This is a genomic window from Anaeromyxobacter sp. SG66 (assembly GCF_022690805.1).
Taxonomy (GTDB): Bacteria; Myxococcota; Myxococcia; order Myxococcales; family Anaeromyxobacteraceae; genus Anaeromyxobacter; species Anaeromyxobacter soli.
In genome coordinates this window covers 1-56,352 of sequence record NZ_JALCZC010000004.1, presented here as the reverse complement: position 1 = coordinate 56,352, position 56,352 = coordinate 1, and the positions used below count along the sequence as shown (strand labels likewise).

The following is a 56,352-nucleotide window of genomic DNA, read 5'->3' as shown; positions in this document are numbered from 1 at the left end:
CCAGGCGATCCGCGCGCTCCCCTGATCGAGGGCGGCCACCGTGACCGCGGAGATGGCGGGCGCGGTGAGATCGCCGAACGCGGTGGCGGTCACGGTCGCCGGCGCGCCGAGCCCGTCGTTCTCGTCGGCGTAGGTGGCGGTGAGGATCCCGCCCTCGGTCACGGCGAGGACGCCGTCCCCCGCGACGCCTGGGGCGTACCCGGTCGGCAGCGTGCCCGAGAAGATCGAGGTGTTCGGCCCCGTCTCGACGAGCGTCACGACCTCGCCGGTGAGGTCGGCGTCGCTCCGGACGTTGACGAACGCCTCGTCGGCCACGTCGGGCCGGACGTTCAGGTCGCGGTCACCCACCTTGATCTCGATGGTCGTGGCGGCGCCGTAGCGCGTCCGGTCGAGCGCGATGAAGCCCTGGGAGGTGATGGCGCCCGCGCCCGTGACGACGAGCGCGAACGGCTGGGGACCGGAGGGGACGTTGTAGCCCTTGACCCGCACCGTGTACGTGCCCCGGAGCGAGACGGGCAGGTAGACCTGCTCCTCGACGTTGAGGCGGTCGGGGCTCCCGCCCGTGATGGACGCCCCGCCGGCGAAGGCGTTCCCGGCGAGGATCGCGCCGTCCGGGCCGACGACCTCGAGATCGAGGTCGTTCACGAGCTCGACGTCGGCGAACTGCGCGCCGGGGTAGTCCGTCCAGACGAGCGTCACCTTGAGCGGGGTCCCGCCGGTCGCGAAGAACTGCTTCGTGAAGGTCTCGCCCGTCGCGAGCCCAGGCTGGACGTCGTCGACGTCGAGGAACTTCGAGTCGCCCGCGAAGCGGAGGGTGTTCGACAGGTTGATGCGCCCCCAGCCCTGGGCGATGGTGGGGATGGGGCCGCGCGTGTAGAGGCCGCTCATCGACTGGGCGCTGTTGACGAGGACCGCCTTGACGAGCGCCGCGGAGGGCGGGAACGCGTCGGCGGGGCTCGCGAGCCCCGAGGGCCAGTAGCCGTCCACGAAGTACTGACGGACGAGCGCCGCGGCGCCGGCCGTGGTGGGCGTCGCCATCGACGTGCCGCTGTAGGCGACCGTGCCGCAGTTGTTCGAGCTCGCGAGGCCGTCCGAGTCGGCCGAGACGATGGCCACGCCAGGCGCCGTCAGCGTCGGCTTGAGCCGCCCGTCCCAGGCCGGCCCGTTGCTCGAGAAGTAGGCCACGTTCTCGGCGAGGTCGCCGTTCTCCGTCGCGCCGACGCTCACGACGTTCTTCGCGGTGGCCGGCGCGCCGACGCGGAGATCCGTGGGGCCGGCGTTGCCGTTCGCGAAGAGGACGAGGAGGTCCTTGTGCTCCCACATGAACCGGTCGGTGCTCCACGCGTACGTCTCGTACCAGTTCGCGCCGGAGCCCCAGCTGTTCGTGTGGATGCGCGCGCCCGCCTCGTAGGGCTGCGAGTAGAGCTCGCCGAGGTCCTCGGGAACGTAGATGGCGTTCTCTTCGCCTGGCGTGAGGTCGGTCATGAAGAGCCTGGCCCCAGGCGCCATCCCTCCCGCGGTCGTGAGCCCGGTGATGGGCGCCTGGTCGCCCGCGACGGTGCCGGAGACGTGCGTGCCGTGGCCGAAGTTCCCGTCCCAGGCGTCAGCCCACGCCACGTAGCCGACGACCTTGCGGTGCCCCGGGCCGACGGCTGCGCCGCTCGGGTCGCGGAAGAAGCACATGTCCATGTCGAGGCCGGTGTCGCCGACGCCGACGATCTGCCCCGCGCCGTCGAGCCCGGCGCCGAAGACCGGCGTCGAGCCCGGGACGTACGACTGGATCACCCAGCGCGACGTGTCGTTGAGGAGCTGCACCGGCAGCGCCTCCTCGATCCAGAGGACCTCCTCGAGCCGCGCGAGCCGGGCGATGAGGCCGGGCGGGACCTCGACCTGCGCGACGTCCCTGGCGACCCGCACCACGGCCCCCTTCTGACGCAGGACCTCGGACAGGAGGGCCGGCAGACCGTCGGCGGCGTCGACGCGCACGCGGAGCCGCAGGGTCTTCGCGAGGTCGCTGCGGACCGCGCCGTGCTCGTCCTTGAGCGCGCGGGAGAGCTTGTACGCCGGCTGGAAGCGCGCGACGCCGCGGACGAAGGAGAGCTTCGCGACGCTCGCGCGCGTGTCGTCGTCCATCGAGACGACGAAGGCGAACCCGGGGAGGTAGTCGCCGATCCGCGCCCCGGCGGCCGCGAGCCGCGCCTTGTCGGCCTCGTGGATGGGGCCGTCGAACTGGACGATCCACTTCCTCCGCTTCGCGGCGGCGGCCGCGTGGCGATCGCCGCGTGCAGCCTGCGCCGCGGCAGGGGCCGAGACCTCGACGACCTCGGCGGTGGGGTCGAGCGTCAGCCCGGCCAGGGCGGGGAGGTCTCGCTCCTCCTCGGCCATGAGCTCGGCCGGGATCGTGGGCGGCTTCCCCTGCACGTTCAGCGCATAGCCGTTCACCTGGACGGTCCCCTCCACCGGGCGAGTGACCTCCTGGGAGCGCTCGGGCTCGGCTCGCCGACCGCAGGAGACGACCGCCAGCAGCGAAAGACACAGCGCGACGCGTAGCCTCATCGTGTACCCCTCCATGCGCCTGCTCGGATGGCTGTAGTGGGGTCGGATGACAGACCACTCGGTCGGAGAGCGCCTCACCCGAATTCGGGATCAGCCCGCGAGGGTTCGTTCGTCAGGGCGCGAAACTTCACCGCACGAGACAGGCGATCAGGCGTTGACGAAGAGTGTAGAGCCTTTACGGGCGACTGCGATCGGCGCGCAGCCAGGGGGAAGACGACGCACGAGCGTGAGGTCGTGCTGCCCGGCGCGAGTCGCACGCGCGGGCTCCTTCCACGGTCTTGACCGTTAGTGCAGTTCTCGCGCGGATCGCGCGTGCTGCCGCGAGCGCGCTGCGCGCGCGGACCACGAGTCGACGCCTCCCTGCCGCGTCCGCCCGGAACCTGCCGAGCCTGCGTGGCGACCGCCGCGCGGCGGTCGGTCCGCCTGCCTCGCCGCCGGGCCGGGCGAGAGCCGGCGTGAGCCCCTGCCGCGTTCGCCGTCGGTGAGGCATACTGCGCGAGTCCGGAATGCGCTCCGAAGTCGTGCAGAACCTCCTCGTCCTCCTGGCGGGAGCGGCCCTCCTCAACGCCGTGTTCGCGGCGGCGCTGTGGCGGAGCACGCGCGACGCGCTGTTCCGGATGCTCTTCGTCGCGTGGGCGACGGTCATCCTGTCGGCGCTGCTCCAGAGCGCGCTCACCCACAACCACCTCATCGTCACCATCGGCTTCGCCTCGGTCTTCATCAACAACGCGGCGTTCGCCCAGCTCCTCGCCGCGGTGGCCGAGGTGACGGTGCCGTGGCGCAGGCTCGTCCTGCTGCTGGCGGCGGGACTCGCCGCCTCGGCCCTCGTCGCGGCGGCGGGAGGATCGTTCGTCCTCGTCTCGGCGCCCACCGCGCTCGCGGTCGCCGCGCCCACCGTGGCGGTCGGCTTCAAGGTCTTCCGCGACCGCTGGTCCACGCTCCACGCGCAGGGGCGCGCGCTCGCGCTCTCCTGCATCCTCTTCTCGGTCCACAACCTCGACTTCGTCTTCCTGCGCGAGCGGGAGGCGCTCGCGCCGGTCGGGTTCACCCTGGCGTTCCTGGTGATCTTCGCGATCTCGATCAGCGCGCCCGCGGCGCTGCTCGAGATGGTCACGAAGCGCCAGGCGCGCCTCGCCGCCCAGCTCGAGATCGCGCGCACCCTCCAGGCGCGGCTCGCGCCCACGGACGCCCGGCTCGATCGCCTGGAGTTCGCCTGCCACATGCGGCAGGCCGACTCGGTCGGCGGGGACTACCTGCAGCACTTCAAGACGGGGAGCAGCGAGTGGTTCTTCGCGGCGGACGTCGTCGGCCACGGCTTCCACGCGGGGCTGCTCGCGCTCATGGCCCACAGCGCGCTCTCGTCGATCATCGAGGCCCGCCCCGAGATCACCCCCCGCGAGCTGAACCAGCTCGTGAACCGGGTGCTGTGGCGGAACCTCGCCCAGCTCGAGGACCGCCGCTACATGACGATCGTGGCGATGCGGCGCGACGACCGGGACGGGCGGCTCGTGGTGAGCGGGTGTCACGCGGACCTGCTCGTGTACCGCGCCCGCTCGCGCGAGGTGCAGACGCTCGCCCTCGAGCACTTCCCGCTGGGCGTCGGCTTCACGCCGGACCTGGCCCTCGAGACCATCGGCGACGCCACCCTCGAGCTCGGGCCGGGAGACCTGGTGTTCGTCGCCACCGACGGGGTGTTCGAGGCGCCGCGCCTCGGCCAGCACGAGCTCGGGCTGTTCGGCGCCGAGCGCGTGGGTGAGCTCTTGTCCGCGTGCGGCGCCGAGCCGCTGTCCGAGATTCGCCGGCGGCTGGTGGAGCAGCTCGACGACTTCACGGGCCGGCGCTACGCCGACGACGTGGCGTTCTTCATGCTGCGCGCGCGCCCCGAGGGAGCGCTGGCGTGAAGCTGAGGCTCGAGATCGCCGCGCGCTCCGCCGACGTGCTGCGCTGCAGGCAGCTCGTGGGCGAGGTGTACCACCGCCGCTACGGCGTGGTGTTCTCGAGCGACACCTACGACCTCGACCGGAAGATCGAGCCCTGGCCGCACCGCTTCCTGATGGGGTTCGTCCGCGACGAGCTCGCGGCCGTGTCCGGGCTGTACGTGCGGAACACCTACGTCGAGCGCTTCGGGCTGGTGGACGACGACGAGGTCCGCGCCCGGCTGCGCGAGGCGGGCGTGGACGGAGAGTACGAGCCCGCCGAGCGGCGCGAGCTGACGAAGCTCGTCATCGCCCCGCGGCTGCTCAACTCGGGGCTCGGCCCGCTGTTCATCGCGTTCGCCCACGCGCGGGCGTTCGTGGAGCTCGACGCCCCGCGACCGCCGCTCGTCACCTTCTGCGTCGTGCGATCGATGAAGCGCCTGGTCGAGCGGCACGGGATCCGCACGCGACACCTGAAGCCGTTTCCCCACTACAAGGTCCACGAACACTACCGGTCGGAGCGGAACCCGATGGACAGCTACCTCGTCATCCCGCACCTCGACGTACCGGCCGCCTTCCGCGACCTGCGCATTCCGGGCGAGCACGCGCTCGGCCCGTGGCTGGGAGACGAGCGATGAGCAACCTCACCGTCCTCGGCGCGTTCCACGAGGCCCCCGCCCAGCCGCTCAGCGCCATCGAGATGGAGGTGGTGCCGATAGACCTGGTGACCGAGTGGAGACGATGCGGCATGATCGCCGACTTCATGGCCGACTACATGGTGTACGGGTTCGAGCGGCGCGAGACGGCACGCAGCGTCCTCTCGACCGTCATGAACGAGCTCGTCGAGAACGCCGCCAAGTTCAGCGCCGACGCGCGGACGCCGGCGCGCGCCTCGATCCGCAATCACGGCGAGGTCGTGCTCCTCGAGATCCGGAACGAGGCGAGCGACAAGCACGTCGCGAGCCTGAAGGAGCTGCTCCCGGAGCTCGCGCACGACGACGCGACCGCCGTGTTCCGGCAGCGGCTGCAGGACCGGCGGGGCCTCGGCCTCGCGCTGCTCGCGCGAGACTACCGGGCGACCGTGGGGGCCACCGTGGAGCCCGCCGACGCCGGAGGAAAAGCCACGGTCTGCCTGCGGGTGGCCATGAGCGCGGCGGAGGTGGAGCAGCGATGAAGGCGCCACGCCCGGACTACTCGGTGGACGCGGGACAGTCGCCCGGGACCTGGCTCCTGCGCGGGGTGATGCGCCTCGAGTCGCCCGAGGCCTACGCGCGGGCGTTCGAGCCCATCGTCGCCTCGCTCACGAAGCTCCCCGCGATCTCCCTCGACCTCTCGCAGGTGGTGTTCCTGAACAGCTCCGGCATCCGCGCGCTCGCAGACGTGCTGCTGCTCGCGCGCGAGAAGCGCTGTCAGGTCACGCTCTTCGGGAGCGCCGCGGTCCCGTGGCAGAAGAAGCTCGCGAGCTCGCTCACGGCCCTCTTCCCCGAGTTCGTGATGCGCGTCGACCGCTGAAGCGGTCGCGCCGCCCGCGCGCGAGCGGTCGACTACTCGAGCAGCGACGTCGGCGAGACGGCCAGGGCCTTGGCGAGGCTCTCGAGCGTCTCGAGCGGCGGCGTCCGCTGCCCGCGCTCGAGCATCGAGATGTAGGACACCGAGAGCCGCGCCTTCCCGGCCAGGGCCTCCTGCGAGAGCTTGCGGCGGAGACGTTCGCTCTTGAGGTTCAGGGCGAACTTGTCGGCGAGACGCGGCATGAGGAGCTCCTGAGTTGAAGTTGCGGAAACCGCAACATGGGGTGCGAGAACGGCACGATCCCACACTACCACTCAGCGTGCGGCTTCACCAGACCGTGCGTGTACGTTACTTGCGGGACCGCGCGGCGGGGAACGGGACGTCGTACCGCGCGAGGAGGCGGCGCAGCGAGAAGTAGGAGACCCCGAGCGCCTTCGCGAGGCCGCGGGGGTCGCGGGCGAAGAAGCGGGTCGCGGCGAGCAGATAGCGGCGCGCGGCCTCGCGGAACGGCAGGACGTCCTCGCGCGAGCGGAGCGGCCACAGCCCGGGCATCGTGCCGACGAGCTCCCCCGCGAGCTGCGCCAACCTGCCACGCGCCTCCTCCACGTCCGCCTCGTTCTGCTCGATCGTGTGCGTGAGCCGCCGGCGCTCGACCGCGAGCTCCACGGCGTGGCCGAGCGCGGCGCTCGACTCGTCGTGGCAGTCGAAGAAGAAGTCCGCGCCCGCCATCACGGCGGCCATGGCATCCGAGGCCCCCGCCGCCGTCGCGTACGCCAGGATCGCGAGGCGCTCGTGGGATTCGCGCAGCTCGCGGATCGTCTCGAGCCCCGGTCCCTTGGGCAGCTCGAGGTTCACCATGGCGATGGTGGCTCCGGCAGCGCGCTTCAGCGACTCGGCGCCGCTCGAGGCCGTGAGGAGCTTGAACCGCGGGTGAGCGCCGGGCTGGCCCGGTCGCGGGCTCCCCCTGACCTCTGCGAGCCGCTCGCGGATCATGCGGCGGTGCGCATCGTCGGGGGCTACGAGCAGGAGCACGTCGTCGAACGCGTCGGGAAGATCCCTGCGGATCGCGCACATCGCGCCTCGTCTACCACGTCCCGTCCCCGGTGACGGCGTCCAATCGTCTGCCGCGGCCGTACACTGGCTCGCACACCCAACGGGAGGCACAGCGCATGCCCAGCCACCATCAGTTCGAGCTTCTGGACCGCGTGCATTCACTGCGAGGACGCCCGCCCCCCGCGCCCGCCGCCGGAGGCCCGCCGCCCGAGCCGGACGAGGTCCTGCGCCCGGGCGCCGAGGCGGACTCCTGGCGGCCGGAGGCGTTCCCCGCCGGCGACCCGGCGGCGCGCCTGCGGCTCGCCGCGCGCGTGGTGGAGGAAGGCCTCACGGTCCACGACACCCTCCGCGAGCAGCTCGTCGAGCTCCTCGAGACGCGCGAGCCGGCGCTCGAGCTCGGGCCGGAGGCGCTCTCCGAGCGGATGGGCGCCCATCTCCAGGGGCTGCCGCTCGCGTACCACGGCACCTGGTTCCTCTACCCGTGGTCCAGGCGGGTGGTGCGTGTGCTCCCGGAGCCCGAGTTCCGGGAGCTACGCTCGAGCCGGAACCGGAACAAGATCTCCTCCGAGGAGCAGGAGCGGCTCCGCGCGGTCCGGCTCGGGGTCGTCGGCCTGTCGGTGGGGAGCGCGAGCGCCATCGCCCTCGCCATGGAGCAGGTCGGCGGGGAGCTCTACCTCGCGGACCACGACCGGCTCAGCCTCTCGAACTTGAACCGGCTGCGCGCGGGCGTCCACGAGCTCGGGGTCCCGAAGGCGGTCCTCACCGCGCGCGCCATCGCCGAGCTCGACCCGTACCTGCGCGTGTGGCCGTTCCTGGACGGGATCACCGATGCGAACATGGACCGGTTCCTCCGGCCCGACGGGCGTCCGCTCGACCTCCTCGTGGAGGAGTGCGACGACCTCTACGTGAAGGTGCGGGTCCGGGAGGCGGCGCGGGCGCTGCGCATCCCCGTGCTCATGGAGACGAGCGACCGCGGCCTCCTCGACGTCGAGCGCTTCGACCTCGAGCCCGAGCGTCCCATCCTCCACGGCCTCGTCGGCGCGCTCGACGCCGAGGAGCTCCGCGGGCTCGACACCTCCGAGAAGGTGCCGATCGTGCTCCGCATCCTCGGCGAGCGGTCCATCTCGCCGCGCCTCGCGGCCTCGCTCGTCGAGGTGAAGGCGACGCTCAAGACCTGGCCGCAGCTCGCCTCGGCCGTGTCGCTCGGCGCGGCGGTCGTCACCGACACCGCCCGCCGGATCGCGCTCGGCGAGCTCAGGTCGTCGGGGCGGTTCTACGTGGACCTCGGCGAGCTCGTGCGCGACGGGGCGGGGGCGGTGCAGCCCCTCCTGGCGGAGCCTGTGCCCGCTCCGGCCGCGACGCTCGAGGAGGCGCGTGCGGCGCCCCCGGCCGCGGCCGTCGCCCCGGCGGCGGTCCGGGCGGGCGCGGCGCTCGACACGCAGCGAATCCGGGCGCTCGTGGAGCTCGCCACGCTCGCGCCCTCGGGCGGGAACTGCCAGCCGTGGCGGTTCTCGTGGGACGGCAAGCGCCTCCGCCTCCTCCACGACGCCGCCCGCTCCCGGTCCTTCCTCGATTACCGCGACCTCGCGAGCTGGCTCGCCTTCGGCGCCGCCGTGGAGAACATCGCGCTCGCCTCGGCGGCGATGGGGCTCGACATGGCGGTCGACCTCGCCCCGGATCCGCGCGAGCCCGCGCTCGTGTGCGACCTCCGCTTCGCGGCCTCGCGCGCGCCGGCCCCGGCGAGCGTCCTCTCCCTCGCGGCGGCGATCCCGGACCGCGCCACGAACCGGAAGCTCGGCCCGCGCGCGCCGCTCGCCCGGGAGGCGCGCGACCTGCTCCTCCGCGCCGCGGCGGACGTCTCCGGCGCGGCGCTGCACCTCGTCGAGGACTCGGAGCGGCTCAGCGAGCTCGGCGAGGTGCTGGGGCGCGGGGACCGGCTCCGCTTCCTCTCCCGCACCATGCACCGCGAGATGATGGGCGAGCTGCGCTGGAGCGCCGACGAGGTGCGCAGGGGCGACGGGCTGGACGTCGCCACGCTCGAGCTCTCCGGCGCGGACCTGGCCGGTCTCCGCGTGATGTCCTCCTGGCCCGCCATGGAGCTCGTCGGCCGGCTCGGCGGGGGGCGCGCGCTCGAGAAGCCGGCGGCGAAGGCCATGGCGGCGGCGAGCGCCGCGGGGCTCGTGTCCGTGGCGGGCCGCACGCGCGAGGCCTACTTCGCGGGCGGCCGCGCCATGCAGCGCGTGTGGCTCCAGGCGACTGCCCTCGGGCTCGCGTTCCAGCCCATGACGCCGCTCACGTACCTCTTCGCGCGGCTCGAGCTCGGCGACGGCGAGGGCCTCGCGCCGCCGGAGGTCGCCACGCTGCGCGCGCTGCGGGGTCGCCTCGCCTCGGTCTTCCCGGAGGCCTCGGGCCGGGGAGAGCCGATGCTGTTCCGCCTCGCCGTCGCGCCACCCCCCGCCGCGCGGGCGCTCCGCCGTCCCCTCGCCGAGGTGCTCGAAATCGATCCGCGCGCGTCCGACTCGCGGGCGGGTCCGCTGCGGGCCGGACCGTCCCTCCACGCTCCGACGCGCCGGCGAGCGGGGTGAGCCCTCGCGCCCGCCGCGGTGGCCTCGCGAGCGCCGTCTCCGAGGTCGCCCCGGCGCTGCGTGGCGAAAGGCGTCCGGCGTCTCTGCGGGACCGCTTCACCGGGCGCCGGCGCTGTACACCGCCGGGCGAAGCCCGCCGGTGCGCGGCAGCCGGACGGTGAAGCGGGTCGGGCGGCCCGGGCCCGACGCGACGTCCACCCGGCCGCCGTGCGCCTCGACGATGGTCCGGACGATGAAGAGCCCCAGGCCGAGCCCGTCGGCGCCGGCCTGGCGGACGTCGCCGCGCCGGAACGGCTCGAAGATGGCGCGCGTCGCCTCGGGCGGGATGGGCGGGCCGTCGTTCTCGACCTCCACGCGCACCGCGTCGGCCTCGCCGGCGGCGCGCAGGCGCACCGGCGTGCCCGCCGGCTGGTACTGGAGCGCGTTCGAGACGAGGTTCGCGATCGCCTGCTGGAGCCGGTCGGGGTCCCACGCGCCGGAGAGGTTCCCGTCGAGGGAGAGCGCGACCGCGTCGGGTCCGTGCCGGAGCGCCGCCTCGTCCACCACCGGGCGGCAGACCTCGCGCAGGTCCATCGCGCGCGGGGCGAGCGGGATGCCGCCGGCGTCGCGCACGCGCGTGAAGTCGAGCAGGTCGCCGATCATCCGGGCCATGCGGCGCGAGCTCGACAGGATGCGGGCGAGCGTGCGCGCCTCCGCCGGCGGCAGCGTCCGTCGCGAGAGCAGCGTCGCGCCGGCCTCGATGGCGGACAGCGGCGTGCGCAGGTCGTGGCCGACGATGCCGAGGATCCGCGCCTGCACCTCGAGGGCGACGCGCCGCTCGCGCTCGCGCTCCTCGTGCGCGCGCAGGGCCTGGCGGACGCTCCGCGCGGCGAGCAGGAGCACCGCGGCGAGCGCGAGGTTCGCGACGAGGAACACCGCGTCGCCGAGGGCGGTCTTGCCCGACCAGGCGCGCTCGCGCTGCTCGAGCGCGCCGACCTCGAGCGCCACGAGCTCGCCGCGGGCGTGCTCCATGTCGTCGAGGAGGTGAGGGTCGGTGGTGGGGTGCCAGGAGGCGCCGGTGAGGAGCGCGGCGTCGTGGGCGCGCCGCTCCTCGGCCATGGCCGCGAGCGCGGCATCGACCCGCCCGACGAGCGCGTCGGTGGGCGCGCGCCGCTGCGGCTCCCGTGACGCCCGCTGGGTGAGCGACGCGAGCTCGACGCGGATCGCGGCCACCGCCCGCTCGTGCCGGGCGAGCTCGGCGGGGCCGCGCACGAGCAGATAGCCGCGGTGGCTGCTCTCGGCCTCGCGGACGGCGGCGTCCAGCCGCTCGAGGGCGAGCACCGCGTCGGTCGACTCGGCGGCGCGCGCGGCGTTCTCCTGACGCGACTTCGCGACCGCCAGGTACACCCCCACCGCCACGACGATGGCGAGGATGGCGGCGACGAAGCCGGTCACCGGACGAGCGGGCACGCAGCTAGGCAACCCGGCGAGCGGGCGGGCTCTTCCCTCTCATACGGGGAGGCGACGGGGTGCGTCTTCGCCCCACGTCGCCTCCTCCCAGGCGGGTCGCTCGCTAGAGCCGCTCCGGCGCGGGGTGCCCCGGCGCGGGCGCGCCGCCGGGCGGGCCCCCCGCGACGTCGGTGAAGAGGGGGCTCTCGGGGAGCGCGGCGGGGAGCGGCCGCGTCCGGGCGCGCACGCCGCGCCAGGCGAGGATGACGACCGGGAGCACGCCGCCCACGATGAAGAGCGCATCGCCGGGGAGGCGCGCCCACTCGAACCACGTCAGCGGCCGCGCGGTGAGGAACTCCAGCGCGCGCGCCTCCCAGTAGCCCACCGTGACCGAGCGGTGAAGCTGCAGGACGCCGATGGGGAAGAGCGTCGCGAACACCATCCAGCCCAGGCCGACGTTGAGCGACCAGAAGCTCACCGCCGCGAGCCGGTCCGACCAGCGCTCCGGCGGGACGAGGTAGCGGAGCCCGAACAGCGCGAGCCCCACCGCGAGCATGCCGTAGACGCCCATCATCGCCGCGTGGCCGTGGTTCGCGGTGAGGGCCGTGCCGATCTGGTAGTAGCTCACGATGGGCAGGTTGATGAGGAAGCCGAAGATCCCGGCGCCGACGAAGTTCCAGAACCCCACCGAGGCGAGGAACGCGACGGCCCAGCGATGCGGGAACCGCACGGCGCCCGCCTGCTGCTCGCGGCCCAGGGAGAGGAAGCTCCACGCCTCGAAGGTGAGGAGGGTGAGCGGGATGACCTCCGCCGCGGAGAAGAAGGCGCCGAGCGCCATGTGCTCCGCGGGCTCGCCCGAGAAGTAGACGTGGTGCATGGTCCCGACCACGCCCCCCACCGAGTAGAGGATGATCTCGAGGTAGATGAGCCGGAGCGCGATCCGCTCGGCGACCACCCCGAGCAGCACGAACAGGTAGGCGACGACGACCGTGGTGAAGAGCTCGAGGAAGTCCTCGACCCACAGGTGCACCACCCAGAAGCGCCAGTAGTCGGTGACCGTGAAGTGGCCGCGCGGGTGGGCGAGCAGCCCGACCGCATAGAACGCGGGGATCGCGAGCGCGGCGAAGAAGAACAGCCAGGGCATGTTGCCGAGGTGCTCGCGCGCGAGGCGGGGGCGCAGCGCCCGGAACAGGATCGCCACCCAGGCGAAGAGCCCGAGGATGAGCAGCACCTGCCAGAAGCGGCCGAGCTCCAGGTACTCGAAGCCCTGGTTCCCGAACCAGATGCTCCGCGTCCAGCCGTGGATCCCGGCGAGCTCGCCGATCATGCTCCCCACCACCACCACCGCCAGCGCGCCGAGCAGCGCGAAGGCGAGCGCGCGCTGCCCGGGCGGCTCGCGCCCGGCGATCATGGGCGCGAGGAAGATGCCGGCGGCGAGGTAGCTCGTCGCCACCCAGAAGATCGCGAGCTGCAGGTGCCAGCTCCGCACGACGTTGAAGGGGAGCAGCGCGGCGAGGTCCACGCCGAAGAAGTTCGAGAGCTCGGCGCGGTAGTGCTGCGTCGCCCCGCCCACCAGCGTCTGCAGGAGGAAGAGCAGCGCCATGACGAGGAAGAACCAGCCGGTCGCGCGCTGCGAGGGCGTGAGCGGCACCTCCTCGGGGCGGCGGAAGGTGAGGGTCTGCGACTCGCGCCCCTGCCAGCCGAGGAACCGCCAGCGGCCGAAGGCGGCGAAGAGGAGCCCGGTCCCCGCGAGGAGGGCGATGAGCGAGAGCACGCTCCACACCACCATCGGGCCAGTCGGGACGTTCTGGACGAGGGGCTCGGGCGGCCAGTTGTTGGTGTACGAATAGTCCTGGCCGGGGCGCCGGGCGGCGGCCGCCCAGGCGCTCCAGGCGAAGAACGCGGTGAGCAGCCGGACGTCCTCCGGCCCCGAGACGACGTCTCGCGCGAGCCCGGTCCGCGCGCTCGGCTGGGCGAAGAACGCCGCGAGCTCTTCGCGGTAGTGCTCGAAGGCGAGCGCCTGACCCTCGGTGAAGCGGAGCGTGTCGCTCGCCGGGTCGTAGCGGTTCGTCTGCAGCTCGGCCCAGGTCTTCGGGCCGCCCGCCCGCTCCGGCTCGCCGTTGCGGCGCGCCATGAAGCGGGCGGTGCGCCGGAGGTAGTCGGCGGTGAAGTCCGGCCCGAGGTAGCCGCCGTGGCCGAAGACCGAGCCGTACGACATGAGGCCCCGTCCCAGGAAGAGCTCCTGCCCCGAGAGGACGTCGTCCCGCGTGAAGACCACCCGCCCCGCCGGGCCGACGACCCGCTCCGGGATGGGCGGCGTCGCCGTGTAGGTCCGGTAGGCGAGCACCCCGAGGATGCCGAAGCCGACGAGCATGACGAGCAGCGCGGCCTGCAGCCAGCCGCGCGACACGAGGAGCTGCCTGCGCATGAACCCTCCAGCGTTCGAGCCTCGCCAAGGGTGGAGATAACGCGCGCGGAGGACAACACGACACCCTCCGTGGAGGCTTCACCGAACGTCATCGACCGACCCGTGGGTGCGGCCCGGCTCCTCGTGCGGCGGCGCTGGCCCTCGCCGGACAGGGGGGCGGGCGCCGGCGCGAGCCGGGCGGGATACTGCGCGCCCTCCTCGGCGCTCACCTCGGCCGTCCGGCCGCGACGCGCGGGACCACGGCGGCCCGCCGCGCGCGGGGGCGCGCTCCTCCCCGGCCGCGCTCGACGGTGGCCCAGGCGAGCGCGCCGCCCACGCCGCAGAGGGCCGCGGAGATCGCCATGGCGCGCTGGAAACCCTCTGTGAGCTGGCCGGAGGCGACGTCCGCCGGGGCGATGCCGGCGGCGAGGGGCAGCACCGCCACGGCGAGGAGACCGGCCGCGCGCGCGACGGCGTTGTTCACGCCCGAGGCGACGCCAGCCCGCTCCGCCTCGACGGCGGAGAGCGCCGCCGCGGTGAGCGGGGCGACCGCGAGGCCGAGCCCCACGCCGAGCGTCGCCACGCCCGGGAGGACGCCCCCGAGGTAGCTCACGCCCGGCACGGCCCGGGCGAGGAGCGCGAGACCGAGCCCCGCGACGAGCGCGCCCGACGCCATGAGCGGGCGGTTCCCGACGCGCCCCGCGAGCCGGCCCGACCACGGCGAGAGCACGAGGAGGCAGGCGGTGAGCGGGAGGAGCGCCGCGCCGGAGGCGAGCGGCGACCAGCCCAGGCTCCGCTGGAGCTGGAGCATGAGGAGGAAGGTCGCGCCGCCGAGCCCGAAGTAGAGCGCGAGCGTGGCCGCGTTCGCCCCGGTGAACTGGAGGGAGCGGAAGAGCGACAGGGGGAGCATGGCCGACGGACGGCGCTCCACGAGGACGAACGCGACGAGCGCGAGGGATCCCGCGAGCGCAGCCACCGTCACCCGTCCGCCGCCGCCCTCGCCGGTCGCCTCGATGAGCGCGTAGGTGACCGCGCCGAGCCCGAGGGCGGCGAGGACCGCGCCCGCGACGTCGAGCCGGCGCGCCACGGGCGCGCGGGACTCCGGGACGAAGCGCACCGCCGCCCAGATGCCGAGCGCGGCGATCGGGAGGTTCACGAGGAAGACGGCGCGCCAGGACACGGCCTCGGCGAGCCAGCCGCCGAGGAGCGGCCCGAACGCGGTCGTCACGCCGGAGAGGCCCGCCCAGGCCCCGATGGCGCGCCCCTGCTCCTCCGGCGCGAAGCAGCTCCGCAGCAGGGCGAGGCTCCCGGGCACGAGCAGCGCCGCGCCCACCCCCTGCACCGCCCGGAACAAGACGAGCGCGCCGGCGTTCGGGGCGACGCCGCAGAGGAGCGAGGCGACCGCGAACCAGGCGAGCCCGATGGTGAACACGCGGCGGCGCCCGTAGCGATCGCCGAGGGCGCCGCCGGGGAGGAGGAGCGCGGAGAGGGTGAGCAGGTAGCCGTCGAGCGTCCACTGCAGCGCCGAGAGGCCCGCGCCGAGCTCCCGGCCGAGGACCGGGAGGATCACGTTCACCACGGTCGAGTCGAGGAACGCGAGCCCCGAGCCGAGGATCGCCACGAGGAGCACGCCCCTCCCCGCCCGGCTGCCGTAGCGCACCGTCTCCCGCACCCCGCGAACCTTAAGGCGGCGCAGCGCCGGGGGCCGGGCTTCGGCGGGCCGCGCAGCGTCGAGTGGCCTCAAGCGCGGGAGCGCGCAGCGGACGCGCGACGTGGGGCGCTCCATGGGCCGCAGCCCCTTGGCCCGAGCGCCCGCGCCACTTCAGCCGCGCTCGTAGCGGCGCAGTGCCGGTGCCACGAGCGCGGTGACGAGCGCGGCGGCGATGCAGAGGAGGCCGCCCGAGGCGACCGAGAGGCGCGGCCCGAACGCGCGCGCGACCGCGCCCGCCTCCACCTCGCCGAGCTGCGGCCCGCCCATGAAGAAGATCATGTTGATGGAGCCCATCCGCCCGCGGAGCGCGTCCGGGGTGAGGAGCTGGCGAAGCGTCTGGCGGATGACGGTGCTCACCGTGTCGGCGGCGCCCGCCGCCGCCAGCGCAGCGAGCGAGAGCGGGAAGGAGCGCGAGGCGCCGAACACCGCGATGGCGCCGCCGTAGGCGCCGACCGCCCACAGCACCGCGCGCCCCTCGCGCCGCGGGAGCGAGCGGGTGGCGAGGAACGCGCCCGCGAGGGCCGCGCCGGCGGGCTGCGCGGCGTAGAGGACCCCGAGGCCGCGAGGGCCGACGCGGAGGAGCTGGTCCGCGAAGATGGGCATGAGCAGCATCGAGCCGCCGAAGAACGTCGCGAAGAAGTCGAGCAGCATCGTCGTGCGGATGACCGGGGCGCGGCGCAGGAAGGCGAGGCCCTCCTTCACGGCGCCGAGCCCGAGCGGAGTCGCGCGCGGCGGCGCGCGGTGGCGCATGACGAGGAGCGCGCCGATCACGGCGAGGAACGAGGCCGCGTCGAGCGCGTACAGCGTGACCACGCCGCCCCAGGCGAGGAGCACGCCCCCGAGCGCGGGGCCCACGACGTTCGCCACCTGCCAGCCCGTGAACGCGAGCGAGAGCGCGCCGGAGAGGTGCTCGGGCGGCACGAGGAGCGGCACGAGCGCCTGCCGCGCCGGGTTGTCGAAGGCGATGGCCGCCGCGCCGACCGCCACGAGGCCGTAGAGGAGGCCGGGCGTCGCGAGGCCGAGGTGGCTCGTCACCGCGAGCGTGACGGACACCGAGGCGAGCAGCGTCTGGGTGACGAGCATGAGCCGGCGGCGGTCGACCGCGTCCGCCACGACCCCGCCGCCGAGCGCGAAGGCGATGACCGGAGCGACGCGGAAGAAGCCGAGGAGCCCGAGCGCGAGCGGCGAGCGGGTGAGCACGTAGAGCTGCCAGACGATGGCGACGTGCTGCATCTGCGTGCCCGTGGTCGAGACGACCTGGCCGAAGAGGAGGTTCCTGAAGTCGCGGGAGCGGAGGGCCGCCGGGAGCGCAGGCACGCGCGGAGGAGAGCACGGGCGGGCCTGCCTGTCGATCCGGCGGCCCCTCCCTCCGGCGGCCCGCGCCGTCACTCGCCCGCGCGGGCGGCGAGCCAGGCGTTCGCGTCTGCGAGGCTCTCCTCGGAGATCGTGTGGCCGATCGGATACTCCCGGTACTCGACGCGCGTCCCGAGGAGCGGCGCGAGGAGCGCCCTCGCCTCGCGGCCGCGCTCCACGGGGATGACTGCGTCGTCCCTGCCGTGCAGCACGAGCGCCTCGAGCCGGGCGAGCGCGGGCGCGGGCGCGGCGCGGGAGAGGCTCTGCGGCAGCACGCGGCCGGAGTGAGCCACGAGGCCGCGCACGAGCTCGGGGCGCGCGAGGGCGAGCGCGTAGCTCATCACCGCGCCCTGCGAGAACCCGAACAAGAACACCCGCGCCGGATCCGCGCCGTAGGCCCCGCACAGCTCGGGGACGGCCTCCGCGAGCGCCTCGCGGCTCGCCTCGACCTCGGCCGGATCGAGCGTGGTGGGCGTCGCGCTCCGGTCGAGCACGTACCAGGCGAAGCCGGAGGGCGTCATGGCATAGGGCGCCCGCGCCGACACGACGAGGAAGCGGCGGTCGAGCCACGGCGCGAGCGCGAAGAGGTCCCGCTCGTCCGAGCCGAGCCCGTGCAGGAGGAGCAGGAGCGGCGGGTGGGAGCGGGCGGGCGCCGGCGCGCGGACGAGGTGCTCGAGCGTCACCCACAGACGCTATCCCGCTTCCGCCATCGCCGCCCGCCGGACGGCGCCGCTCGACCGGGGGCCCCGGTGGCCGCCTGTCCGACGTGCGCGCGGGCCGGCAATTCCGGCGGCGGGATGACGGCCGCCCCGCCCCGCCGTGCGCATGCTTCCGCCGGACCGAGGAGATTCCACGTGCGGCGACTCGAGACCTGGACCGCGCTGGCCATCCTGGGCGGCGCCACGGCGCTCGCCCTCTCGCGGCGCATCGGGCGCGTCCGGCTGCCCGGGAAGATCGCGTTCGTCACCGGCGGCTCGCGAGGGCTCGGCTTCCTCGTCGCGCGCGAGCTGGGGCGGCGCGGCATGCGCGTCGTCATCTGCGCCCGGGACGAGGAGGAGCTCGAGCGCGCCCGGGGCGGCCTGGCGGCCGAGGGGATCGACGTCACCGCGCTCCCCTGCGACGTCACCGACGAGGACGGGATCCAGGGGCTCGTGGCCGACGTGGAGCAGAACCTCGGCCCCATCGACGTGCTCGTGAACAACGCCGGCATCATCCAGGTCGGCCCCGTCGAGACGATGAAGACCGAGGACTACCGCCGTGCGATGGACGTGATGTTCTGGGGCGCGCTCCACGCCGCCGAGGCGGTGCTGCCCGGGATGCGGGAGCGGCGCCGCGGCACGATCGTGAACGTCACCTCCATCGGCGCCGCGGTGGGGCTCCCCCACCTCGCGCCCTACGACGCGGCCAAGTTCGCGCTGCGCGGCTGGTCGGAGGCGCTCGCGGCGGAGTCGATCCGCCACGGGGTGCGGGTCGTGACCGTCGTCCCCGGGCTCATGCGCACCGGCTCCTTCGGCCACGCGCTCGTGAAGGGGAAGCGCTACGCGGAGGCGAGCCTGTTCACGCTCGCTGCGTCGCTCCCGCTCTTGACCTCGAGCGCCGATCGCGCCGCGCGCCGGATCGTGCGGGCGATCGAGAACGACGAGCGCTTCGTCGTGGTGGGCGTGCCCGCGAAGGCGCTCCGGATCGCCCACGCGCTCTTCCCCGGCACCGTGGTCCGGACGCTGGGGGTCGTGAACCGGCTCCTCCCGCCGGCCGAGCCGGGCGCCCGCGAGGCGATCGCGCTGCCGGGTGAGCTCTTTCGCCGCGGCCTCGCGCGGTCGATCCTGACCGCGCTCGGCGATCGCGCCGCGCGCCGCTACAACGAGGAGCCGGAGCAGGCCTAGCCGCGACTCACCTGCAAAAGCGAAGGGCGACGGTGTCCCCACCGCCGCCCTTCGTCTTCGGCCGAGCCTCGAGCCGCCCTAGGGCATCGGCGCCGTCTGCCCCGCGAGGTGCAGGTTGGTGTTCCACGACAGGCCCGCGGACACGATGACCACGTCGGTCTGGAACGTGCCCGGGAAGGCGGTCGTCCCCTCCGGCGTGACCTTGTCGCGCCGGCCGTAGAAGAACGCCGCGTTCGCCGCCAGCCCGCGGTTGCCGAACGCCCAGGTGAGGCCGGTCGAGGCGCCCGTCGTGTTCGAGTCGGGGAGCGTCGGCGAGTAGGTGGTCTTGCGGAGGCCCGACTGATCGCGCATGAGCCCGAGCCGGAGGGCGAGCGTGGGGCTCACCTCCCACTCCACGCCGCCGCGGATGACGTTGCCGTTGCGGTAGTCGCGGGGCACGGAGAGGGTGAGCCCCTTGTCGCCCACGAAGGTGTCGTCGCGGTACACGACCCAGCGCGACCAGGACCACTGCAGCGTGACGAGGAGCGGCTTCGCCACGCGGTAGCCCACGCCGAGGTTGAGGAGGTTCGGGATCGTGACGTCGTGCGTGACGCCCTGGTCCTGCGTCTCCGGGCCCTCGAGGGCCGGCGGCACCTCGAAGTTGCCGTCGCCCTTCAGCGTCGCGTGCGCCTTGTGCTTGTAGTCCACGCCGATGGTGAGCGGGACGGACAGCAGAGGCTGGATCTCGGCGGAGACGTCGTAGGTGAGCGCGCCGCCCTTGGTGTCGAGCTCGCCGTAGGCGTCCGGGAAGGGCTGGATGCCCTGCTTCAGGTACTCGAACCCGTAGTACCAGACGAGCCCGCCGCCGACCCGCACCTGCGGGATGACCTCGTAGCCCGCGGTGAGGTAGGTGCCGAAGAAGCGCCGCTGCACCTCGATGATGCGCGCGCGCCCCTGCCAGTCGTCCTTCCAGAACTGGTTGCCACCGAACGGGCTCCCGAAGCCCACGCCGACGCCGAGGCCGCGGCCGGCGAGCTTCGTGCCGAAGCCCGCGTAGACGTTGACGGGCGTGACCGGCTCGAAGCGCGTCGTGGAGCTGCCGGTGAGGCTCGTGCTCCCCGAAGGCGCGGTCCAGTCGGTCCAGATGTCGAGGAAGGAGCCCGCCACCGAGACGGCGGGCCCGTCGAGCTTGGAGAGCGCGGCGGGGTTGATGAACGCGGCGCCGGCGTCGACCTGGGCGCCGACGGCCGACGAGGAGAGCGCGAGGTCGCGCGGGTTGACGTTGATGACCTCGTAGCCGCTCGCGAGCGCGAGCGACGGGACGAGGAGGAGGGCCGTCAGGATCGTCTTGCGCATGGGTGGCGTCTCCTCGTCAGTCGAGCGTCACGGCCGCAGGGGGAAGGGTGCCGTCGGAGAGGAACCGGGCCGCGTCCTCGCGCACCGGGCCGCCGATGGACGTGCCGCCGAAGAGCGGCGCGAAGGTGTCGAGGATGACCCCGTGGTCGACGCAGCCGCCCGCGGCGGAGCGGCTGTCGTAGAGGGTCGTGTCGATGGTTCCGAGGTCGAGGAGCAGGTCCCCGTAGGCGAGCGGGACGCCGCCGACGACCGTGGTCCGGTTCGGCACCACCGGGTCGCACTTCGAGAGCTGGCCGAAGGCGGCCGTGGTCGAGGAGGCGAGCGGCCCGAGCGCGGCGAGCGGGCTCGGGAGCTTCGTCTCGACGTGCTGGGCGTAGTTGATCGGGTCGGCCGGGTCGAGGATCCACTTCGCCAGGATGAGCGTCTGGACGTAGCGGGCCGCCACCGCCGGATCGGTCGCGATCTTCGAGCGGTCGATGCCGAGGGAGAGGAAGAGCTGATCGACCGCCGACTTGAACGCCGGGGCGTTCGTGAAGATGTCGGTCAGCGTGCCGCCCGGCGAGGAGAGCACCGCGCGCGAGATGCGCGGGTTCGTGGCGGCGATCTCCGTGCCGTTGATCCCGCCGAGCGAGAGCCCCTCGAGGTAGACGCGCGTCGGGTCGATCCCGACGCCGTGGCCCGCGAGCGCGGCCGCGAGCGCGTTCACCTGCGGCTGCGGGAAGCCGCTTCCGGGCGGTGGCCGGGCGGCGGCGAGGATGAGGGCGGCGTGGTCGAAGAGGTCCTGCCGGATGCCGTCCCGGATGCGGAAGAAGTTGCCCGAGATGAAGTAGTTCCCGGAGGCCTCGGTGGTGAAGTCGTTGCCGAGACGCAGGTGCCCCGTCGTGCAGGTGCCCGGCGCGACCGCGTCACCCTGGCCGGCGCGCGCGGCGTCGGGCGTGCACACGCCGTCGGCGGTGCCGTCGGTCGTGCAGTCGGAGTTCTGCGAGCAGAAGGCGCGATCGCCGTGGTAGGGCGCGTCCGTGGCGATGACCACGAAGCCCTTCGCGGCGAGGGACTCGGCGACGCCCAGCATCTGCAGCCGCCCGCCGTTCAGCCCGTGGTGCCACACGACGAGGGGCGCGACGCAGGGCGGCGCGCCGCACTTCGGCACGGCCACCGTCGCCGAGAGCTGGACGGGCGTCCACGCGCTCGGGTCGGGGTTGAGCGCGCCGTTCGCCGGGTCGATGGCGTCGAGGCTCACGAAGCGGGCGTCGAGGAACGCGGCCACGCTCGGGAACAGCGCCGCCTGCTGCGCGGCCGTGATGCCGAAGCTCGCGAGGTCGAGGGGCGCCGCCGCCACCGTGGTGAACGCGGCGTTGTCCGCCATGTTGCCGTCGCCGTTCGGATCGTACGGCGCCGCGGAGAGCTTGACGCTCACGTCGGTCACGGTCTGGGTGGTGACCGTGTAGGCGAGGACGACGTGGTCGCGGGTGAGCGAGGCGTCGCCGGAGAGCGCGCCGAGGTTGTCGAGCAGCGGCGCGAGCCCGGTCCGGAGCGCCTGTAGGCCGCCCGCGTCAGCGTCGCTCACGCCGGGGATCTGCGACTTGCCGTCCACGACGAGGGGGTTCTGGAACCCGAACACGATCTCGGCGAGCGTGCTGCGCACGAGGGCCGCGTCCTGCGTGTCCTTGACGCGATCGGTGACGATGACGGCATAGCGGGTCTTCTGCTTGAGCGGCGGGACGTAGACGATCCCGGCGGGCGTCGGCGTGGGGACCGGAATTCCGGGCTGGAGCCCGAGCGCGGTCGTGACGCTCGTCCCCTGCACGTCGCGGTTCAGCGCGGGCGGCTGCGTGAGGTACTCCGCCGTGCCGGGCGCCCCGGCGCCGAGCGCGGCGGCGACGTCGCGCAGCCGGCGGGGGGTCCCGCCGGCGGGCAGCTCGAAGACGAGGACGCTGTTCGCGTTCACGGTCGCGGCCTTCACCGGCGCCGTCAGCGGAACGAGCATCATGCCCGTCGTCGAGAAGCCGTCGAGGGTGGCGAGGCCGGCCGCCGCGGGCCCGAAGGCGGGGTTGTTGCGCACCTTGCCGGAGGCGGGGTCGAGGAGGAAGTCGGACGGGAAGGGGATCTGGCCCGAGCCGCTGTCGGTCAGCGGGCTCGCCGTCGAGGGCTGCGTCCCGAAGGTCTGGACGCTCGCGATCTCCTGGTGGGGGAAGACCGTGTCCACCGCGGCGAACGCGGAGAGCTGGCCCGGCACGGTCGAGGCCTGCCAGAGGACGGTGAGGCCGGAGGGCGTCTGCGTCTCGACGGGCTTCCACCCCACGGAGCCCGCGTAGAGCGCCTGGAGCGAGCTGAGCTGCTGCACCTGCGCCGGCGTGATCCCGGGCGGCTGGTTCTCGTGGCTCATGAGATCGACGCCCTGCGCGACGAGGGCGATGGGCCTTTCGGCCGCCACGGCGCGGCCGTCGGTCGTCTTCACGCCGTGCTCACCGCCGCGCAGCGCGGCGACGTAGCGCCCCGGCGCCCAGCGGCGGCTGCCGGCGGCGTCCGCGACCTTGCGGAGGGCGAGCACGCCGTTCGCGTACCCGCCCACCTCGACGGGGATCCGCTCGGCGGCGCCGGCGGTGATCTTCAGCACCGCGACGGTGCTCTCGTTCACCGTCTTGAGGTCCAGGCTCGGGGGGGTCGCGGAGCGCGAGTAGGTCCCGTCGTCGACGTTCCGGGTGGAGGTGTGGAACGGGACGGTGATCGCGACCTCCTGGTCGCTCGGGAAGCCGCCTTTCACCACGAACGACTGGAGCAGCTCCTTCTGGAGCCCTGCCGGCAGCGTGGGGGCGCTCTGGAGGGCGAGGTCGTTGGGAAGCGGGATGGCGGGGGGAGAGAAGGACGCGAAGACCAGCACGTCGGGCGGTCCGTTCTGCTCGACCGACTGCGTGCAGGCGGCCGCCAGAACCGCGGCGGCCAGAATCGTGGCGCGGCGATGGAACATCGATGTCTCCTCGTGACGCGGACGGGGAGTAGAGAAAGCTACGGGGACAAATGGACCGATTTGCGCGTCAGCCTACGTGAAGTCAAGAAAGAGCGCCCGGCGCGCCGCGTCATCCTCGGCGCGAACGCGAGGCGGCGCGCGCACGGGAGCTCTCGGCCCTCGGTCGCGAGGAAAGACCTGAGCGCGAGCGGCTCCGACGCTCACGTGATCGAGTGGCGCGCGCCCTTCGACAGGACGCGCGCCACCCAAGAGGAGCGGTCAGAATGAGTAACGCGCCTGCGCGCTCGCAATCCAGACGTTGGCGTCGTACGAGCCGACGAGAGCGCCGCGCGGCGAGGGCTGGAAGCCCGTCGGCGGGTTCGGGTCGACGTTCGGGAGGTTGCTGCTCGCCTCCTTGATGAACAGGTACGCGCCGCCGACGTCGATGGCCGCCTGCCTCGAGAACGCCCACTGGAGGCCGGCCGCCGCCCACCAGCGATCCTCGTCGGGCAGACGCGGCGTGCGGAACTCGTCCTGGACCGGCGTCTTGTCGAAGGCGGTGCCGAGCCGGACCTTCAGCATCTGGGTCGCCTGGTAGTTCGCGCCGAGCCCGACGCGCCAGCTGTCGTCGAACTCGAGGGGCGTGCTCGAGAGCGGCGCGCCGCTCTTTCTGTAGATGGAGAGGTCCGTGATCGAGGACCAGCCCGTCCAGGTGAAGTCGGCGAGCAGCTCGAGCGCGGGGAGGACCTTCTGCGCGACCGCCACCGAGACCGTGTCCGGCATCTCGATGGTCGTCTTGACGGGGCCGTTCGGCAGCCCGGTGGCGAGCAGCGCCGGCCGGTTGCTGAAGGAGACGTCTCCCTTCACGTGGTGCTTCATCGTCGAGCGGTACGAGACCCCGACGCGCGTCTGCGTCGGCAGCTCCAGCATCGCGCCGGCGTTCCAGCCCCAGGTCCAGGTGTCGCCCGAGACCTTGGCGACGCCCTCGCAGCCGCCCGCGGCGGTGCCGCAGCCGGAGGCCGCGACCGCGGCGAGCGCCGCGGCGCCGCCGGCCGCGAAGGCGGCGGCGCTGTAGTTCACGGCGTTCGTCAGCTCGGCGTCGAGCCGCTGGTAGTTCGCGCCGGCGCCGACCGACAGCCACGGCGCGATCTTCCACGCCACCGTGGGGTTGAGGTTGATGGTCTCGACCGAGGACTTGAGGGCGTGGAAGCGGCCCACCCACCCCGAGTCCCAGTTTGTCTCGAGGCCGAACGGGACGCTCACGCCGAGGCCCGTCCAGATGAGGCCGGGGACGGTCTCGAACGAGACGTAGCCGCTCGGGACGAGCGACAGGGAGCCGCCGTCGCCGCCGTTGCCGCCCAGCGAAGGCTGCAGCGGCGTGGCCCGCGTGCTCCCGCTGTCCGTGAAGTCGGGAGAAGGGCGGACGAAGTCCAGCGCCGCCACGAGCTGCAGGCCCGGCACCCGGGTCAGGCCGGCGGGGTTGAAGAAGATGGTGCTCGCGTCCTCCGCCGCCGCGGCCTGGCCGGCGTAGGCGTTCCCGAGCCCGCTCCCGTTCTGCTCCACCAGCTGGAAGCCGGAGGCGCGGGCGCCGCTCGGCGGAGCAGAGAGCGCGAGCGCGACCGCGGCGATGAGGGAGGTGCGTCGCAGGTGGGTCTTCGTCACGGGATCCCCTCCTTGTTCGACACCCGTCTTCGGGCGCGTCGCGCACGATGACGGGAGCGAGACCGAGTCTTTTCGTCGAGCACGCCGGCTCGACGCGAGCTGACACCGCGCGTCACTCTAGCGGTCCGGTGACGTGGGTACCGAGACCACGCGTGGATCACCCCGAAGGACCGCAGCCCGAACTTCACTCCCCACTCGACGCGCTGCGTGATTCCCGGGTCGAGCCCGGGAGGGTTGTGAGTCCCACTCGGGACTCGCTAGCATCGATCCTTTCCCCTGCCCCGCGGAGAAGGACCCATGACGCGCCCCGCCCCGCTGCTCGCCGCCGCCCTGCTCCTCGCCTCACCGCTCGCCGCCCGCCCCGACGAGCCGCAGAAGCTCACCCTCGACACCTCGGGCTGGCTCCTCCTCAACACCTACGCGAGCTCCGGCCCGCTGAACGCGAACGACCTGCCTCGCTTCGCGCGGGGCGGTCCGGACGGCGAGGCGGCGCTCGGCATGGGGGTGCGCCAGAGCCGGCTGCGCCTCAACGTCGGCATCCCCTCCGACGGGCTCCTCGCGAACGCGAAGCTGAAGGCGCTCGTGGAGCTCGACTTCATGGGAGGAAACACCGTCGGGTCCGACGACCCGTCGCTGCCGCTCGTGCGGCTCAGGCACGCGTGGGTCTCCGCCGCCTGGCCCGAGCTCGCGAACCTCACCGTGCTCGCCGGCCAGACCTGGGGGATCGTGGGCGGGCCGTACTTCGCGCAGAGCCTCTCACACCTCGCCACGCCGCGCTTCGCGGGCGCGGGCTTCCTCTACCGCCGCGCGCCGCAGGTGCGCGTCTCCGGCGATCTGGGGCGGACGCTCGGCGTCGTCTACCAGCTGGGCGCGCTCGCGCCGCTCGACCGGGCCGGCGTCACCGCCGACGCGGCGAACGGCGCGCCGGGGCCGGCGGGGGAGCGCTCGGGGACGCCGAACGTGGAGGCGCGCGTCGCGGGCGTGTACCGGCGCGGCGGCAAGGCGACGGCGGAGCTGGGGGTGTCTGGCCACGCCGGGCGCGAGAAGTACTCCTTCGCGGCCACCGCCGACCGGGCCGCGAAGGACGTCACCGCCGAGAGCCGCGCGCTCGCGCTCGACCTGAAGCTCGACCTCCCCTACGTGCAGCTCGTGGGCGGCGCGTTCGCGGGCGAGAACCTCGACATCCTCTACGCCGTGAACGCGAAGGGCGTCGTCGCGGACGTCGCGCTGGCGCGCGTGTCGAACGTCGAGACCCGCGGGCTGTGGGCGCAGGCGGCCGTGACGCCCGTGCCCGGGTACACCCTCCTCCTCGGCGCCGGGCGGGAGGACCCGCGCGACGCGACCCTCCCGGCCGCGAGCGCGACCTCGAGCCCGATCCGCCGGAACAGCCAGCTCTCCGCCGGCGCGCTCGTGAACCTCACCTCGCGCTGGCGCCTCGGCCTCGAGGCGACGCGGTACGTGACGGACACCGCCACGGTGACCGGCGCGGACACGTACACGGCGAACCAGCTCGAGCTCTCGACCTTGCTGGCGCTGTAGCCGGAGCGTCCCCTCGCGCTGCGGCAGAGCGGCCGCCGCGCGAGGGCCGCGCTCTATCGATTCGCGAACAGGCGAGCGAAGCGAGCCCGCCGGGTCGACGCCGCGGAAGCGGCGCAGCCGCTCGCGGCGGCGCACGGGACCCGGCGAGCAGGGGTGGGCCCCGACGAGCTCTGCTCGGCGGGCGGGGGCGCAGCCCCCGTTACAAATCGCTGAACGACAGCGCGATTCGCGTCACCGAAGGTATCGCGAATCGAGCTGTCGTTCAGCGCCGCCGGTGATCGAGCACCCGCCGCGCCTTGCCGGCGGAGCGCTCGAGCGTGTTCGGCGCGACGAGCTCGACCGCCATGCGCACGCCGGTCACGGCGTGGATCTCGCGGTCGATCCGGTCGTGCAGCTCCTGGAGCTGCCGCATCTCGTCGCGGAAGTCCGAGGGGCGCATCTCCACCTTCACGACCGCCTCGTCGAGCGAGCCCGGGCGCGAGACCTCGATGAGGTAGTGCGGCGCCGTCCCCTCGACGCGGAGCAGCGCCTCCTCGATCTGCGAGGGGAAGACGTTCACCCCGCGGATGATGAGCATGTCGTCGGAGCGGCCCACCACCCGGCTCATCCGCACGCCGGTGCGGCCGCAGGGGCAGGGCGAGCGGTCCAGCGCGGCGAGGTCGCGCGTCCGGTAGCGCAGGACCGGCATCGCCTCCTTGGTGAGCGTGGTGAAGACGAGCTCACCCACCTGGCCGTCCGGCACGTGGGCCAGGGTGTCGGGGTCGACGCACTCGACGAGGAAGTGGTCCTCCTGCACGTGCATGCCCGTGCGGTAGGGGCACTCGCCGGAGACGCCCGGGCCGATGACCTCGGAGAGCCCGTAGTTGTTGAAGGCGCGGATCCCGAGCGCGCTCTCGATGGCCGCGCGCATCTCCTCGGTCCACGGCTCGCCGCCGAAGTGCCCGAGCCTGAGCGGCAGGTCGCCCGGGCGGAAGCCCTCCGCGGCCGCCACCTCCGCGATGTGCAGCGCGTACGACGGCGTGCAGACGAGCACCTCGGCGCCGAGGTCGCGGATGAGCATCACCTGACGCGGGGTGTTTCCACCGGCGGCGGGCACCACCGCCGCGCCCACCCGCTCGATGCCGTAGTGCAGGCCGAAGCCGCCCGTGAACAGGCCGTAGCCGAAGGCCACGTGGACGAGGTGGTCCGGGCGCAGCCCGCCCGCGACGAGGAAGCGCGCGACGAGGCCGGACCAGGTGTCGAGGTCGCGCCGGGTGTAGGCGACGAAGGTGGGCTTGCCGGTCGTCCCGGAGGAGCCGTGCACGCGGGCGAGCTCGCCCCTCGGCACCGCCAGCAGGCCGAGCGGGTAGGTCTCGCGGAGGTCGTCCTTCGTGGTGAAGGGCAGCCGGCGGACGTCGTCCACGGCGCGGATCGCCTCGGGCGTCGCGCCGGCGCGGCCGAGCGCGTCGCGGTAGAACGGGACGGCGCTCGCGCGGCGGACCGTCTCGGCGAGGCGTCGCGCCTGCAGCGCGCGCCGCTCCGGGATGGGGAGCGTCTCGGCGGGGTCGAAGATCGGGCTCTCGAGCACGGGGATCGTCACGGCGTCCCCTACGAGCGCGCGAACAGCTCGGCGGGGCCGACGAGCTTCACGCCCGCCGCCTCGAGCAGCTTCTCGGCGCGGTCGGGGTCCTCGAGCCGGAAGAGCAGCGTGGCGTGGCGGCCGCGCTCGCGCGAAGCGGAGGGGTACATGTACTCGACGCCGACGCCGGCCTGCTCGAAGGCCTCGAGCACCGCGGCGAGCCCGCCCGGGCGGTCCGGCACGTCGACGGCGAGCACCTCCGTCACGTTCACCACCACCCCGGCGGCCTCGAGCACCGACTTCGCGCGCTCCCACTCCTTCACGACGAGGCGCAGGATGCCGAACTGCGCCGTGTCGGCGAGCGACATGGTGACGATGTCGATGCCGGCATCGCCGAGCGCCTTGCAGGGGAAGCGGAGCTGGCCGGGGCGGTTCTCGAGGAACACGGAGAGCTGACGGATCTTCACGGGACCCCCTCCTACATGTTGCGCCGGTCGAGGACGCGCTTCGCCTTGCCCTCGCTGCGGGCGAGCGTGCGCGGCGCGACGAGCGTCACCTTCACGCGGATGCCGACGACGTGGTCGATGGCGGCCTCGAGCCTGCGCCGGAGCGCCTCGAGCGCGCCGATGACGTCGGAGAACACCTCCGGCGTCACCTCCACCTGCACCTCCATCTCGTCGAGGCCCTGCACGCGGGCGAGGACGATCTGGTAGTGCGGCAGGGTCCCCTCGACGGCGAGGAGCGCCGCCTCCACCTGCGAGGGGAACACGTTCACCCCGCGGATGATGAGCATGTCGTCCGAGCGGCGGCCGATGCGGCGGATGCGGCGCAGGGTGCGGCCGCAGGCGCACGGCTCGGGGACGATCGAGGTGATGTCGCGCGTGCGGTAGCGGATCATCGGCATCGCCTCCTTCGAGAGCGTGGTGAGGACGAGCTCGCCCTCCGCGCCGTCGGGGAGGACCTCGCCCGTCTCCGGGTCGATGATCTCGGGGTAGAAGTGGTCCTCGAAGAGGTGCAGGCCGTCGCGCCGCTCGCACTCGATGCCGACGCCCGGGCCGATGATCTCCGAGAGGCCGTACACGTCGTGGGCGCGGATGCCGGCGGCCGCCTCGATGTGACGGCGCATCTCCTCCGTCCAGGGCTCGGCGCCGAAGACGCCCACCTTGAGCCGCTCGAAGGAGATGCCCGCCTCGCGCGCCCGCTCGACGAGGTGGATCATGTACGAGGGCGTGCAGCAGATGGCGGTCGCGCCGAAGTCCTGCAGCACCATGAGCTGGCGCTCGGTGTTGCCGCCGGAGATGGGGATCACCGTCGCGCCGAGCGCCTCGGCGCCGTAGTGGGCGCCGAGGCCGCCGGTGAACAGGCCGTAGCCGTAGGCGTTCTGGATCACGTCGCCGCGGTGCAGCCCGCAGGCGGCGAAGGTGCGCACCATCACGCTCGTCCACACCCGCAGATCCGCCTCGGTGTAGGCGACGACGATGGGCTTGCCGGTCGTGCCCGAGGAGGCGTGGAGCCTCACGATCTGCTCCATCGGGCTCGCGAACAGGCCGAACGGATAGGTGTCGCGCAGGTCGGTCTTCACCGTGAAGGGGAGCCGACCGAGGTCCTCGAGCGAGCGCACGTCGGCGGGCGTGACGCCCCGCTCCTCCATGCGCCGCCGGAAGAGCTCGACGCGCGCGTGGGCGCGCTCGACGACCGATCGGAGCCTTCCGAGCTGGAGCCGCGCGAGCTCGCGCCGCGGCAGGAAGTCGGGGGCGCTCGCGGGGTGGAAGCCCCCGGGCGCGTCGTTCCACTGGCTGCTCACCTGGAGCCGCTCCTTTCGTTCGTCCCCGTCCCCGCCGCCCGCCGTGTGTGGGTGTCCTAGGTCCGGAGCGCCGCCGCGCGGCCGATCCGGAACGCCTTCTCGTTCACCTCGTGCAGCCGCTCCGGCAGCGCCGCGCGGATCGCCGCGAGCCAGTGCTCCTCGGGTAGGTCGAGGAGGCGGGCGAGCGCGCCGAGCAGGGCGACGTTGAGGCTCTTGCGGTTCGGCAGCGTCGCCTCGTCGACGAGGTCGGGCGGGATGAGCACGCCGCGCGGCCCGAGCAGCGGGCGGGTGACGGCGATCTCCGAGGCGGAGAGGACGACGAGGTAGTCCGCCTCCCCGCCCGGCACCATGGGCGAGAGCACCTCGCGCCCGAAGCGGACGTCGGAGGTGACCGAGCCGCCCCGCTGGCTCATCCCGTGGACCTCGGCCTTCTTCACGTCGCGCCCGGCGCGGAAGGCGGCGTCGGCGAGGATGTCCGAGGCCTTGATGACGCCCTGGCCGCCGAGGCCCGCGAACACCACGTTCACCACGTCCACGCGGTCAGACATTCTCGATCTCCGGGCAGGCCGCGCAGCCCGCGGCGGCCGCGGCCTTCTCGTACTTGCGGATGTCGGCGGCGGCGAGGATGCACGGGCGGCGCGCGACGACCACCGAGAGCTCGCGGCGCGCCAGCCGGTCGACGAGGAGCTTCTCGAACCCGGCCGGCTCGGCGATGGGATCGACCACGTCCACGTTCCGCACGCCGAGCGCCCTTGCGAGCCCCTCGATCGAGAGCTTGCCGGTGGGGGCGTGGTCGAGCGTGCGGCCGGTGCCGGGGTGCTCCTGCTGGCCGGTCATGGCGGTGGTGCCGTTGTCGAGCACGACGAGCACGTGGCCGGTGGGCGGCGGGTTGTAGACCATCTCGACGAGCCCGTTCAGGCCGGTGTGGACGAAGGTCGAGTCGCCGATGATCGACACCACCTTGCGCGCGTCCTCCTCGGGCAGGACGTGGCGGAGCCCGAGCCCCACCCCGAGGGACGCGCCCATCGCCACGCAGGTGTCCATCCCCTCGTACGGCGGGAGCACGCCGAGCGTGTAGCAGCCGATGTCGCCCGCCACGATGCAGCCGAGCTTCTTCAGGGTCGAGTAGACGGGGTGGTAGGGGCAGGCCTCGCAGAGCTGCGGGGGCTTGCCCTTCGGCGGCTCCGGCTCGGGCGTGAGGTCGCGCGCGAGGATGCGGCGCACGCGCGGGACGTCGAGCTCCCCGAACCGGAACGCGGGCGCCTTGGCCTCGACCGCGATGCCCGCCGCGCGCACCGCGTCGGCGATGACAGGGTCGCCCTCCTCGAGGACGACGCAGCGCTCGACCGAGGCGGCGAAGGCGCGGATCTTCTCGAGCGGGAGCGGGTGGACGAGCTTCAGCTCGAGCAGGCTCGCCCCCGGCGCCGCCTCGCGGGCGTGCCGCGCGGTGACGCCGTTCGCGACGATGCCGAGCTTGCCGTCCCCCTCGCGCCACACCGCGAGCGGCGAGGTCTCGCCGAAGGCCTGCAGGCTGTCGAGCTTCGTGCGCAGCCGGCGGTGGGCCGGGCGGGCGTAGGCGGGGATCATCACGCGGGCGGCGACGTCCCGGCGGAAACGCGGGACCGGCGCGGGCGCGCTCGCGGCGCGGCGGGTGACGATCGACTTCGAGTGGCACACCCGGGTGGTCATCCGCAGGATCACCGGGAGCTGCCAGCGCTCCGAGAGCTCGAGCGCGGCGAGGGCGAGGTCGTAGGCCTCCTGCGAGTCGGCCGGCTCGAGCATGGGCAGCCCGGCGGCGACCGCGTAGCGGCGGCTGTCCTGCTCGTTCTGCGAGGAGGCCATGCCCGGATCGTCGGCGGCCACCACGACGAGCGCGCCCGTGACCCCGGTGTAGGCGGAGGTGAAGAGCGGGTCGGCGGCGACGTTCAGGCCCACGTGCTTCATGGTGACGATCGCGCGCGCGCCGGCGAAGGCGGCGCCGAGCCCGACCTCGAGCGCCACCTTCTCGTTGGGCGCCCACTGGGCCTTGCCGCCGAGGGTCGAGAACGCCTCGAGGATCTCGGTGGAGGGGGTCCCGGGGTAGCCGGTGCCGAGGTGCACCCCCCCGTCCGCCGCGGCCGCCGCGACCGCCTCGTCGCCGGAAAGAAGCCGTCGTTCCATGAGAAGCGCGTCTCCTCCTCGCGCGCGCCTCATCACGGGACGTGCAGGGCGCGGCAGGCCGGTGTAAAAGCCGGCCGGCCGGTGGCGAGATTGGGCAAAGGGACGGCATAGTACCGCGAGGGCTGCGATGATTCCCATCCCCACGCTCGAGCGGCTCGTCGCCGCCGCCCGCGCCAGAGGTCCACTTCGCGTGGCCGTGGCGGCGGCGGAGAACGAGACCGCGCTCGCGGCGGCGGCGCTCGCGCGGCGCCAGAAGATCGCGGAGATCGTGCTCGTCGGCTCGCCGGCCGGGATCCGGGCGCGGCTCGCGGCCGCCGGCGAGGATCCCGGCGATTACCGCATCGAGCCGGCCGAGACCGACGCCGACGCGGCGCGGCGCGCGGTGGCGATGGTGCGCGGCGGGGAGGCGGCCGTGCTCATGAAGGGCCGGCTGCCGACGGCCGAGCTTTTGCGCGCCATCCTGGACCGCGCCGACGGGCTCCGCGCCGGGCGGCTCCTCTCCGACGTGCTCGTCGCCGATCACCCGCTCTCCGAGCGGCCGCGGCTCCTCGGCGTCACCGACGGCGGGGTGAACGTCGCGCCGGGCCTCGCGCAGAAGAAGGAGATCGTGGAGAACGCGGTCCGGCTCTTCCAGGCGCTCGGCTACGAGCGGCCCAAGGTGGCCTGCCTGTGCGCGGTCGAGACCGTGAACGAGGCGATGGCGGCGACGAAGGACGCCCAGGCGCTCGCCGAGGCGAACGCGCGCGGCGAGCTCGCGGGCTGCGTCGTCTCCGGCCCGCTCGCCCTCGACAACGCGCTCAGCCCCGAGGCGGCGCGCGCGAAGGGCATCGACCACCCGGTGGCCGGTCACGCCGACCTCCTGCTCGTGCCCTCCATCGAGACCGGGAACGCCCTCGGCAAGGCCTTCACCTACCTCGCCCGCCGCCACGTCGGGCACGTCATCGTCGGCGCGCGCGCGCCGGTGCTCATCCCGTCCCGCGTGGAGCGGGCGGAGGACAAGATCTACTCGATCGCGCTCGGCGTGCTCTCGGCGGCCTCCCTCGCCGCGGCGGGCGGCGGCGCGCCTTCGCCCGGGGACGGACGGCCATGACGACCGACACGGCGGGCGCGGAGCCGCTCGTCCTCGCGGTGAACCCGGGCGCGGGCTCGACGAAGCTCGCGCTCTACCGCGGCGACGCGCTGGTGCGCGAGGAGAAGCTCACCCACCCGGCGCTCATGGAGCGCCCCGCCGCGCGCGTCCTCGACGAGCTGCCGGTGCGCCTCGACGCGGCCCGGGCGCTCCTCGGCGACGCCGGCGTCGGCCGCGGCGCGCTCGCCGCCGTCGCGGGCCGCGGCGGGCTCCTGCCGCCGCTCCGCTCCGGCACCTACCTCGTCGACGCCGCCATGCTCGAGGACCTCGAGCGCGCCGAGCGCGGGGAGCACGCCTCGAACCTCGGCGCGCCCATGGCGAGCGCGCTCGCCGAGGACCACGGCTGCCCGGCCTTCATCGTCGACCCGGTCTCGGTGGACGAGCTCGATCCGGTCGCCCGCGTCTCCGGCCTGTGCGGCGTCGAGCGCCGGAGCTTCTCGCACGCGCTCAACATGCGGGCGGTGGCGCGGCGCTACGCGGCGCAGGCCGGCCGCGCGCTCGAGGACCTGCGGCTCGTGGTGGTCCACATGGGCACGGGCGTCTCGCTCTCCGCGCAGCGCGAGGGGCGGATGGTGGACGTCGTGAACCCCCAGGACGAGGGGCCGTTCTCCGGCGACCGCGCCGGCGGCGTGCCGTCGATGGCGCTCGTGGACCTCTGCTTCGCCCCGGGCGCGGACGAGCGCGCGCTGAAGCGGCGGCTCTTCGGCGACGGCGGCCTGTACTCGTACCTCGGCACGCGCGACGCGCGACAGGCGATCCGGCGCTGCGAGGCCGGGGACTCGCAGGCGTGCGTCGTGGTGGACGCGATGTGCTACCAGATCGCGAAGGCCGTCGGCGCGCTCGCCGCCGCCCTGGAGGGCGCGGTCGACGCGGTGCTCCTCACCGGCGGGATGGCCCACCTCCCGCACGTCGTCGAGGGCGTGCGCCGCCGCGTCGGCTGGATCGCCCCCACCCACGTGTTCCCCGGCGAGGACGAGCTGCGCGCGCTCGCGGAGGGCGCGCTGCGCGTCGTGCGCGGCGCCGAGCGGGTCCGGCGCTACGGGCAGGAGCGCTGAGCCGCGCGGTGCGTCACCGGTAGACGAGCACGCCCGCCTGCACGTCGCGGTCCTCGGGCGCGGCGCGCGCCTCGAGGGCGAGCGACAGCGCGCGCGTGAGGTGCAGCCGGAGCGTGCCGGACAGGGCCCAGGTCTGCTCGGGGGTGGCGAAGGGCAGGTAGCGCCAGCGCGCCTCGGCGAGCAGCACCACCCGCTCGCCGCCGCGGATCCGCACGAGCGCGGAGGGGCCGAGCCCGAGCCGCACGCCGGCGCCGCGGATGCCGTCGAGTCGCGGCGAGCCGAGGAGCTCGGTGTCGCCGAGGGCGAGGAGGTCCACCGCGCGGGCCAGGTTCGCGGCGCCCAGGCCGCCGCCGAGCTCGAGGGCGCCGGCGAGGCAGCCCGCGCAGCCGCCGTCGCGCACGGTCGTCGCGCCCACCCGCATCCGCCACGAGGGGCGCTGGTCCCAGCGCGACAGCGGGTTCAGCGAGACCACCCGGACGAGCGACGCGTCGTCGAGCTCGAGCCGCTGGTGCTCCGGGTAGTAGCGCAGCCTCGCGGGCAGGAACTCGATCTGCGCGGTGGGCGGGTAGCCCTGGAGCGGGTCGGCGAGATCGTGGAGGGCGAGCCGCGTCTCGAGCGCGGCGTAGCCGCCGTGCGCGTCCGCGGCGCCGCCCCCGAGCCCGACGCGGAACGAGCCGTGGCCCTGGTCCGGACGGCGGGCCTCGGGCGCGGGCACCTCGAGCGGCGCGCTCGCCACCGGGATCTCCGCGCGGCGCTCGAGGAGCGCCTGGCGGAGCGTCGCGGCGGCGGGATCCTCGCCCATGACGAGCTTTCGCCCGTGCTTCAGGTCGAGGAGGTCCTGGGCCGCGTCGAGCACCGCCACGCGCCGCGCCGGCGCGAGCGCCTCCGGGAAGGGCGCCGCCGGGCTCCTCGCGAGCACGACCGCGGTGCGGAGCTCGAGGCCGGAGAGGTCGCGCGCGCGCGCCTCGAACTGCGTGCGGATCGAGGGGCGGTAGTGGACGGCGCGGACGAGGCCGGGGTTCGCGTAGAGCGCCTTCAGCGTGTCGGAGGGGAGGACGACGGCGCGGCCGACGTGCGAGAGGAGGTCGAGCCGCGGCGCGGCCGCCTCCAGCGCGCCGAGCACGTGGTAGCTGCAGTTCTCGTCGAGGTACCAGTAGGCGAACCAGGTCCCGCCGAGCTCCCAGAGGTGCCGCGCGAGGAGCTGCGTCTCCTCGGGCGCGAGGGCGAGGTCGTACTCCCACAGGTCGCGCGACTCGAAGTCTCCGTACTGCCGGACCTTGTAGTAGTACGCGTAGTGCTTGAACTCGCCCTTGAAGAGGCCGAACAGCCCCTTCGCCGCGTAGAGGATGGCGTTCGAGGTGTCGACCGTGGCGGCGTAGTCGACGCCGTAGTCGAGGAGCTCGAAGTGCTTCCCCTCGCGGGCGCCCTCCGCCTTGTCGAGGCGGAGCAGCGTGTGGCCGAAGGAGGAGGAGGGGTTGTTGAGGTAGTAGGAGGAGAAGACGAGCGTCACGCCCGCGGGGCGGACGCGGGCGAGGAAGTCGTCGAGCTTGGGGCAGCTGCGCGGCGGGAGGGCGGCCGGGTCGAGCCCGAGCCGCGCGGCGAGGAAGGCGGCGCGGGCCGGGAAGCGGCAGTAGGGATCGGCGAGCTCGTCCGCGAACGGTCCGGGGGAGAAGAGGCCCGCGATGGTGGCCTCGAGCTCGGCGGCCGGATCGGTCTTGCCGTCCTTGGCGAGGAAGAACTCGCGCCCGTCCACCTCGCTGCGGAGGCCGAGGAGCCCCCTGCGCCAGTGGCCGAGGCGGAGCCAGCCCGGATCCTCCGCGAGGTGAGCGGCGCGGGCGCGCGCGACGAGCGACGCGGCCGCGGTCGGGAGGGCGATCGCGGGAGCGGCCTCTGCCGCGGCGCTCCGGGGGAGGGCGGCGAGGACGGAAAGAAGAAGGAGCGCGGCGACCTTGGGGGTCATCCGCGCTCCTGATTACCACGAGGGGCCGCTTTCGGCCCTCCCCGCTCCGCCTAGCTCTTGCCGCAGCCGAGGCTCTGGTCGCCGTGCAGCGTCTCGAGGATGGCGCGCGTCACGTCGTCGTTCGACGCGCTCTCGCTCGGGAAGATGGTCTTGAAGTTCTTCTGCAGCGCGGCGCCGACCTTGTGCGAGTCGCCGCAGGCGTTGATGACGGTGAGCGCGCCGATGGCCTCGCCCTCGCCGCGGGAGATGTCCTTCGCGAGCGCCTCGCGGTTCGCCTCGACGAAGTTCTTCGTGCCCATGGCGAAGAGGCCCGGGCCGCAGTTCGAGGTGCCGGTGGTGATGCCGAAGGTCTGCGTGCCGAACAGGCCGTTCGTGGTGGCGGCGAGGATCTGCACGGCGCCCGGCGTGTCGCCGAAGGCCATCGAGCCGAGGCCGCAGCCGGCGGCCCCGTACTTGCCCGTGCCCTTGATGGCGGACTCGGTCTGCGCGCGAGACTGCGCGGCGGCGGGGAAGGCGAACACGACGGCGGCGATCGCGAGTGCGAGGGAGCTGCGCATCTTCATGTCTCCTTGGAGCGAGTTTGACGGAGCGAGAATGGGCCCTTCCGGGGGCCCGCGTCTCCACCTCGTATCCGGTCTGTCGCACTTTCGCGCGTTTCTGGCGGCGCCCTCGTGGGGCACAGGCGCCCGCCTTTTCGGTTGCGGTCCGATGCCGCGCTGCGCAAGATCTGGCCGGCCCTCGAACCGATTCGGAAATCAGGTGCATCCATGAGCCTCAAGATCCTCGTGACCGCGAAGCGGGTGGAAGACCCGGAGTCGAAGATCAAGGTGAAGCCCGACGGCTCGGGGATCGTCACCGACGGGGTCAACTACAAGATGAACCCCTTCGACGAGATCGCCGTCGAGGAGGCGCTTCGCCTGAAGGAGAAGCACGGCGGCGAGGTGATCGTCGCCTCCATCGGGGGCGACAAGTCGGCCACCGAGATCCGCGCGGCGCTGGCGATGGGCGCCGACCGCGGGATCCTCGTCCGCCACGACGGCCCGCTCGATCCGGTGGGGGTCTCGGCGGTGCTCGCGAAGGTGTTCGAGCAGGAGAAGCCGGACCTCGTCATCCTCGGCAAGCAGTCGATCGACGACGACCAGAACCAGGCCGGGCAGTACCTCGCCGCGCGGCTCCGGCTCCCGCAGGCGACCTTCGCCTCGAAGACGGAGAGCCTCGAGAGCGAGGCCGAGCAGAAGAAGGAGCCCGGCCTGAGGCTCGCCGCGGACGGCAAGTCGCTCGCGGTGGTGCGCGAGGTCGACGGCGGCGTCGAGACGCTCGAGGTCTCGCTGCCGGCGGTGGTGACGACCGACCTCAGGCTCAACAAGCCGCGCTTCGCCTCGCTGCCCGGGATCATGAAGGCGAAGAAGAAGGAGCTGAAGGAGCTGCAGGCGTCCGCGCTCGGCGTGGAGCTCGCGCCGAAGGTGGTCGTGAAGAAGCTGTCGGCGCCGCCGTCGCGCAAGGGCGGCGTGAAGGTGGCGGACGTCGAGGAGCTCTTCAGCAAGCTCCACGGCGAGGCGAAGGTCGTCTAGCGCGCGAGGCACATCATGGCGAACGTCCTCATCGTGGCGGAGCAGTTCGGCGGCGCGGTCCGCAAGGCGACCCTGCACGCCCTCTCGGCGGGGCGCGAGGTCGCGCGGCGCACCGGCGGGACCTTGCACGTGGCGGTGCTGGGGAGCGGGATCGGCCCCGTCGCCGAGGAGCTCGCCGGCTACGGCGCGGAGGTGCACGCCGCCGACGCGGCGGTGCTCGAGCATCCGCTCGCCGAGGCGCACGCGCCGGTCGTGGCCGAGCTCGCGCGCGCCGTGGAGGCGACCCACGTCGGCGCGGCGGCGACCGCGTTCGGCAAGGACCTGCTCCCTCGCGTGGCGGGCCTCCTCGAGGCCGCGATGGCCACCGAGGTGCTGGGCTTCGGCGGCGAGGGCGCGGAGGTGACGTTCCGCCGGCCGATGTGGGCGGGCAACGTCCTCGCCGAGGTCGCCCTCGCGACGCCGGTGAAGGTGTTCACCGTGCGCGCCACCGAGTTCCCGGCCGCCGCGAAGGAGGGGAAGGGCGCGGTGACGACGGCGCAGGTGAGCGTCGACGCGGGCGCGCTCAGGACGCGCTACGCCGGGTTCACGGAGGTGAAGAGCGCGCGGCCCGAGCTCACCGAGGCGCGCATCGTGGTCGCGGGCGGCCGCGGCACGAAGGGCGACTTCAAGCCGATCGAGGCGCTCGCCGACGAGCTCAACGCCGCGGTGGGCGCGAGCCGCGCGGCGGTGGACGCGGGCTGGGTCCCGAACGACTGGCAGGTCGGGCAGACCGGCAAGGTGGTCGCGCCGGAGCTCTACGTGGCCGCCGGCATCTCCGGGGCCATCCAGCACCTCGCCGGGATGAAGGGATCGAAGGTGATCGTGGCGGTGAACAAGGACCCCGACGCGCCGATCTTCCAGCTCGCGGACTACGGGCTCGTGGCGGACCTGTTCAAGGCCCTGCCGGAGCTCGCCGAGAAGCTGAAGAAGAGCCGGTGATGACGGAAGCGGAGCTCGCCGGGCTCGGAGTCACACGCATCGCGGTGCCGATCCCGTTCCCGCAGGCGGGCGGGCCGGTCAACGTCTACGTCATCGAGGAGGCTGGCGGCGGGCTCGTGCTCTTCGACTCCGGCTTCGCGAGCACCGAGGCGCACGCCGCGATCGAGGAGGGGTTCAGGCGCATCGGCCGTCGCTTCGACGAGGTCTCGCGCATCGTGGTGTCGCACGGCCACGTGGACCACTACGGCGGGGCGCGCTTCGTCCAGGAGCGCCACGGCGCCGGCCCGCCGGTGTTCGCGCACCCGGCCGATCTGCCCAAGGTCGCCGAGGGCGGCTGGCGCTGGCGCGACCACGCCGCCGCCTACTCGGCGCACCTCGCGCGCCTCGGCGTGCCGGCGGAGGTGATCGAGGCGACCGCCCTCGCGGGGGAGAAGAGCTTCGAGCTCGCGCGCCGCGTCCCGGAGGCGCGCCCCATCGGCGAGGGCGAGCGGATCCGCGGGCGCCACCTCGACCTCGAGGTGCTCCACATGCCGGGGCACACCCCCGGCCTCGTCTGCCTCTACGACCGCGCGCGCCGGCTCTTCTTCTCGGACGACCACCTCCTCCAGAAGGTCTCGCCGAACCCGCTCATCGAGCTCGGCCCCCGCGGCGAGGAGGGCTACTTCCGCCCGCTCCTCGCCTACCTCGACAGCGTCCGCCGCATGCACGCCCTCGAGATCGACCTCGTGCTGCCCGGCCACGGCCCGCCGTTCTCCGGCCACCGGGCGGTGATCGACCGGCTCGTGGACTTCTACGGAAAGCGCCAGGCGAAGCTGCGCGAGCTCCTCGCAGAGGCGCCGCGGACCGCCTGGGAGCTCTCCCGCGCCCTGTTCCCCTGGGCGAAGCCGGGCGACGCCTTCCTCACCATGTCCGAGACGGTCGCGAACCTCGAGCTGCTCGAGGCCCGCGGCGAGGTGATCCGCGCCCCCTCGGGCGGCCCGAGGCGCTTCGCCCTCGCCCGCTGACGCCGCCCGCCCGGGCCCGCCCCGCGCGACAGGGAGCGCCCGCTCCCGCTCGACAAGGGCGCCCGCATCGGGCATGGGAGGCCGGCATGCTCGACCTGCTCACGCAGCCCGACACCTGGATCTCGCTCGCGACGCTCGCCGCGATGGAGATCGTCCTCGGCATCGACAACGTCGTGTTCCTCACCATCCTCGCCGGGCGGCTGCCCGCCGGGGAGCAGCCGCGCGCGCGCCGGCTCGGGCTCGCCTTCGCGCTCGTGACGCGGCTCGGCCTGCTCTTCGCGATCAGCTGGGTGATGAGGCTCACGCGCGAGCTCTTCGCCGTCGCCGGCCACGGGTTCTCCGGGCGCGACCTCATCCTCCTCGCGGGCGGGCTGTTCCTCATCGCGAAGGCGACGTTCGAGATCCACGACAAGCTCGAGGTGAAGCACGGGCCGGAGGCGGCGGCGGGGCAGGGCGGCGCGGCGAGCTTCTGGGGCGTCATCGTCCAGATCGGCGTCCTCGACATCGTCTTCTCGCTCGACTCCGTCATCACCGCCGTGGGCATGGCCCAGCACCTCGCGGTGATGGTCACGGCCATGGTGCTCGCGGTGGGGGTGATGCTCGTGTTCGCCGGGGCGATCGGCGACTTCGTCGAGCGGCACCCGACCATGAAGATGCTGGCGCTCTCCTTCCTCATCCTCATCGGCGTGATGCTCGTCGCCGAGTCGTTCGGCCGGCACGTGGAGAAGGGCTACATCTACTTCGCGATGGCGTTCTCGCTCGGGGTCGAGCTGCTCAACATGCGCATGCGGCGCACCAAGGAAGCGCCGGTGAAGCTGCACGGCCGGTTCGAGGGAGAGGTCTAGCGCGCGTGGCCGATCTCGCCCTGCTCATCCTCACGCTGTTCTGGGGCACGACCTTCCACTTCGTGAAGGGCGTGCTCTCGGTCGCCTCGCCGGGCGTGTTCCTCGCGGCGCGGTTCGGGGTCGCCGCCGCCCTCCTCGCCGCCGTCGCGCTCGTCCGGCGCGACCGGGTGGGCGCGGGGCTCCTCCGCCACGGCGGGCTCCTCGGCGTCTTCATGCTGGCCGGGTTCGTCCTCCAGACGGTCGGGCTCAATCACACGACGCCCTCGCGCTCCGGGTTCCTCACCGGGCTCGCGGTGCTCATCGTCCCGTTCGTCGCCCGCTTCCTGCTCGGCCGGCGGGTGAAGCTCGCGAGCTGGGCGGGGGTTGCGCTCGCGGTGGCCGGGCTCGGGTTGCTCACCCACCCGTTCGGCGAGCCCGTGGACGCGGGGGTGCGGCTCGGCGACCTCCTCACCGCGGCCTGCGCGGTCGCGTTCGCGCTGCAGATCGTCTACACGTCCGAGTGGTCGCCGCGGCATCCGGTGGTGCCGCTCACGCTCGTTCAGATCGCCGTCACGTTCCTCGGCGCCGCCGCGATGCTGCCGTTCGAGGCGCGCTACTACCGGCCCGAGGGCGCGGCGGTCTTCGCGGGGACGGTGGTGTTCACGGGCGTGCTCATGACGGCCCTCGCGTTCTTCGTGCAGAACTGGGGGCAGCGCCACACCACCGCCGTGCGCGCCGCGCTCATCTTCTCCCTCGAGCCGGTGGCGGCGGCGCTCTTCAGCCACTTCTACGGCGGCGAGCCGCTCCGGGTGACCGACTGGAGCGGCGGCGCGCTCATCGTGCTCGGGGTGATCGCCGGCGAGGTGGGCGGCCTCCTCGAGGGGCGGCGCGGCGCCGGGGGCGCGGCGGTCGCCGCGCAGGCGCGCGGCGGCTGAAGGGCGCGGTCCCGCGGGGCCTCGCGCACGGGTGCGGCGTCCCTCCACCCGTCCGAGCGGGGGCCCGCGGCAGGGCTTCCCCCGCTCCCGCGCGGTCTACATCTTCCCGGGTGACCGCGAGGACCGACACGCGCATGGATCGACCCGACCCGTCTCTCTCGATCGCCTACACCAACTACGGGGAACAGAGCGGCGTCACCCTGCACGTCGCCCACGCGCTGCGGGCCCTCGGGCACCGGATCACCCCGGTCTCGGCGCGCGGGCCGCTCGACCTGCGCGATCCGGCGACGCGCCTGCCGCGCTTCACGCGCGACGTGGCGGTGCACCTCGCGCTCGCGACGGCGCGCTTCCGCAGCCAGGCGCTCACCTACCGCTGGAACACCCCCTACGCCTTCGACGTCCACTCGCGCCACCTCGGCGTGGCCCTCGCGGCGCTCGATCCTGCTCCCGACGTGGTGCTCCAGAACGGGGCGCTGTTCTCGCCGGGGCTCCCCGCGCGCCTCCCCTACGTCCTGCTCCTCGACCACACCCGGGCGCTCGCCGAGGCGGCCCCCGCGTTTCGCCGGGCCGGCCTCGCCGCCCCGCCGCGCTACGGGCGCGCCTGGTTCGAGCGCGAGCGGGCCTGCTACCGGGGGGCGGCCGCCATCGCGACGTTCTCGGAGAACGTCGCCCGCTCGCTCGTCCGCGACTACGGCCTCGCGCGCGAGCGGATCGTCGTCGTCGGGGCCGGCGCGAACGTGGTGCCGGAGCGCCCCGCTCGCGCGGACGACGGCGAGACGATCCTCTTCGTCGGCCGCGAGTTCGCCCGCAAGGGCGGCACGATCCTGCTCGACGCGTTCGAGCGCGTCCGGCGCCGTCGGCCCGCCGCCCGGCTCCTCATCGCCGGCCCGCCGGAGCCGCTCGCGCTGCCCGACGGGGCGGAGCAGCTCGGCCCGGTGCCCTACGACGGGCTCGAGGAGCTCTTCTCGCGGGCGACGGTGTTCGCCCTCCCCACGCTCGTCGAGCCGTTCGGCATCGCCTTCCTCGACGCGATGGCGTGCGGCGTCCCTTGTGTGGGGACCGCGGTGGAGGCGGTCCCTGAGATCATCGAGGAGGGGAAGACCGGCCTCCTCGTCCCGCCCGGCGATCCGTCTGCGCTCGCCGAGGCGCTGCTCGCGCTCCTCGGGGATCCGGCCCGGGGGCGGGAGCTGGGGGCCGCCGGCCGCGCCCGGGTGCTGAAGCGGTTCCAGTGGACGCAGGTCGGGGCGCGGCTCGACGCCGTGCTGCAGCCCGCGCGCGCCGCCGCGCGCGAGCCGGCGCGCGCCGCCTCCTGATCCGCCGGGCGCCCGGCCGTCCCCCGACCGGGCGACCGAGCGGGCGGAATGGCGCCGGCAGAGCCCGGGTTATCGTGCGCGATGCGCCGCGCCCTCCGCCTTGCCCTCGTCAGCTCGCTCGCGCTCGCCGCCTGCCGCACCCTCCCGCCTCCCCCCCAGCCAGCCTCGAGCGCCGAGGGCGCGCTCGAGGAGTTGAAGCCGGAGGCGTTCCCCGCCTTCGCCGACGACCTCGACTACGCGGGCCTCGATCTCGCCCTCGAGCGGTCGCTCCAGCACTTCGCGCGCCTCTCGCGGGCGGACCCCGGCCGGACGCTCGCCTTCGGCAAGGAGCGCGTCCCGCTCGCGCGCGTCGCCGCCTCGCTGCGCCGCTTCCGGGAGCTCGTGGCCGCGCGTCCCCCGCCGGCGGCGCTGCGCGAGGCGCTCGTCCGCGAGTTCCGCGTCTTCCGCTCGGTCGGCGACGGGCGGGGGACGGTGCTCTTCACGGGCTACTACCTGCCCGAGCTCGACGGCGCGCTCGATCGCGGCGGGCGCTTCCAGGTCCCCCTGCACCGCGCGCCGGACGACCTCGTGCAGGTGCGCGCGCGCGACTTCCCCGCGCTCTCCGCCGACCTCGTGGGCAGGGTGAAGGACGGCCGGCTCGTGCCCTACCCGACGCGCGCGGAGATCGCCGACGGCGCCCTCTCCGGCCAGCGGGCGGAGCTCGCCTTCGTCAGCTCCGCGGTGGACGCGTTCTTCGTGGAGATCCAGGGGAGCGGCCTGTTGCGCCTTCCGGACGGGACGACCCGCGTCGTCACGTACGCCGGCAAGAACGGGCACCGCTACGAGGCGATCGGCGCGGAGCTCGTCCGTCGCGGCGCGATCCCGCGCGAGCAGGTCTCGATGCAGACGATCAAGGCCTGGCTCGCGGCGAACCCCTCCGAGCAGCCCCTGCTCCTCGCCACGAACCCGTCCTACGTCTTCTTCCGCTTCGCGGACGAGGCCGTGGGCTCGCTGGGAGTGCCGGTCACGCCGGATCGCACCCTCGCCGCCGACGGGAAGGTGTTCCCGAAGGGCGCCCTGGCCTTCGTCGAGGCCGAGCGGCCGACCGACGCGGCGGGCGGGCCGATGAAGCCGTTCGGCCGGTTCTTCCTCGATCAGGACGCCGGCGGCGCCATCCGGAGCTCCGCGCGCATCGACCTCTTCTTCGGCAGCGGCGCCTACGCGGAGAGCGCGGCCGGCCGGATGAAGCAGCCCGGGCGGCTCTACTACCTGCTCCTGCGCTGAAGGCCGCGGGGGCTCCTGGCCGCGCCGCGCCCCCGGACGCACGAGCGCCCGGGCCGCGCAGCGCGGACCGGGCGCTTTCGGAGAGGCGCGCGCGCCTCCGGGCTACACGGCTACACGTCGGCGGCTTCGCCCGACGCCTCGCCGGCGCCCTTCTCGAGCCCGCGCGGCAGGACGAGGTTCAGGAGGATGCCGACGTAGGTGGCGAGCGGCATCTCGCTGAACTCGACGGTGCCGATGTTCAGCTTCGCGCCGCCGATCCCGATGACGAGCACGACCGAGGCGATGATGAGGTTCCGCTTCTGCGAGAAGTCGATGCCCGCCTCGACCAGCATGCGGATGCCGGCGGACGCGATGATCCCGAAGAGCAGGATGCAGATGCCGCCCATCACCTGGGTGGGGATGGTGCGGATGAGCGCGCCCACCGGCGGGAAGAAGGACATCACGATGGCGATCACGGCCGCGCCGCCGATGACCCACACGCTGAACACGCGGGTGATGGCCATGACGCCGATGTTCTCGCCGTAGGTGGTGTTGGGCGGGCCACCCACGAGGCCGGCGAAAGCGGTCGCCACGCCGTCGCCCGCGAGCGAGCGGTGCAGGCCGGGGTCCTTCATGAAGTCGCGGCCCACGATGTTGTTCGTGACGATGAGGTGGCCGATGTGCTCGGTGATGACGACGAGCGAGATCGGCGCGAGCGTGAGCACCGCCCCCCAGGTGAAGGTGGGGAGCACGAAGGGGGGCAGGGCGAGCGGCGCCGCGCTCTTCACCGCGGCGAAGCTCACCTGACCGGCGAGGAGCGCCACGACGTAGCCGCCCACGATGCCGATGAGGACGGGGATGACGCCGAGGAAGCCCTTCAGGAAGACCGCCGCGAGGATGGCGATCGCGAGCGCCGAGAGCGCCACCGCGAAGAACTCCGGGTGATACGTCCCGGTGCCGCCCTCCATCGCCATGGTCACGACCGCCGTGCGGGCGAGGCCGAGGCCGATGACCATCACCACCGAGCCGATCACCACCGGCGGCAGGACCCGGTCGATCCAGGCGGTGCCGAACTTGCCGATGAGGAGCGCGACCGCGATGTAGGCGAGGCCCACCACCACGCAGCCGCCCATCGCGATCGACACCCGCTCCGGCGAGGCGAGCTCGCCCGCCTTGGCGCCCAGGATCCCGATGAAGGCGGCGATGAAGGCGAAGGACGAGCCGAGGTAGGCGGGGATCTTCCCCTTCGTGATGAAGATGTAGAGGAGCGTGCCGACGCCCGAGGTGAAGAGGGTCACCGAGGTGTCGAGGCCGACGAGGTAGGGCACGAGCACCGTCGCGCCGAACATCGCGAAGAGGTGCTGGAGCGAGAGCGGGATGCTCTGGAGGAGGGGCAGCCGCTCCCCCACGTCGACGGTGCGCTGCGGTCTCATCTTCGCCTCCCGGGGCGCGTCCGGGCCCGCGGGCGCGGGCTCGGAGTTCTTTCGAAGAGGTAGGGCCATGGCGGCGCGCATCATGCCGTGGGGGACTGACAGCCCATATGAGGAAGAGGCCCCTCTCCGGGCGCCGCCGACGAGTTACCCCTACGGCCCCTCGCTGCGCTCCGCCGCCGGGGTGACGATCCTGGACGACAACGGAGGTGGGCGATGGCGGAAGGCAAGCGAGGCGGATTCCATTCGCTCGAGAAGAAGATCCACGACCTGGAGGAGCAGGACCGCCAGGCGGAGCGGAAGGGCGGCGAGGCGCAGGGCAAGAAGCGCGAGGCGAAGACGGAGGCGGCGCCGGCGGAGCGGCGGCCACCTCCCGCCCACGACGAGTGACCGAGGTCTCGCGGGCGCGAGCCTCCACCGGCGCGCCACGGCAGGCGCGCGGGCGGGGGTTCGCGCCTGTGGGGGGCACGGTGTAGAACGGGCGCCCGATGAGGCGGCCGCCGATCGAGCTCCACCGCGGTGAGCTCCGGATCACGAACAGCGCTCTCCACCTCGACGCGAAGCGACGCGTCGAGTGCGCGTTCGTCTCGCACGCGCACGGCGACCACATCGGCCGACACGACCGCACCATCGCGACCGCCGCCACGATCGCGCTCATGCGGCACCGGCTGGGGGAGCCCAAGCGCCGCAAGACCGAGGCGCTCCCGGTCGGCTACCGCACGCCGTTCGGGCTCGGCGAGCTGACCCTCGAGCTCTTCAGCGCGGGCCACGTGCTCGGCTCGGCGCAGCTCCGGGTCACGCGCAACGAGGTGGCCGTGGGCTACACGGGCGACCTCTGCACCGAGCCCACCCACGCCGCGGAGCAGGCGGACGTGATGCCCTGCGACGTGCTCGTGATGGAGTCGACCTTCGGCCACCCGCGCTACGTCTTCCCGCCCAAGGCCGACACCCTGGCCGCGATCCGGCGCTTCGTGGACGACGCCCTGTCCGACGGGGTGACCCCCGTGCTCCTCGGCTACGCGCTCGGCAAGGCGCAGGAGATCCTGAAGTTCCTCTCCGACGCGGGCTACCCCTGCCGCGTCCACCCGGTGGTGCACGCGGTGAACCGCGTCTACGAGGCGGAGGGCGTGGCGCTCCCGAACGTCCGGCCGCTCGGTCCCGAGGGCGCGGGGCCGGGGGAGGTGGTCGTCTCGCCGCCGCACCTCGCCCGCAGCCCGGCCATGCGCGGCGTGCGCCGGCGCCGGACCGCCATCCTCACCGGCTGGGCCATCGACGGCGCGCGCTGGTTCCGCGGGGTGGACGCCGCGTTCCCGCTCTCCGACCACGCCGACTTCCCCGGGCTCCTGGGCTACGCCAAGGCGACCGGCGCCGCGCGCGTGTACACCGTGCACGGCCACGCCGACGCGCTCGCCGCCGCGCTCCGCAAGGAAGGCATCCGGGCGGAGCCTTTGCGCGAGCACATGCAGCTCGAGCTGCTGTAGCCCGTCGGTTCGGCCTTCGCCGCAGCAGCTCAGCGGAGCTTCACTCCTAGCGACAGCCCCTCCGCGGTCGGCAGCATCGTGGCGCGGAAGCGCCCGCCGCGCGCGAGCCGCTCGCTGAACTCGCGGAGCGGCTGCATCGCGGCGGCGTCCTCGCCGGCCGCCGCCGGCTCGTGGACGTGGCCGAAGCCGAAGGTGTTGTCGGCGAGGAGGAGCCCGCCCACGCGCAGGTTCGCCTCCGCCCAGGCGAGGTAGGCCGGGTACCCGCCCTTGTCGGCGTCCACGAAGACGAGGTCGAACGGGCCCTCGGCCTCGACGTCGCGGAGCCGCTCGAGCGCGGGGCCCACGTGCAGCCGCACGCGGTCGGCGACGCCGGCCCGCGCGAAGGCGGCGCGGGCGAGCTCGGCGTGGGACTCGCGCAGCTCGAAGGTGTGGAGCACGCCGCGGTCGGGCAGGGCGCGCGCGAGGCACACGCCGCTGTAGCCGCCGAGCGTGCCGATCTCCACGATCCGCCGCGCGGCGCAGGCGCGCGCGAGCACCTCGAGGTGGAGCCCGTCGAAGCGGCCGACCTCGATCGCCGGGAGGCCCGCCGCGCGGCTGCGCGCGCGGATCTCGCGCAGCACCTCGTCCTCCGGCCCGTACACCGCCTCGGCCCAGGCCGCGAGGGCAGGATCGCCCTGGCCGAAGCCCTTCACCTCTGGAGAGCCCATCGTCCCGCCTCCGGTCGGGCGGAGATACCGGAGCCGGCGCGCACGGCGCACGTGCCGCTGGGGGCGGCGGCGGCCCGACGTGGCGGCGAGCGGGCGGGGGTGGCCGCGCCGCTCCGCGCGCGGACGGGACCGCGGGGTCGCGGGGCGCCGCGCGCCGGCGGGGCGAGCGGGGAGGCGCGCGGAGGGCGCGGGCCGCTTGCCCATGCACGGATGGTGCGCAGGTTCGTGGCATGCACGGGCTGCCTCCCTTCACGCCGGTCGCGTCGAGCGTCCGCGTCCGCGCGGTGAACATCGCGCTCGGGCTCTGGCTCTTCGCCTCGACCTTCCTGCTCCCGCGCGACGGCGGCGTCGGGTTCAGCACCTGGCTCGTGGGGATCTGGGTCGCGACCACCGCGCTGCTCGCCCTCTACGCGCCCGCCCTGCGCTTCCTCAACACCGCCCTCGCCGGCTGGCTGCTCGTGACGACGATCTGGTTCCCGCACACGCAGGCGTGGGTGGCGTTCCACGACGCCTTCGTGGCGGGCGTGATGCTGGTGGTCTCGCTCGTGAAGACCACGCCGCTCGAGCTGCGCCCGCGCGACGCGCCGGCCTGAAGCGACCGAGCACGACCCCGCGCGCGGTCCCGCGGAGCGGCGGCCGGCGCGCGAGGCGCCCGCCCCGCTGGCGCGCCGGAGTCGTCCGGAGCGGGCGGGTGCTGTAGAACATCCCGGTGCTGACGATCACCATCTCCGAGGACGCCGCCGGGCAGCGGCTCGACAAGCTCGTGCGCAAGGCGCTCCGCGACGTGCCGCTCTCGCACGTCTACAAGATGTTCCGCACGCGCAAGGTGCGGGTGAACGGCGCGCGGGGCAAGGCGGAGCAGCTCGTGCAGGCGGGCGACACGGTCGTGATCCGCGGCGACGAGGAGCGGCTCCTCGCGCGGCCGGAGCCGGCGCGCGGCGCGGCGCGGGGGGGCGAGGTCACCTTCGGCGTGCTGCACGAGGACGCCGACGTCCTCGCGGTGGACAAGCCGGCCGGCCTCGCCGCCCACCCCGGCACCGGCATCACCGGCGCGACGCTCGTGGAGATGGCGCGCGCGCACCTCCGCACGCCCGAGGACCTGCCGCCGACCGAGTTCAAGCCCTCGCCCGCGCACCGCCTCGACCGCGACACCTCCGGCGTCGTGCTGGTCGCGAAGACGCGCAAGGCGATGGTGGGGCTCACCGAGATCTTCACCAGCGGCGAAGGGGTGAAGAAGACCTACCTCGCCCTCGTGAAGGGGAAGATGCCGCGCGAGGTCGGCACCATCGACCTGCCGCTCTCCGAGCACGAGCAGACCGCGCGCTCCAAGGCGGCGCGCGGCGTGAACCTGCAGGAGGCGCTCACCCGCTGGAAGGTCCTGTCCTCCGGCAAGGAGGCCTCGCTCCTCGCCGTCGGCATCGAGACCGGCCGCACGCACCAGATCCGCCGCCACCTCGAGGCGATCGGGCACCCGGTGCTCGGCGACAAGCGCTACGGAGACTTCCCCGCGAACCGCGCCGCGAAGCAGCGCTGGGGCCTCCGGCGCATGTTCCTCCACGCCTGGAGGCTCGAGCTCCCGCACCCGACGGGCGGGCGGCGGCTGGAGCTCGAGGCGCCGCTCCCGGAGGAGCTCGCGGAGGCGCTCTCGCGCGCGAACCTCGCGGCGCCCGGGGTGGGCCCGGGCGAGCGGGCGGGGGCCAGGGCGCCAGCCCGCCCACACGGCGAGCGTTGAACTCACCCGGACCCGGGGCTTAGATTCGCCAGCCGATGAGCGACAGCCGCGATCCGACGGTCGAAACCGGGGGCACGACGGACGCCCCCTCCCGCGTGGTCCTCGACGGGGTCCCGCCCCCCCGGCCTCTCGTCCGGCGGCTCCTCCGCTGGGCGATCTTCCTCGCCATCGTGGCGGTGAACGCCGGGGTGGTCGCCGGGATCGCGGGCTACCTGTACTTCTCGCGCAGCCTCCCGGAGCTGCCCAGGATCGCCGACTACCGGCCGCCCATCATCACCGAGCTCACGAGCGGCGACGGGCAGATCGCCGGCGAGTTCTTCGTCGAGCGGCGCAAGGTCGTCCCGTACGCGCGCATCCCGCGCCAGCTCGTGCAGGCGTTCATCTCGTCGGAGGACCAGGACTTCTTCGAGCACGGCGGCATCGACTGGAAGGGGACGCTCCGCGCCGCGGTGAACACCTACGTGCTGCGGCGCCGCATCCAGGGCGGCTCCACCATCACCCAGCAGACCGCGAAGTCGCTGCTCATCAGCGCGGAGGGCTTCGAGTCGGGCACGAAGCGGAGCCTCGCCCGCAAGATCCGCGAGTTCATCCTCGCGAAGCGGCTCGAGCGCGCGTTCACGAAGGAGGAGATCCTCTGGCTGTACCTGAACGGCGTCTACCTCGGGCACCACAGCTACGGGGTCCAGACGGCGGCCGAGAACTACTACCGCAAGAACGTGGAGGAGCTCACGCTCGAGGAGGCGGCCCTCATCGCCGGGCTGCCGCAGGCGCCGTCGCGCTACTCGCCCTTCTCCCACCCGGAGGCCGCCAAGGAGCGGCGCCGCTACGTGCTGCGCCGCATGGCGGAGGAGGGCTTCATCACGCAGGAGGAGCGGCGGCGCGGCTCCGAGGCGGAGGTGAAGGTCTTCGGGGTCGACGACGTGTTCCGCGAGACGGCGCCGTTCTACGTCGAGCAGGGCCGCCGCTACGTGGTGGACCGCTACGGCAACGACCGGCTCCTCCACGACGGGCTCCGCGTGGAGCTCGCGATGGACCTCGAGAAGCAGCGCGCCGCCCAGGCGGCGATGCTCTCCGGGCTGATGGAGGTCGACCACCGCCAGGGCTACAACGGGCCGGTCGCCAACGTCGCCCCCGGGAGCGACGAGCGCAGGGAGCTCGCCAGCCGGCTCGCGCGCGCCTGGCCGAAGGGCTCGCTCGAGCCCGGCGACTACTGCGTGGGGATCGTGGCGCGGGTGGGCGCCGACGCGGCCGAGGTCGAGATCGGCGAGAACCGCGGCCTGCTCCCCGTCTCCGGCATGCGCTGGGCGCGCCGCCCGAACCCGGAGGTCTCCTACCCCGACGCGCTCATCTCCCGCCCCTCGGTGGCGGTGAAGGCGGGCGACGTCGTGCTCCTCCGCCGCGTGACGCGGGAGCAGCTGCAGAGGCGCGAGAAGGAGCTCGCGGTGGGGAAGGCCTCGGCGGTGCCGGAGGCGGAGCTGCTCTTCTCGCTCGAGCAGGAGCCCAAGCTGCAGGGCGCCCTCGTCTCGGTGGACCCGTGGACGGGCTACGTGGTGGCGATGGTGGGCGGCTACGACTTCGACGCCTCCGAGTTCAACCGCGCGTTCCAGTCCTGCCGCCAGCCGGGCTCCGCGTTCAAGCCGCTCGTCTACTCCGCCGCCATCGAGAAGCTCGACTACACGCCGGCGACGATCCTCACCGACGCGCCCATCGTCTTCCGCGACGACGAGAACAGCTGGAAGCCCCAGAACTACGGGCAGGACTTCAAGGGCGACGTGACGCTGCGCACCGCGCTCGTCAACTCGATGAACATCCCCGCGGTGAAGACCGCCGAGGCGCTCACCGCGAAGGCCGGCGCCCTCGCGCTCGCGCAGTGGGCGAAGGCGCTCGGGCTCACCACGCCGGTGAAGCTCGAGCTCGGCAGTGCGCTCGGCTCGTCCTGCGTGAACCTGTGGGAGCTCACGAACGTGTACGCGCTCTTCGCGCGCTACGGCGAGAAGCGCCCCGCCGCGCTCGTGAAGCGCGTCCTCGACCGCGACGGGAACGTGCTCGAGGATCGCGCCGACTGGCGCGACCCGTGGGTCGGGCTCGACGAGCGGCTCGCGGCGGGGTTCGCCGAGGTGACGCGCCCGCGCGAGCGGGTGATGGACGAGCGGACCGCGTACATCCTCGTGCGGCTGCTGCGCGAGGTCGCGACCGTCGGCACCGGCGCCCGGGCGGCGGCGCTCGGCAAGCCCGCCGCGGGCAAGACCGGCACGACGAACGACTCGTTCGACACCTGGTTCATGGGCTTCACCCACGACCTCGCGACCGGGGTGTGGCTGGGCTACGACGTGAACGTGACGCCGCTCGGCCGGTACGAGACCGGCGGCCACGCGGCGCTGCCCATCTGGCTCTCCTACATGCGCACCGCGCTCGAGGGCCGGCCCCAGCCGGAGTTCGCCGCGCCCCCCGGCATCGTGGAGGTGCGGATCGATCCCGAGACCGGGAAGCCGTCGGGGGACGGGCGCGGCGTGCTCGAGCCGTTCAAGCAGGGCACCGAGCCGACCGCCGTGAAGGAGGGCCAGCAGAAGGTCGAGGTGCAGGACCTCTTCATGCAGTAGCGGCCCGCGGGCGAGCGGGCGCCCGCCGAGCGGCCAGGGCGGCGTGCGTCAGAAGCGCTCGTCGGCGCGGAGGCCGCCGGTCTTGGCGATGATCTCCGCCACCCCGACGAGATCGCGCCACTCCGCCGGCGAGAGCGGGACGACGGAGAGCCGGCCCTGGCGGAGGAGCGCCGAGCCCTCGAACGTGGGCTCCTGCTTCAGCGCCTCGAGCGGGACCGGCGCGGGGAGCGGCCCCACCGCCCGCACGTCCACGCAGACGGTCCCGCTCCCCTCGGGGTCGGGGTAGGCGGTGCGCACCACCACCGCCACGCCCACGGCGCGCTTCTCGCCCGAGTGGTAGATGACCGCGTGGTCGCCCGCCTGCATCGCGCGCAGGTTGGCCTGCGCCTGCGCGTTCGAGACGCCGGTCCAGGCGGTGGTGTCCTCGCGGACGAGGTCGTCCCACGCGTACGCGCTGGGCTCGGTCTTCAGGAGCCAGTAGGCCATGCGCCGGAGAGTTAGGCGCGGCGAGCCGGCGCCGCAACGACCGCGCGAAGCCTTCCGGATTCGCCCGTGTTATATGGGCGACGCATGTTCGGCCTCGGCTTCGGCGAGATCGTGATCATCGCCATCCTGGCGCTCCTCCTCCTCGGGCCCGACCGCCTGCCGGAGGCGGCCAAGACCCTCGGGAAGACGCTCCGGGAGGTCCGCAAGGCCACGGACGACATCAAGGACCAGATCGAGACCGAGCTCTACGCGGACGAGCGGAAGGCCGCGAAGCCCGCCCTGGTCCCGCCGGTCCCGGCCGCGTCGCTCCCGCCCGCCGGGCCACCGCCGCCCGCCACGACCGACAACGTCCCGGGCCTCGAGGCCGCCCTCGCCGAGCCCGCCGGCGCGGCGCCCCCGCCCGCCGCGGAGGAGCCCGCCGCGGCCTCCGAGGCGCCTGCGCCCTCCAGGACCGCATGAGCTCGACCGCGCCGCAGCTCCCTCCCGCCGGCGGAGCGCCGGAGCCGGAGGGCGAGGTCCGCCTCACGTTCATGGAGCACCTCCGCGACCTGCGGAAGCGGCTCATGCACGCGCTCCTCGGCGTGCTCGTGGGCATGGTCGCGGTGGGCGGGTTCGTGGAGCCCATCTTCCACTGGCTCATGAACCCGGTGCGCGCGGCCCTGCCGAAGGAGCAGCAGGTGCTGCACTACACGAGCTCGATCGAGCCGCTCATGGTCTACCTGAAGGTGGCCGTGTACGGCGGCGTGTTCGTGGCCGCGCCGTGGGTGCTCTGGCAGGTCTGGCAGTTCATCGCCCCCGGCCTCTACCGCAAGGAGAAGCGGCTCGTCGTCCCGTTCCTGTTCTTCGGGACCCTGCTCTTCTACGTCGGCGCGGCGTTCTGCTACTTCCTCGTCATGCCCCCGGCGTTCCCCGCGATGCTCGCCATCGCCGGCGACGCGAGCCTCGTCCCGATGCTCACCATGAGCTCCACCCTCGGGCTCGTGCTCGGGATGCTGCTCGGCTTCGGCGTGGTGTTCGAGGTGCCGGTCATCATCGCGTTCCTGGCGCTCATCGGGGTGGTCTCCGCCGACACGCTCGCGAAGTACCGGCGCATCGCCATCGTGGTGAACACGCTCATCGCGGCGATCATCACGCCCACCGGCGACCCGCTGAACCTCGCCATGATGGCCGTGCCGATGATCCTGTTCTACGAGATCGGCATCGTCCTCGCGCGCATCCTCGGCAAGAAGAAGGCCGCCCCGGCCGCGTCGGTCGCGAAGGCGTAGGCGCTCACCCGGCGCGCCCGCGCGCGGACCCACCCCCATCGAAAGCCGCGCGCCGCGCCCGGCGGGGACGTAGCATCCCCGGCGTGACCTTCCACGTCCTCGCGGCGCTGTTCGCCGTCTACATGCTCGCCCGCCACGCCCCGCGCGCCGTGCGGCTCCTGCGCTCGCCGGAGGGGCGGGCCGCGGCGGCGATCCCCGTCGTGAACATCCTCCTCGCGGTGGCGATCCTGGCCTTCGCCGTGAAAGGCCTCACCGCGAGCCTTATCCCTAGATGAGGAGGCTTCGCGCATGAAGCGGGCAGGCCAGAAGGACGTCGTCATCCTCGCCGCGAAGCGGACCCCCTTCGGGACGCTCGGCGGGGCGCTCAAGGATCTGAGCGCCACCGACCTGGCCGTGCACGCCGCGACCGCGGCGATCGCCCAGGCGGGCGTCCCGGCGGAGGACTACGGCCACGTGGTGATGGGCAACGTGGCGCAGACGAGCAGCGACGCGATCTACCTCTCCCGGCACGTGGGGCTGCGCGCCGGGCTCCCGCAGCGCGTGCCCGCGCTCACCGTGAACCGGCTGTGCGGGTCGGGCTTCGAGGCGGTGATCCAGGCCGCCATGCTCATCGAGCTCGGCGAGGCGGAGGTGGTGCTCGCCGGCGGCACCGAGTCGATGAGCCAGGCGCCGCTCGTCGTGCGCGGCGCGCGCTTCGGCTTCCCGTTCGGCAAGCCACCCGCGATGGAGGACATGCTCTGGTCGGCCGTCACCGACAGCTACGCCGGCATGCCCATGGCGCTCACCGCCGAGAAGCTCGCGGAGCAGCACGGGATCGGCCAGGACGCGGTGGACGAGCTGTCGGTGCTCTCCCAGCGGCGCTGGGCGGCGGCCCAGGAGGCGGGGCGCTTCCGCGAGGAGCTCGTCCCCGTCGAGGTGAAGGGCAAGAAGGGCAGCGTCACGTTCGACCGCGACGAGCACCCGCGCCCGGACACCACCGTCGAGGGGCTGCGCAAGCTGCCCAAGGTGTTCAAGAAGGACGGCGTCATCCACGCAGGCGCCGCGAGCGGGGTCGCCGACGGGGCGGGCGCGCTGGTGGTCGCCACCCGCGCGTACGCGGAGCGGCGCGGCGTCCGCCCGCTCGCGCGGATCGTGAACTGGGGCCACGCGGGCGTGGACCCGACCATCATGGGCATCGGCCCGGTGCCGGCGATCCAGAACGCGCTCGCGCGCGCCGGCGCCACCCTCGCGGACATCGACCTCTTCGAGGTGAACGAGGCGTTCGCCCCGCAGTACCTCGCGGTCGAGAAGAAGCTCGGGCTCCCGCGCGAGCGCACGAACGTGGACGGCGGCGCGATCGCGCTCGGCCACCCGCTCGGCGCGAGCGGCGCGCGCATCACGATGCACCTCGCGTACGAGCTCCGCCGGCGCGGCGGACGGGCGGCGATCGGGTCCGCCTGCATCGGCGGCGGGCAGGGCGTCGCGATCGTCCTCGCCCCGGTCGAGCCGTGACGCCGTCCGTCGCGTTCTTGCCCGGGCCCTCCCGGGACGATAGGGTCCAGCCCGTTCCGAGGGAGGGTACGGGATGGCGGACTTCACCGGGGTGAAGGTGTTCACGACCACGCTCGCGCGCGATCGGGAGCACATGGGAGAACACATCACGCGCTGGCTCGCCGAGCACCCCGATTACGAGGTGGTGGAGCGCGAGGTGACGCAGAGCTCCGACAAGGAGTTCCACTGCCTGTCGATCATCCTGTTCTACCGGGAACGAAGAAAGGCCTGACGCCACATGCCCACCGCCCGCCGCCGCCCCCCCGATCTCGGCAGCGTCTTCACGTTCGGCGGGCGGGTCCCCGCCGCGGTGGGCTTGCTCATCGTGGCGATGGCGGTGGTCACCATCGGGAGCTGGCTCGACCGGCGGCTCCTGGCGCTCCTCGCCTTCGATCCGCCGAGCGTCGTCGGCGGCCAGGTCTGGCGCCTCCTCACGTGGGTCTTCGTCCAGGACAGCCCGCTCACCCTCTTCTTCGCGGGCTTCATGCTCTGGTGGCTCGGGCAGCAGCTCGTGTTCACGTGGGGCGAGCGGCGCTTCCTCCTGCGCTTCCTCGGGATCACCGTGGGAGCCGGCGCCCTCGCGACGCTCGTCGCGATCGTCTACCCGCCCGCCGCCATCGCCCACATCGACGCCTGGCCCACGGTGAACGCGCTGCTCGTCGTCTGGGCGCTCATGTACCCGGACCGCCCGCTCTCCTGGTTCGGAGTCGTGAACATGAGCGCCAAGATGATGGCGGCGCTCGTGGTGTTCGGGACCGTGCTCTACGCCATCGCCTACGGCGGCCCGGGCCGCTTCGTGGTGCACTTCTCCGCGCTCGCCCTGGGCTGGGTGATGTCGCGCGGCTTCTCGTTCGGCCGGTACTTTCGCAAGGCCCGGCGGAGCATGGAGGAGCGCGAGGCGCGCCGCCGCGCGAAGCACCTCAAGGTGGTCCGCCGAGACGGCAAGGACGAGCCGCCCCGCTGGATAAACTGATCTCACGGGGGACGGCGTCCCCCGCCCCAGCGGCGGAGCCGCCGGGGCCCCACCCCCGCTCGGCGGGGCCCGTGAACCGGCGCGCCCGCTGACGCGGGTGCGCGCAGGTTCCCCGCCGGAGGGGCTTCGCCCCTCCCGCGCTTCGCGCGGGGCCCTCCCCATCGCGCGGTCTCGACACGGAACACGCGGCGGCGCCCGCCGCGCGGCGCGTCAGCTCACCACCACGTCCTTCACCGCCGCCCGGTAGACCCAGATCCGGCCGGTGTTCGTGCGCGTGTCGCCGGGGAGCATGAAGAACCCGGGGCCGTCCTCGCGATAGTCGGGGCCGAAGCCCGCCACCTGGCGGCCGTCGCGGAAGGTCACGCGGACCTTCTTGCCCTCCGCCGGCGGCGGCGCCTCGCCGGGCGGGAGCATGAAGAAGATGGCCTTCATCTTCTCCGTCGGGAGCTCGTCGGCGGCGGCGCCGGGCGCGGAGGCGAGCGCGAGCACCGGCGCGGCGAGGTCGGCGTCCTCGATGACGCCGCGCTTCACGGTGCCCTCGAGCATGTGCACGACCACGCGGTGCGAGCCCGCGGCACGGCTCGAGGACGCCGGGGCGGCGGATGCGGCGGCGACCGGGGCGGGCACCGCGGCTGGCGCTGGTCTCGCCGGGGCAGGCGGAGCCGGCGGCGCCGCAGGGGCCACGCTGCGCGCCAGGACCGGCGCGGCAGGCGCCAGGGTGGGCGCGCGCG

48 protein-coding genes and 1 pseudogene (1 of these 49 only partly in view) are annotated in these 56,352 nt (G+C 73.8%); 27 read left to right on the top strand and 22 right to left on the bottom strand.

Translation table 11 applies throughout. The annotated features are described in order from the left end of the window. A protein-coding gene (locus MNZ39_RS02635) for a CARDB domain-containing protein (RefSeq protein WP_242334059.1) crosses the window boundary here: on the bottom strand, window positions 1–2,556 show its beginning. 3,429 nt of this gene lie to the left of the window's left edge; the window shows 2,556 of its 5,985 coding nt (coding positions 1–2,556); the start codon lies at window positions 2,554–2,556; its stop codon lies off the left edge, out of view. Between the two features lie 506 nt (window positions 2,557–3,062). Here MNZ39_RS02635 and MNZ39_RS02630 point away from each other — a divergent pair. Genes MNZ39_RS02630 through MNZ39_RS02615 form a run of 4 tightly spaced genes read left to right on the top strand, consistent with a single transcriptional unit; the run spans window position 3,063 to window position 5,984 of the window. Beyond that, window positions 3,063–4,457: a PP2C family protein-serine/threonine phosphatase gene (locus MNZ39_RS02630; protein WP_242334056.1), complete on the top strand. Its 1,395-nt coding sequence runs from the start codon at window positions 3,063–3,065 to the stop codon at window positions 4,455–4,457. Continuing rightward, a complete protein-coding gene (locus tag MNZ39_RS02625) occupies window positions 4,454–5,110 on the top strand; it encodes a hypothetical protein (protein WP_242334053.1) in 657 nt (218 codons plus the stop codon). Before MNZ39_RS02630 ends, MNZ39_RS02625 begins: the two co-directional genes overlap by 4 nt. Further along, window positions 5,107–5,646, top strand: a complete 540-nt coding sequence (locus MNZ39_RS02620; RefSeq protein WP_242334050.1) for a hypothetical protein — start codon at window positions 5,107–5,109, stop codon at window positions 5,644–5,646. The genes MNZ39_RS02625 and MNZ39_RS02620 overlap by 4 nt, the downstream gene beginning before the upstream one ends. Continuing rightward, window positions 5,643–5,984, top strand: coding sequence for an STAS domain-containing protein (locus tag MNZ39_RS02615; protein WP_242334047.1), 342 nt, complete (start codon window positions 5,643–5,645; stop codon window positions 5,982–5,984). The genes MNZ39_RS02620 and MNZ39_RS02615 overlap by 4 nt, the downstream gene beginning before the upstream one ends. 32 nt (window positions 5,985–6,016) lie before the next feature. Here MNZ39_RS02615 and MNZ39_RS02610 read toward each other — a convergent pair whose 3' ends face one another. Next, window positions 6,017–6,223 (bottom strand): helix-turn-helix domain-containing protein, encoded by a 207-nt coding sequence (locus MNZ39_RS02610; protein WP_242334044.1) that lies wholly within the window; start codon window positions 6,221–6,223, stop codon window positions 6,017–6,019. A gap of 106 nt (window positions 6,224–6,329) precedes the next feature. Next, on the bottom strand, window positions 6,330–7,055 hold the full coding sequence (locus MNZ39_RS02605; protein WP_242334041.1) for a response regulator: 726 nt from the start codon (window positions 7,053–7,055) through the stop codon (window positions 6,330–6,332). A 95-nt stretch (window positions 7,056–7,150) separates the two neighbouring features. Between MNZ39_RS02605 and MNZ39_RS02600 the strand changes: the two genes are divergently transcribed. Next, on the top strand, window positions 7,151–9,619 hold the full coding sequence (locus MNZ39_RS02600) for an Rv1355c family protein (protein WP_242334039.1): 2,469 nt from the start codon (window positions 7,151–7,153) through the stop codon (window positions 9,617–9,619). A 96-nt stretch (window positions 9,620–9,715) separates the two neighbouring features. Here the strand turns inward: MNZ39_RS02600 and MNZ39_RS02595 are convergent, their stop codons facing one another. The 5 genes from MNZ39_RS02595 to MNZ39_RS02575 form a co-directional block, all read right to left on the bottom strand. Further along, window positions 9,716–11,068, bottom strand: coding sequence for an ATP-binding protein (locus tag MNZ39_RS02595; protein ID WP_242334037.1), 1,353 nt, complete (start codon window positions 11,066–11,068; stop codon window positions 9,716–9,718). A gap of 103 nt (window positions 11,069–11,171) precedes the next feature. Then, window positions 11,172–13,475: a nitric-oxide reductase large subunit gene (locus tag MNZ39_RS02590; protein WP_242334034.1), complete on the bottom strand. Its 2,304-nt coding sequence runs from the start codon at window positions 13,473–13,475 to the stop codon at window positions 11,172–11,174. Window positions 13,476–13,680: 205 nt separating this feature from the next. Then, the gene (locus MNZ39_RS02585) at window positions 13,681–15,126 is read right to left on the bottom strand and encodes a DHA2 family efflux MFS transporter permease subunit (RefSeq protein WP_242334031.1); all 1,446 of its coding nucleotides are present in this window, start codon (window positions 15,124–15,126) and stop codon (window positions 13,681–13,683) included. A gap of 150 nt (window positions 15,127–15,276) precedes the next feature. Continuing rightward, window positions 15,277–16,482: an MFS transporter gene (locus tag MNZ39_RS02580; RefSeq protein ID WP_242334027.1), complete on the bottom strand. Its 1,206-nt coding sequence runs from the start codon at window positions 16,480–16,482 to the stop codon at window positions 15,277–15,279. A 68-nt stretch (window positions 16,483–16,550) separates the two neighbouring features. Further along, window positions 16,551–17,201, bottom strand: a complete 651-nt coding sequence (locus MNZ39_RS02575; RefSeq protein WP_242334024.1) for an alpha/beta hydrolase — start codon at window positions 17,199–17,201, stop codon at window positions 16,551–16,553. A gap of 171 nt (window positions 17,202–17,372) precedes the next feature. On the opposite strand from MNZ39_RS02575, the gene MNZ39_RS02570 reads away from it, so the two are divergent. After that, window positions 17,373–18,401, top strand: a complete 1,029-nt coding sequence (locus MNZ39_RS02570; protein ID WP_242334021.1) for an SDR family oxidoreductase — start codon at window positions 17,373–17,375, stop codon at window positions 18,399–18,401. A gap of 78 nt (window positions 18,402–18,479) precedes the next feature. Here MNZ39_RS02570 and MNZ39_RS02565 read toward each other — a convergent pair whose 3' ends face one another. From MNZ39_RS02565 to MNZ39_RS02555, 3 genes are all read right to left on the bottom strand, one after another. Beyond that, window positions 18,480–19,736 (bottom strand): OmpP1/FadL family transporter, encoded by a 1,257-nt coding sequence (locus MNZ39_RS02565; RefSeq protein WP_242334018.1) that lies wholly within the window; start codon window positions 19,734–19,736, stop codon window positions 18,480–18,482. Between the two features lie 16 nt (window positions 19,737–19,752). Beyond that, a complete protein-coding gene (locus MNZ39_RS02560) occupies window positions 19,753–22,704 on the bottom strand; it encodes a hypothetical protein (protein WP_242334016.1) in 2,952 nt (983 codons plus the stop codon). A gap of 258 nt (window positions 22,705–22,962) precedes the next feature. Continuing rightward, window positions 22,963–24,345, bottom strand: a complete 1,383-nt coding sequence (locus MNZ39_RS02555) for an OmpP1/FadL family transporter (RefSeq protein WP_242334013.1) — start codon at window positions 24,343–24,345, stop codon at window positions 22,963–22,965. 297 nt (window positions 24,346–24,642) lie between these two features. On the opposite strand from MNZ39_RS02555, the gene MNZ39_RS02550 reads away from it, so the two are divergent. Next, the gene (locus MNZ39_RS02550; RefSeq protein WP_242334010.1) at window positions 24,643–25,884 is read left to right on the top strand and encodes a hypothetical protein; all 1,242 of its coding nucleotides are present in this window, start codon (window positions 24,643–24,645) and stop codon (window positions 25,882–25,884) included. Window positions 25,885–26,146: 262 nt separating this feature from the next. Here MNZ39_RS02550 and MNZ39_RS02545 read toward each other — a convergent pair whose 3' ends face one another. The 5 genes from MNZ39_RS02545 to MNZ39_RS02525 are packed head-to-tail and all read right to left on the bottom strand — an operon-like array spanning window position 26,147 to window position 31,406. Further along, window positions 26,147–27,463 (bottom strand): phenylacetate--CoA ligase family protein, encoded by a 1,317-nt coding sequence (locus MNZ39_RS02545; RefSeq protein WP_242334006.1) that lies wholly within the window; start codon window positions 27,461–27,463, stop codon window positions 26,147–26,149. An 8-nt stretch (window positions 27,464–27,471) separates the two neighbouring features. Then, entirely contained in the window at window positions 27,472–27,909 is a 438-nt protein-coding gene (locus tag MNZ39_RS02540) for an ACT domain-containing protein (protein WP_242334003.1), read from the bottom strand. Between the two features lie 11 nt (window positions 27,910–27,920). After that, on the bottom strand, window positions 27,921–29,246 hold the full coding sequence (locus MNZ39_RS02535; RefSeq protein ID WP_242334000.1) for a phenylacetate--CoA ligase family protein: 1,326 nt from the start codon (window positions 29,244–29,246) through the stop codon (window positions 27,921–27,923). A gap of 56 nt (window positions 29,247–29,302) precedes the next feature. Next, window positions 29,303–29,794: a 2-oxoacid:acceptor oxidoreductase family protein gene (locus MNZ39_RS02530; RefSeq protein ID WP_242333997.1), complete on the bottom strand. Its 492-nt coding sequence runs from the start codon at window positions 29,792–29,794 to the stop codon at window positions 29,303–29,305. Next, window positions 29,787–31,406 (bottom strand): thiamine pyrophosphate-dependent enzyme, encoded by a 1,620-nt coding sequence (locus tag MNZ39_RS02525; RefSeq protein ID WP_242333994.1) that lies wholly within the window; start codon window positions 31,404–31,406, stop codon window positions 29,787–29,789. Before MNZ39_RS02525 ends, MNZ39_RS02530 begins: the two co-directional genes overlap by 8 nt. A 127-nt stretch (window positions 31,407–31,533) precedes the next feature. On the opposite strand from MNZ39_RS02525, the gene MNZ39_RS02520 reads away from it, so the two are divergent. Both MNZ39_RS02520 and buk read left to right on the top strand, forming a co-directional pair. After that, window positions 31,534–32,496 (top strand): bifunctional enoyl-CoA hydratase/phosphate acetyltransferase, encoded by a 963-nt coding sequence (locus MNZ39_RS02520; RefSeq protein WP_242333991.1) that lies wholly within the window; start codon window positions 31,534–31,536, stop codon window positions 32,494–32,496. Next, window positions 32,493–33,590 (top strand): butyrate kinase, encoded by a 1,098-nt coding sequence (buk, locus tag MNZ39_RS02515; protein ID WP_242333988.1) that lies wholly within the window; start codon window positions 32,493–32,495, stop codon window positions 33,588–33,590. Before MNZ39_RS02520 ends, buk begins: the two co-directional genes overlap by 4 nt. Window positions 33,591–33,603: 13 nt before the next feature. On the opposite strand, the gene MNZ39_RS02510 is transcribed toward buk, so the two are convergent. Together MNZ39_RS02510 and MNZ39_RS02505 are read right to left on the bottom strand one after the other, a co-directional pair. After that, complete coding sequence (locus MNZ39_RS02510) at window positions 33,604–35,550, bottom strand: DUF4105 domain-containing protein (protein ID WP_242333985.1); 1,947 nt, start codon at window positions 35,548–35,550, stop codon at window positions 33,604–33,606. Between the two features lie 50 nt (window positions 35,551–35,600). Continuing rightward, on the bottom strand, window positions 35,601–36,107 hold the full coding sequence (locus MNZ39_RS02505; protein WP_242333983.1) for a DUF3015 family protein: 507 nt from the start codon (window positions 36,105–36,107) through the stop codon (window positions 35,601–35,603). A gap of 210 nt (window positions 36,108–36,317) precedes the next feature. Here MNZ39_RS02505 and MNZ39_RS02500 point away from each other — a divergent pair, with 210 nt between their 5' ends. From MNZ39_RS02500 to MNZ39_RS02470, 7 genes are all read left to right on the top strand, one after another. Beyond that, entirely contained in the window at window positions 36,318–37,121 is an 804-nt protein-coding gene (locus MNZ39_RS02500; RefSeq protein WP_242333981.1) for an electron transfer flavoprotein subunit beta/FixA family protein, read from the top strand. Window positions 37,122–37,136: 15 nt separating this feature from the next. Continuing rightward, window positions 37,137–38,099 carry an electron transfer flavoprotein subunit alpha/FixB family protein gene (locus MNZ39_RS02495; protein ID WP_242333978.1) on the top strand — a complete coding sequence of 321 codons (963 nt, stop codon included), beginning with the start codon at window positions 37,137–37,139 and terminating at the stop codon, window positions 38,097–38,099. Further along, on the top strand, window positions 38,099–39,103 hold the full coding sequence (locus MNZ39_RS02490; protein ID WP_242333975.1) for an MBL fold metallo-hydrolase: 1,005 nt from the start codon (window positions 38,099–38,101) through the stop codon (window positions 39,101–39,103). The genes MNZ39_RS02495 and MNZ39_RS02490 overlap by 1 nt, the downstream gene beginning before the upstream one ends. An 86-nt stretch (window positions 39,104–39,189) precedes the next feature. Beyond that, window positions 39,190–39,948 carry a TerC family protein gene (locus tag MNZ39_RS02485; protein WP_242333971.1) on the top strand — a complete coding sequence of 253 codons (759 nt, stop codon included), beginning with the start codon at window positions 39,190–39,192 and terminating at the stop codon, window positions 39,946–39,948. 5 nt (window positions 39,949–39,953) lie between these two features. Next, a complete protein-coding gene (locus MNZ39_RS02480) occupies window positions 39,954–40,862 on the top strand; it encodes a DMT family transporter (RefSeq protein ID WP_242333968.1) in 909 nt (302 codons plus the stop codon). Window positions 40,863–40,996: 134 nt separating this feature from the next. Beyond that, entirely contained in the window at window positions 40,997–42,175 is a 1,179-nt protein-coding gene (locus tag MNZ39_RS02475) for a glycosyltransferase family 4 protein (protein WP_242333966.1), read from the top strand. Between the two features lie 81 nt (window positions 42,176–42,256). Further along, a complete protein-coding gene (locus MNZ39_RS02470; RefSeq protein ID WP_242333963.1) occupies window positions 42,257–43,438 on the top strand; it encodes a murein transglycosylase A in 1,182 nt (393 codons plus the stop codon). Window positions 43,439–43,548: 110 nt separating this feature from the next. Here MNZ39_RS02470 and uraA read toward each other — a convergent pair whose 3' ends face one another. Continuing rightward, window positions 43,549–44,850, bottom strand: coding sequence for a uracil permease (gene uraA, locus MNZ39_RS02465; RefSeq protein WP_242333960.1), 1,302 nt, complete (start codon window positions 44,848–44,850; stop codon window positions 43,549–43,551). A 213-nt stretch (window positions 44,851–45,063) separates the two neighbouring features. Here uraA and MNZ39_RS02460 point away from each other — a divergent pair, with 213 nt between their 5' ends. Continuing rightward, a complete protein-coding gene (locus MNZ39_RS02460; RefSeq protein ID WP_242333958.1) occupies window positions 45,064–45,237 on the top strand; it encodes a hypothetical protein in 174 nt (57 codons plus the stop codon). 98 nt (window positions 45,238–45,335) lie between these two features. Further along, the gene (locus MNZ39_RS02455) at window positions 45,336–46,328 is read left to right on the top strand and encodes an MBL fold metallo-hydrolase (protein ID WP_242333955.1); all 993 of its coding nucleotides are present in this window, start codon (window positions 45,336–45,338) and stop codon (window positions 46,326–46,328) included. A 29-nt stretch (window positions 46,329–46,357) separates the two neighbouring features. Here MNZ39_RS02455 and MNZ39_RS02450 read toward each other — a convergent pair whose 3' ends face one another. Next, window positions 46,358–47,035 (bottom strand): O-methyltransferase, encoded by a 678-nt coding sequence (locus MNZ39_RS02450; protein ID WP_242333952.1) that lies wholly within the window; start codon window positions 47,033–47,035, stop codon window positions 46,358–46,360. A 230-nt stretch (window positions 47,036–47,265) separates the two neighbouring features. Here MNZ39_RS02450 and MNZ39_RS02445 point away from each other — a divergent pair, with 230 nt between their 5' ends. From MNZ39_RS02445 to MNZ39_RS02435, 3 genes are all read left to right on the top strand, one after another. Continuing rightward, a complete protein-coding gene (locus MNZ39_RS02445) occupies window positions 47,266–47,628 on the top strand; it encodes a hypothetical protein (RefSeq protein ID WP_242333949.1) in 363 nt (120 codons plus the stop codon). Between the two features lie 116 nt (window positions 47,629–47,744). Further along, window positions 47,745–48,767, top strand: coding sequence for an RluA family pseudouridine synthase (locus MNZ39_RS02440; RefSeq protein WP_242333946.1), 1,023 nt, complete (start codon window positions 47,745–47,747; stop codon window positions 48,765–48,767). Window positions 48,768–48,802: 35 nt separating this feature from the next. Continuing rightward, a complete protein-coding gene (locus tag MNZ39_RS02435; protein WP_242333944.1) occupies window positions 48,803–51,367 on the top strand; it encodes a penicillin-binding protein 1A in 2,565 nt (854 codons plus the stop codon). Window positions 51,368–51,415: 48 nt separating this feature from the next. On the opposite strand, the gene MNZ39_RS02430 is transcribed toward MNZ39_RS02435, so the two are convergent. Further along, window positions 51,416–51,853 carry an EVE domain-containing protein gene (locus tag MNZ39_RS02430; RefSeq protein WP_242333940.1) on the bottom strand — a complete coding sequence of 146 codons (438 nt, stop codon included), beginning with the start codon at window positions 51,851–51,853 and terminating at the stop codon, window positions 51,416–51,418. An 84-nt stretch (window positions 51,854–51,937) separates the two neighbouring features. On the opposite strand from MNZ39_RS02430, the gene tatB reads away from it, so the two are divergent. The 6 genes from tatB to MNZ39_RS02400 all read left to right on the top strand — a co-directional run bounded on the left by tatB (window position 51,938) and on the right by MNZ39_RS02400 (window position 55,621). Beyond that, complete coding sequence (tatB, locus tag MNZ39_RS02425; RefSeq protein ID WP_242333937.1) at window positions 51,938–52,312, top strand: Sec-independent protein translocase protein TatB; 375 nt, start codon at window positions 51,938–51,940, stop codon at window positions 52,310–52,312. Beyond that, window positions 52,309–53,118, top strand: a complete 810-nt coding sequence (gene tatC, locus MNZ39_RS02420) for a twin-arginine translocase subunit TatC (protein ID WP_242333934.1) — start codon at window positions 52,309–52,311, stop codon at window positions 53,116–53,118. The genes tatB and tatC overlap by 4 nt, the downstream gene beginning before the upstream one ends. Window positions 53,119–53,201: 83 nt before the next feature. Next, on the top strand, window positions 53,202–53,393 hold the full coding sequence (locus MNZ39_RS02415; protein WP_242333932.1) for a hypothetical protein: 192 nt from the start codon (window positions 53,202–53,204) through the stop codon (window positions 53,391–53,393). Window positions 53,394–53,406: 13 nt separating this feature from the next. Further along, the gene (locus MNZ39_RS02410) at window positions 53,407–54,609 is read left to right on the top strand and encodes an acetyl-CoA C-acetyltransferase (protein WP_242333929.1); all 1,203 of its coding nucleotides are present in this window, start codon (window positions 53,407–53,409) and stop codon (window positions 54,607–54,609) included. 73 nt (window positions 54,610–54,682) lie between these two features. Continuing rightward, entirely contained in the window at window positions 54,683–54,880 is a 198-nt protein-coding gene (locus MNZ39_RS02405; protein ID WP_242333926.1) for a hypothetical protein, read from the top strand. 6 nt (window positions 54,881–54,886) lie between these two features. After that, on the top strand, window positions 54,887–55,621 hold the full coding sequence (locus MNZ39_RS02400; RefSeq protein WP_242333924.1) for a rhomboid family intramembrane serine protease: 735 nt from the start codon (window positions 54,887–54,889) through the stop codon (window positions 55,619–55,621). A 210-nt stretch (window positions 55,622–55,831) separates the two neighbouring features. Here the strand turns inward: MNZ39_RS02400 and MNZ39_RS02395 are convergent. Continuing rightward, window positions 55,832–56,352, bottom strand: a pseudogene (locus tag MNZ39_RS02395) (chemotaxis protein CheA); the annotation flags it as partial.

Bases quoted from the DNA above. Each gene is read 5' to 3' on its own strand.
- MNZ39_RS02615 (WP_242334047.1), top strand. From the start codon at position 5,643: ATGAAGGCGCCACGCCCGGACTACTCGGTGGACGCGGGACAGTCGCCC.
- MNZ39_RS02520 (WP_242333991.1), top strand. From the start codon at position 31,534: ATGATTCCCATCCCCACGCTCGAGCGGCTCGTCGCCGCCGCCCGCGCC.
- MNZ39_RS02590 (WP_242334034.1), bottom strand. From the start codon at position 13,475: ATGCGCAGGCAGCTCCTCGTGTCGCGCGGCTGGCTGCAGGCCGCGCTG.
- MNZ39_RS02605 (WP_242334041.1), bottom strand. From the start codon at position 7,055: ATGTGCGCGATCCGCAGGGATCTTCCCGACGCGTTCGACGACGTGCTC.
- MNZ39_RS02430 (WP_242333940.1), bottom strand. From the start codon at position 51,853: ATGGCCTACTGGCTCCTGAAGACCGAGCCCAGCGCGTACGCGTGGGAC.
- MNZ39_RS02600 (WP_242334039.1), top strand. From the start codon at position 7,151: ATGCCCAGCCACCATCAGTTCGAGCTTCTGGACCGCGTGCATTCACTG.
- MNZ39_RS02610 (WP_242334044.1), bottom strand. From the start codon at position 6,223: ATGCCGCGTCTCGCCGACAAGTTCGCCCTGAACCTCAAGAGCGAACGT.
- MNZ39_RS02530 (WP_242333997.1), bottom strand. From the start codon at position 29,794: ATGTCTGACCGCGTGGACGTGGTGAACGTGGTGTTCGCGGGCCTCGGC.
- tatB (WP_242333937.1), top strand. From the start codon at position 51,938: ATGTTCGGCCTCGGCTTCGGCGAGATCGTGATCATCGCCATCCTGGCG.
- MNZ39_RS02490 (WP_242333975.1), top strand. From the start codon at position 38,099: ATGACGGAAGCGGAGCTCGCCGGGCTCGGAGTCACACGCATCGCGGTG.
- MNZ39_RS02565 (WP_242334018.1), bottom strand. From the start codon at position 19,736: ATGCGCAAGACGATCCTGACGGCCCTCCTCCTCGTCCCGTCGCTCGCG.
- MNZ39_RS02450 (WP_242333952.1), bottom strand. From the start codon at position 47,035: ATGGGCTCTCCAGAGGTGAAGGGCTTCGGCCAGGGCGATCCTGCCCTC.
- MNZ39_RS02485 (WP_242333971.1), top strand. From the start codon at position 39,190: ATGCTCGACCTGCTCACGCAGCCCGACACCTGGATCTCGCTCGCGACG.
- MNZ39_RS02560 (WP_242334016.1), bottom strand. From the start codon at position 22,704: ATGTTCCATCGCCGCGCCACGATTCTGGCCGCCGCGGTTCTGGCGGCC.
- MNZ39_RS02620 (WP_242334050.1), top strand. From the start codon at position 5,107: ATGAGCAACCTCACCGTCCTCGGCGCGTTCCACGAGGCCCCCGCCCAG.
- MNZ39_RS02460 (WP_242333958.1), top strand. From the start codon at position 45,064: ATGGCGGAAGGCAAGCGAGGCGGATTCCATTCGCTCGAGAAGAAGATC.
- MNZ39_RS02495 (WP_242333978.1), top strand. From the start codon at position 37,137: ATGGCGAACGTCCTCATCGTGGCGGAGCAGTTCGGCGGCGCGGTCCGC.
- MNZ39_RS02445 (WP_242333949.1), top strand. From the start codon at position 47,266: ATGCACGGGCTGCCTCCCTTCACGCCGGTCGCGTCGAGCGTCCGCGTC.
- MNZ39_RS02475 (WP_242333966.1), top strand. From the start codon at position 40,997: ATGGATCGACCCGACCCGTCTCTCTCGATCGCCTACACCAACTACGGG.
- MNZ39_RS02455 (WP_242333955.1), top strand. From the start codon at position 45,336: ATGAGGCGGCCGCCGATCGAGCTCCACCGCGGTGAGCTCCGGATCACG.
- uraA (WP_242333960.1), bottom strand. From the start codon at position 44,850: ATGAGACCGCAGCGCACCGTCGACGTGGGGGAGCGGCTGCCCCTCCTC.
- MNZ39_RS02630 (WP_242334056.1), top strand. From the start codon at position 3,063: ATGCGCTCCGAAGTCGTGCAGAACCTCCTCGTCCTCCTGGCGGGAGCG.
- MNZ39_RS02500 (WP_242333981.1), top strand. From the start codon at position 36,318: ATGAGCCTCAAGATCCTCGTGACCGCGAAGCGGGTGGAAGACCCGGAG.
- MNZ39_RS02550 (WP_242334010.1), top strand. From the start codon at position 24,643: ATGACGCGCCCCGCCCCGCTGCTCGCCGCCGCCCTGCTCCTCGCCTCA.
- MNZ39_RS02470 (WP_242333963.1), top strand. From the start codon at position 42,257: ATGCGCCGCGCCCTCCGCCTTGCCCTCGTCAGCTCGCTCGCGCTCGCC.
- MNZ39_RS02400 (WP_242333924.1), top strand. From the start codon at position 54,887: ATGCCCACCGCCCGCCGCCGCCCCCCCGATCTCGGCAGCGTCTTCACG.
- MNZ39_RS02505 (WP_242333983.1), bottom strand. From the start codon at position 36,107: ATGCGCAGCTCCCTCGCACTCGCGATCGCCGCCGTCGTGTTCGCCTTC.
- MNZ39_RS02525 (WP_242333994.1), bottom strand. From the start codon at position 31,406: ATGGAACGACGGCTTCTTTCCGGCGACGAGGCGGTCGCGGCGGCCGCG.
- buk (WP_242333988.1), top strand. From the start codon at position 32,493: ATGACGACCGACACGGCGGGCGCGGAGCCGCTCGTCCTCGCGGTGAAC.
- MNZ39_RS02510 (WP_242333985.1), bottom strand. From the start codon at position 35,550: ATGACCCCCAAGGTCGCCGCGCTCCTTCTTCTTTCCGTCCTCGCCGCC.
- MNZ39_RS02410 (WP_242333929.1), top strand. From the start codon at position 53,407: ATGAAGCGGGCAGGCCAGAAGGACGTCGTCATCCTCGCCGCGAAGCGG.
- MNZ39_RS02405 (WP_242333926.1), top strand. From the start codon at position 54,683: ATGGCGGACTTCACCGGGGTGAAGGTGTTCACGACCACGCTCGCGCGC.
- tatC (WP_242333934.1), top strand. From the start codon at position 52,309: ATGAGCTCGACCGCGCCGCAGCTCCCTCCCGCCGGCGGAGCGCCGGAG.
- MNZ39_RS02435 (WP_242333944.1), top strand. From the start codon at position 48,803: ATGAGCGACAGCCGCGATCCGACGGTCGAAACCGGGGGCACGACGGAC.